This is a genomic window from Rhizobium sp. NZLR8 (assembly GCF_019685025.1).
Classification (GTDB): Bacteria; Pseudomonadota; Alphaproteobacteria; order Rhizobiales; family Rhizobiaceae; genus Rhizobium.
In genome coordinates, this window is sequence record NZ_JABDVY010000017.1 from 1 (window position 1) to 55,597 (window position 55,597).

52 protein-coding genes, 1 tRNA gene and 2 pseudogenes (1 of these 55 cut by a window edge) are annotated in these 55,597 nt (G+C 62.2%); 27 read left to right on the plus strand and 28 right to left on the minus strand.

Annotated elements, in window-relative coordinates:
- Nucleotides 1-168: 168 nt before the first annotated feature.
- From murJ to mutS, 4 genes are all read right to left on the minus strand, one after another.
- Nucleotides 169-1,755: a murein biosynthesis integral membrane protein MurJ gene (gene murJ / locus HJB89_RS27665; protein ID WP_207582651.1), complete on the minus strand. Its 1,587-nt coding sequence runs from the start codon at nt 1,753-1,755 to the stop codon at nt 169-171.
- Between the two features lie 24 nt (nt 1,756-1,779).
- Nucleotides 1,780-4,686, minus strand: a complete 2,907-nt coding sequence (locus HJB89_RS27670; protein WP_207582652.1) for a [protein-PII] uridylyltransferase — start codon at nt 4,684-4,686, stop codon at nt 1,780-1,782.
- Nucleotides 4,687-5,011: 325 nt separating this feature from the next.
- The gene (locus HJB89_RS27675) at nt 5,012-5,287 is read right to left on the minus strand and encodes a hypothetical protein (RefSeq protein ID WP_207582653.1); all 276 of its coding nucleotides are present in this window, start codon (nt 5,285-5,287) and stop codon (nt 5,012-5,014) included.
- Nucleotides 5,288-5,301: 14 nt separating this feature from the next.
- Nucleotides 5,302-8,028: a DNA mismatch repair protein MutS gene (gene mutS, locus HJB89_RS27680; RefSeq protein WP_221117809.1), complete on the minus strand. Its 2,727-nt coding sequence runs from the start codon at nt 8,026-8,028 to the stop codon at nt 5,302-5,304.
- A gap of 113 nt (nt 8,029-8,141) precedes the next feature.
- On the opposite strand from mutS, the gene HJB89_RS27685 reads away from it, so the two are divergent.
- Nucleotides 8,142-10,427 (plus strand): NADP-dependent malic enzyme, encoded by a 2,286-nt coding sequence (locus HJB89_RS27685; protein WP_207582655.1) that lies wholly within the window; start codon nt 8,142-8,144, stop codon nt 10,425-10,427.
- 180 nt (nt 10,428-10,607) lie between these two features.
- A pseudogene (locus HJB89_RS27690) lies at nt 10,608-11,025 on the plus strand (murein L,D-transpeptidase family protein); the annotation flags it as partial.
- 4 nt (nt 11,026-11,029) lie between these two features.
- On the opposite strand, the gene HJB89_RS27695 reads toward HJB89_RS27690, so the two are convergent.
- The 6 genes and pseudogenes from HJB89_RS27695 to HJB89_RS27720 all read right to left on the minus strand — a co-directional run bounded on the left by HJB89_RS27695 (nt 11,030) and on the right by HJB89_RS27720 (nt 17,552).
- A complete protein-coding gene (locus HJB89_RS27695) occupies nt 11,030-11,908 on the minus strand; it encodes a GNAT family N-acetyltransferase (RefSeq protein ID WP_221117808.1) in 879 nt (292 codons plus the stop codon).
- Between the two features lie 108 nt (nt 11,909-12,016).
- Nucleotides 12,017-14,296 (minus strand): ATP-binding protein, encoded by a 2,280-nt coding sequence (locus HJB89_RS27700; RefSeq protein WP_207582657.1) that lies wholly within the window; start codon nt 14,294-14,296, stop codon nt 12,017-12,019.
- Between the two features lie 55 nt (nt 14,297-14,351).
- A complete protein-coding gene (lspA, locus tag HJB89_RS27705; RefSeq protein ID WP_207582658.1) occupies nt 14,352-14,855 on the minus strand; it encodes a signal peptidase II in 504 nt (167 codons plus the stop codon).
- Nucleotides 14,852-15,712, minus strand: coding sequence for an RNA methyltransferase (locus HJB89_RS27710; RefSeq protein WP_207582659.1), 861 nt, complete (start codon nt 15,710-15,712; stop codon nt 14,852-14,854). The genes lspA and HJB89_RS27710 overlap by 4 nt, the downstream gene beginning before the upstream one ends.
- On the minus strand, nt 15,709-16,806 hold the full coding sequence (locus HJB89_RS27715; RefSeq protein ID WP_207582660.1) for a class I SAM-dependent methyltransferase: 1,098 nt from the start codon (nt 16,804-16,806) through the stop codon (nt 15,709-15,711). The genes HJB89_RS27710 and HJB89_RS27715 overlap by 4 nt, the downstream gene beginning before the upstream one ends.
- A gap of 96 nt (nt 16,807-16,902) precedes the next feature.
- Nucleotides 16,903-17,552, minus strand: a pseudogene (locus tag HJB89_RS27720) (NUDIX hydrolase).
- Between the two features lie 68 nt (nt 17,553-17,620).
- Here HJB89_RS27720 and HJB89_RS27725 point away from each other — a divergent pair.
- The gene (locus tag HJB89_RS27725) at nt 17,621-18,076 is read left to right on the plus strand and encodes a carbon monoxide dehydrogenase subunit G (protein WP_221150809.1); all 456 of its coding nucleotides are present in this window, start codon (nt 17,621-17,623) and stop codon (nt 18,074-18,076) included.
- Between the two features lie 50 nt (nt 18,077-18,126).
- Entirely contained in the window at nt 18,127-18,561 is a 435-nt protein-coding gene (locus HJB89_RS27730) for a GNAT family N-acetyltransferase (RefSeq protein ID WP_221117806.1), read from the plus strand.
- A gap of 33 nt (nt 18,562-18,594) precedes the next feature.
- On the opposite strand, the gene HJB89_RS27735 is transcribed toward HJB89_RS27730, so the two are convergent.
- From HJB89_RS27735 to sppA, 3 genes are all read right to left on the minus strand, one after another.
- The gene (locus HJB89_RS27735) at nt 18,595-18,927 is read right to left on the minus strand and encodes a DUF1049 domain-containing protein (protein WP_164006301.1); all 333 of its coding nucleotides are present in this window, start codon (nt 18,925-18,927) and stop codon (nt 18,595-18,597) included.
- 167 nt (nt 18,928-19,094) lie between these two features.
- Nucleotides 19,095-19,394, minus strand: a complete 300-nt coding sequence (locus HJB89_RS27740; protein WP_003544934.1) for an integration host factor subunit beta — start codon at nt 19,392-19,394, stop codon at nt 19,095-19,097.
- 29 nt (nt 19,395-19,423) lie between these two features.
- The gene (sppA, locus tag HJB89_RS27745) at nt 19,424-20,374 is read right to left on the minus strand and encodes a signal peptide peptidase SppA (protein WP_207584241.1); all 951 of its coding nucleotides are present in this window, start codon (nt 20,372-20,374) and stop codon (nt 19,424-19,426) included.
- Between the two features lie 225 nt (nt 20,375-20,599).
- Between sppA and lptC the strand changes: the two genes are divergently transcribed.
- The 7 genes from lptC (at nt 20,600) to ptsN (ending at nt 26,928) form a co-directional block, all read left to right on the plus strand.
- Complete coding sequence (gene lptC, locus HJB89_RS27750; RefSeq protein ID WP_207582663.1) at nt 20,600-21,265, plus strand: LPS export ABC transporter periplasmic protein LptC; 666 nt, start codon at nt 20,600-20,602, stop codon at nt 21,263-21,265.
- Between the two features lie 15 nt (nt 21,266-21,280).
- The gene (locus HJB89_RS27755) at nt 21,281-21,931 is read left to right on the plus strand and encodes an LptA/OstA family protein (RefSeq protein WP_207582664.1); all 651 of its coding nucleotides are present in this window, start codon (nt 21,281-21,283) and stop codon (nt 21,929-21,931) included.
- A 40-nt stretch (nt 21,932-21,971) separates the two neighbouring features.
- Nucleotides 21,972-22,748, plus strand: a complete 777-nt coding sequence (lptB, locus tag HJB89_RS27760) for an LPS export ABC transporter ATP-binding protein (RefSeq protein ID WP_007633745.1) — start codon at nt 21,972-21,974, stop codon at nt 22,746-22,748.
- Between the two features lie 221 nt (nt 22,749-22,969).
- Nucleotides 22,970-24,523, plus strand: coding sequence for an RNA polymerase factor sigma-54 (gene rpoN / locus HJB89_RS27765; RefSeq protein ID WP_207582665.1), 1,554 nt, complete (start codon nt 22,970-22,972; stop codon nt 24,521-24,523).
- A gap of 88 nt (nt 24,524-24,611) precedes the next feature.
- Nucleotides 24,612-25,526 (plus strand): DMT family transporter, encoded by a 915-nt coding sequence (locus HJB89_RS27770; protein ID WP_221150810.1) that lies wholly within the window; start codon nt 24,612-24,614, stop codon nt 25,524-25,526.
- A gap of 291 nt (nt 25,527-25,817) precedes the next feature.
- Nucleotides 25,818-26,393 carry a ribosome hibernation-promoting factor, HPF/YfiA family gene (gene hpf / locus HJB89_RS27775; RefSeq protein WP_007633740.1) on the plus strand — a complete coding sequence of 192 codons (576 nt, stop codon included), beginning with the start codon at nt 25,818-25,820 and terminating at the stop codon, nt 26,391-26,393.
- A 70-nt stretch (nt 26,394-26,463) separates the two neighbouring features.
- Nucleotides 26,464-26,928 carry a PTS IIA-like nitrogen regulatory protein PtsN gene (ptsN, locus tag HJB89_RS27780; protein ID WP_003570770.1) on the plus strand — a complete coding sequence of 155 codons (465 nt, stop codon included), beginning with the start codon at nt 26,464-26,466 and terminating at the stop codon, nt 26,926-26,928.
- 155 nt (nt 26,929-27,083) lie between these two features.
- On the opposite strand, the gene HJB89_RS27785 is transcribed toward ptsN, so the two are convergent.
- Both HJB89_RS27785 and HJB89_RS27790 read right to left on the minus strand, forming a co-directional pair.
- Nucleotides 27,084-27,983 (minus strand): ribokinase, encoded by a 900-nt coding sequence (locus tag HJB89_RS27785; RefSeq protein WP_221150811.1) that lies wholly within the window; start codon nt 27,981-27,983, stop codon nt 27,084-27,086.
- 141 nt (nt 27,984-28,124) lie between these two features.
- Entirely contained in the window at nt 28,125-29,348 is a 1,224-nt protein-coding gene (locus tag HJB89_RS27790) for a DNA recombination protein RmuC (protein WP_207582668.1), read from the minus strand.
- A gap of 203 nt (nt 29,349-29,551) precedes the next feature.
- Between HJB89_RS27790 and HJB89_RS27795 the strand changes: the two genes are divergently transcribed.
- The 6 genes from HJB89_RS27795 to truA all read left to right on the plus strand — a co-directional run bounded on the left by HJB89_RS27795 (nt 29,552) and on the right by truA (nt 34,165).
- The gene (locus HJB89_RS27795) at nt 29,552-31,048 is read left to right on the plus strand and encodes a globin-coupled sensor protein (RefSeq protein ID WP_221150812.1); all 1,497 of its coding nucleotides are present in this window, start codon (nt 29,552-29,554) and stop codon (nt 31,046-31,048) included.
- A gap of 97 nt (nt 31,049-31,145) precedes the next feature.
- Nucleotides 31,146-31,661, plus strand: a complete 516-nt coding sequence (gene def, locus HJB89_RS27800; protein ID WP_221117802.1) for a peptide deformylase — start codon at nt 31,146-31,148, stop codon at nt 31,659-31,661.
- A gap of 65 nt (nt 31,662-31,726) precedes the next feature.
- Nucleotides 31,727-31,987: a FitA-like ribbon-helix-helix domain-containing protein gene (locus HJB89_RS27805; RefSeq protein ID WP_164006310.1), complete on the plus strand. Its 261-nt coding sequence runs from the start codon at nt 31,727-31,729 to the stop codon at nt 31,985-31,987.
- Nucleotides 31,984-32,403, plus strand: a complete 420-nt coding sequence (locus tag HJB89_RS27810; protein ID WP_207582671.1) for a type II toxin-antitoxin system VapC family toxin — start codon at nt 31,984-31,986, stop codon at nt 32,401-32,403. The genes HJB89_RS27805 and HJB89_RS27810 overlap by 4 nt, the downstream gene beginning before the upstream one ends.
- Nucleotides 32,404-32,423: 20 nt before the next feature.
- Entirely contained in the window at nt 32,424-33,359 is a 936-nt protein-coding gene (fmt, locus tag HJB89_RS27815; RefSeq protein WP_207582672.1) for a methionyl-tRNA formyltransferase, read from the plus strand.
- The gene (gene truA / locus HJB89_RS27820) at nt 33,359-34,165 is read left to right on the plus strand and encodes a tRNA pseudouridine(38-40) synthase TruA (protein ID WP_207582673.1); all 807 of its coding nucleotides are present in this window, start codon (nt 33,359-33,361) and stop codon (nt 34,163-34,165) included. Before fmt ends, truA begins: the two co-directional genes overlap by 1 nt.
- A gap of 6 nt (nt 34,166-34,171) precedes the next feature.
- On the opposite strand, the gene HJB89_RS27825 is transcribed toward truA, so the two are convergent.
- From HJB89_RS27825 to dapD, 3 genes are all read right to left on the minus strand, one after another.
- The gene (locus HJB89_RS27825; protein WP_207582674.1) at nt 34,172-34,768 is read right to left on the minus strand and encodes a hypothetical protein; all 597 of its coding nucleotides are present in this window, start codon (nt 34,766-34,768) and stop codon (nt 34,172-34,174) included.
- Nucleotides 34,755-35,948 carry a succinyl-diaminopimelate desuccinylase gene (gene dapE, locus HJB89_RS27830; protein ID WP_207582675.1) on the minus strand — a complete coding sequence of 398 codons (1,194 nt, stop codon included), beginning with the start codon at nt 35,946-35,948 and terminating at the stop codon, nt 34,755-34,757. The genes HJB89_RS27825 and dapE overlap by 14 nt, the downstream gene beginning before the upstream one ends.
- 100 nt (nt 35,949-36,048) lie before the next feature.
- Nucleotides 36,049-36,909 (minus strand): 2,3,4,5-tetrahydropyridine-2,6-dicarboxylate N-succinyltransferase, encoded by an 861-nt coding sequence (dapD, locus tag HJB89_RS27835; RefSeq protein WP_207582676.1) that lies wholly within the window; start codon nt 36,907-36,909, stop codon nt 36,049-36,051.
- 193 nt (nt 36,910-37,102) lie between these two features.
- On the opposite strand from dapD, the gene HJB89_RS27840 reads away from it, so the two are divergent.
- The gene (locus HJB89_RS27840) at nt 37,103-37,969 is read left to right on the plus strand and encodes an LOG family protein (protein ID WP_221132425.1); all 867 of its coding nucleotides are present in this window, start codon (nt 37,103-37,105) and stop codon (nt 37,967-37,969) included.
- Between the two features lie 120 nt (nt 37,970-38,089).
- On the opposite strand, the gene HJB89_RS27845 is transcribed toward HJB89_RS27840, so the two are convergent.
- Both HJB89_RS27845 and HJB89_RS27850 read right to left on the minus strand, forming a co-directional pair.
- Nucleotides 38,090-38,725 carry an EF-hand domain-containing protein gene (locus tag HJB89_RS27845; RefSeq protein ID WP_221150813.1) on the minus strand — a complete coding sequence of 212 codons (636 nt, stop codon included), beginning with the start codon at nt 38,723-38,725 and terminating at the stop codon, nt 38,090-38,092.
- Between the two features lie 130 nt (nt 38,726-38,855).
- Entirely contained in the window at nt 38,856-39,569 is a 714-nt protein-coding gene (locus HJB89_RS27850) for a pyrimidine 5'-nucleotidase (RefSeq protein ID WP_221150814.1), read from the minus strand.
- 103 nt (nt 39,570-39,672) lie between these two features.
- On the opposite strand from HJB89_RS27850, the gene HJB89_RS27855 reads away from it, so the two are divergent.
- Both HJB89_RS27855 and HJB89_RS27860 read left to right on the plus strand, forming a co-directional pair.
- Nucleotides 39,673-40,746: a bifunctional transcriptional activator/DNA repair enzyme AdaA gene (locus tag HJB89_RS27855; protein ID WP_221150815.1), complete on the plus strand. Its 1,074-nt coding sequence runs from the start codon at nt 39,673-39,675 to the stop codon at nt 40,744-40,746.
- Nucleotides 40,743-41,513, plus strand: coding sequence for an isocitrate lyase/phosphoenolpyruvate mutase family protein (locus HJB89_RS27860; protein WP_221150816.1), 771 nt, complete (start codon nt 40,743-40,745; stop codon nt 41,511-41,513). The genes HJB89_RS27855 and HJB89_RS27860 overlap by 4 nt, the downstream gene beginning before the upstream one ends.
- Before the next feature lie 55 nt (nt 41,514-41,568).
- On the opposite strand, the gene argB is transcribed toward HJB89_RS27860, so the two are convergent.
- Nucleotides 41,569-42,456: an acetylglutamate kinase gene (gene argB, locus HJB89_RS27865; RefSeq protein WP_207582682.1), complete on the minus strand. Its 888-nt coding sequence runs from the start codon at nt 42,454-42,456 to the stop codon at nt 41,569-41,571.
- A 143-nt stretch (nt 42,457-42,599) separates the two neighbouring features.
- On the opposite strand from argB, the gene HJB89_RS27870 reads away from it, so the two are divergent.
- The 3 genes from HJB89_RS27870 to HJB89_RS27880 all read left to right on the plus strand — a co-directional run bounded on the left by HJB89_RS27870 (nt 42,600) and on the right by HJB89_RS27880 (nt 44,551).
- A complete protein-coding gene (locus HJB89_RS27870) occupies nt 42,600-43,139 on the plus strand; it encodes a sigma-70 family RNA polymerase sigma factor (protein WP_207584242.1) in 540 nt (179 codons plus the stop codon).
- Entirely contained in the window at nt 43,136-43,855 is a 720-nt protein-coding gene (locus HJB89_RS27875; RefSeq protein WP_221150817.1) for an anti-sigma factor domain-containing protein, read from the plus strand. Before HJB89_RS27870 ends, HJB89_RS27875 begins: the two co-directional genes overlap by 4 nt.
- Before the next feature lie 141 nt (nt 43,856-43,996).
- Complete coding sequence (locus HJB89_RS27880) at nt 43,997-44,551, plus strand: fasciclin domain-containing protein (RefSeq protein WP_207582684.1); 555 nt, start codon at nt 43,997-43,999, stop codon at nt 44,549-44,551.
- A gap of 86 nt (nt 44,552-44,637) precedes the next feature.
- On the opposite strand, the gene HJB89_RS27885 is transcribed toward HJB89_RS27880, so the two are convergent.
- The 4 genes from HJB89_RS27885 to HJB89_RS27900 form a co-directional block, all read right to left on the minus strand.
- Entirely contained in the window at nt 44,638-45,714 is a 1,077-nt protein-coding gene (locus HJB89_RS27885; RefSeq protein WP_207582685.1) for a sensor histidine kinase, read from the minus strand.
- 325 nt (nt 45,715-46,039) lie between these two features.
- Nucleotides 46,040-46,249, minus strand: coding sequence for a cold-shock protein (locus HJB89_RS27890; protein ID WP_003588915.1), 210 nt, complete (start codon nt 46,247-46,249; stop codon nt 46,040-46,042).
- 338 nt (nt 46,250-46,587) lie between these two features.
- Complete coding sequence (gene yihA / locus HJB89_RS27895) at nt 46,588-47,241, minus strand: ribosome biogenesis GTP-binding protein YihA/YsxC (protein ID WP_207582686.1); 654 nt, start codon at nt 47,239-47,241, stop codon at nt 46,588-46,590.
- A gap of 118 nt (nt 47,242-47,359) precedes the next feature.
- Nucleotides 47,360-47,992 (minus strand): TetR family transcriptional regulator, encoded by a 633-nt coding sequence (locus tag HJB89_RS27900; protein WP_221150835.1) that lies wholly within the window; start codon nt 47,990-47,992, stop codon nt 47,360-47,362.
- Between the two features lie 89 nt (nt 47,993-48,081).
- On the opposite strand from HJB89_RS27900, the gene HJB89_RS27905 reads away from it, so the two are divergent.
- Nucleotides 48,082-48,738: an O-methyltransferase gene (locus HJB89_RS27905; RefSeq protein ID WP_207582688.1), complete on the plus strand. Its 657-nt coding sequence runs from the start codon at nt 48,082-48,084 to the stop codon at nt 48,736-48,738.
- A gap of 215 nt (nt 48,739-48,953) precedes the next feature.
- Here HJB89_RS27905 and yidC read toward each other — a convergent pair whose 3' ends face one another.
- From yidC to rpmH, 3 genes are read right to left on the minus strand one after another with little or no spacing between them, the layout of a single operon-like run.
- A complete protein-coding gene (gene yidC, locus HJB89_RS27910) occupies nt 48,954-50,747 on the minus strand; it encodes a membrane protein insertase YidC (RefSeq protein ID WP_221150818.1) in 1,794 nt (597 codons plus the stop codon).
- Nucleotides 50,747-51,148, minus strand: coding sequence for a ribonuclease P protein component (gene rnpA, locus HJB89_RS27915; RefSeq protein ID WP_221150819.1), 402 nt, complete (start codon nt 51,146-51,148; stop codon nt 50,747-50,749). Before rnpA ends, yidC begins: the two co-directional genes overlap by 1 nt.
- A 21-nt stretch (nt 51,149-51,169) precedes the next feature.
- Entirely contained in the window at nt 51,170-51,304 is a 135-nt protein-coding gene (gene rpmH, locus HJB89_RS27920) for a 50S ribosomal protein L34 (protein WP_207582691.1), read from the minus strand.
- Nucleotides 51,305-51,721: 417 nt separating this feature from the next.
- Here rpmH and HJB89_RS27925 point away from each other — a divergent pair, with 417 nt between their 5' ends.
- The 3 genes from HJB89_RS27925 to HJB89_RS27935 form a co-directional block, all read left to right on the plus strand.
- Nucleotides 51,722-53,719 carry a methyl-accepting chemotaxis protein gene (locus tag HJB89_RS27925; protein ID WP_221150820.1) on the plus strand — a complete coding sequence of 666 codons (1,998 nt, stop codon included), beginning with the start codon at nt 51,722-51,724 and terminating at the stop codon, nt 53,717-53,719.
- A 157-nt stretch (nt 53,720-53,876) separates the two neighbouring features.
- Nucleotides 53,877-55,409 carry a HAMP domain-containing sensor histidine kinase gene (locus tag HJB89_RS27930; RefSeq protein WP_207582693.1) on the plus strand — a complete coding sequence of 511 codons (1,533 nt, stop codon included), beginning with the start codon at nt 53,877-53,879 and terminating at the stop codon, nt 55,407-55,409.
- A 122-nt stretch (nt 55,410-55,531) separates the two neighbouring features.
- Nucleotides 55,532-55,597, plus strand: a tRNA-Arg gene (locus HJB89_RS27935) (it continues 11 nt past the right edge of the window).

Genomic DNA, 55,597 nt, shown 5'->3' on the forward strand with positions numbered 1-55,597 from the left:
GTTCAATGGAACGGCGGACGGAGACCCAGGCTCTCCCACGGGCTTGGTGTCCCAAAGGTGCAACGGTCTTCCATCCGCCACCGCAACAGGCAGTACTACGCCAATAGCGGGTAAAGGGAAGTTACAAGGTGCCGGCAGGCGGATGAGGGGCAGGCACCGGCAATCTCCTTAGCCTTGCGGGTCCTTTGCCGGCGCCGGCTTGCGGTTCAGATTGCGCCGGATCATGCCGAGATTTGCTCCGCCGATCAGGAAGGCGGCGGCGAAATAGACCAGCATGGCAATCGCAATCAGCAGCCCGAGGGTGCCGACCTTGGTCAGAAGCGGCGCGCCGGAGGCAAGCGAGGGCGCAAAGTGCTGCTTGAGGAAGACGATCGCCGCACCCATCACGGCTGCGGCGACGATCAGCAGGACGGTGCGTTTTGCCAGCGCCCATTCCCATGTCAGATGGCCGCGGCGCAGAAGCGTGGTGAACAGCAGCACGGTGCTGATCCAGCCGGCGGTGGCTTCGGCAACGGCGATGCCGGGCGCGCCCATATAGGGAAAGAGGGTCAGCGCCGTGGCGCAGTTGGTGGCCACCGCGATTGCCGAAAAGCGCATCGGCGTCTTGGTGTCCTCGCGCGCATAGAAGCCGGGCTGCAGCGCCTTGATCAGCACGAAGGCCGGCAGGCCGATGCCGTAGATCGCCAGGATCGAGCCGACGACGGCGGTGTTTTCCTGATGGAAGGCGCCGCGCTCGTAGAGCACGCGGATGATCTCGTCGGAGAGGATCCACAGCGCGAAGGCGGCGGGGATCGTCAAAAACAGCACGAATTCGATCGAGCGGTTCTGCAGGTTTCCGGCTTCGCGCAGATTGCCGCCCTTCAGCGCCCGGGCAAGTTCCGGCAGCAGCACCACGCCGACGGCAACGCCGACGACGCCGAGCGGCAGCTGGTAGATCCGGTCGGCATATTGCAGCGCTGCAATCGCGCCCTCGCGAGAGGAGGCGATCGCCTGGCCGATCAGCTGGTTGATCTGGGTGATGCCGCCGGTCACTGCAGCCGGCACCGCCAGGATCAGCAGCCGCTTGACGTTCGGGGTCATCTTCGGGAAGCGGAAGCCGATGCTCATGCCGGCCGCAAGCACGCCGACATAGACGACGGCGAGCTGCAGGACGCCGGCGGCAAGAACGCCAAAGGAGAGATACCAGGCCGTCGTCAGCGGATCGGCACCGGTATGGAGCGCATAAAACAGCGCCCCGATCATCACCACGTTGAGGAAGACCGGCGCGATGGCCGCGGCGAAGAAATGGTGCAGCGAATTCAGCATGCCGCTCATCATCGCCGTCAGCGACATGCACATCAGATAGGGAAACATCACCGCCGCCATGCGGATGGTGATCGAGAATTTGTCGGGATCGTCGGCAAAGCCCGGTGCAATGACGAAGCGCACCAGGAGCGGCATGGCAAGCTCCATCACGATGGTGATGAGCAGCAGCACCGAAAACAGCACGCCGAAGACTTCTTCCGAAAAGCGCTTGGCGCCATCGGTGCCGTTCGCCTCGATCTCCTTGGCAAAAAGTGGCACGAAGGCGGCGTTGAAGGCGCCTTCGGCAAACAGCCGGCGAAACAGGTTCGGAAAGCGGAAGGCGGCATAAAAGACGTCGGCCATCGGCCCGGTGCCGAGTGCGGCGGCCATCAGCGTTTCGCGGGCGAAGCCGAAGATGCGGCTGCCGAGGGTGGCGCCGCCGACGGTTGCGAATTTCTTGACGAGGCTCATTCGTGGGGGCTCATGCTTGGTCGCTCATGCGGGGGAATCGGCTTTCTTTTCGGCTGAGGGCAATGTCCGGGCGGTGGCAGCCGGCGCGATGATGCCGGAAGGCATGCGCTCACGCAGCTCGTCTTCCTCCTCGGCCATGACGGCCTTCATTCGGGCGGTGATGTTGGCGCGCTTGCTGTCGCCGGAGATCTTCTGGCCGACCAGATCGGTGACGTAGAAAGTGTCGATCACCTTCTCGCCGAAGGTGGTGATGCGGGCCGACTGGATGTCGAGCGACAGGTCGGAGAGCACGGCGGTGATTTCCGACAGCAGCCCCGGCCGGTCGAGGCATTCGACCTCGATGACCGTGAACTTGTTCGACAGGCTGTTGGTGATGTTGACCGACGGCGGAATGACGAAGGCCTTGTTCTTCTTGCGGTGGCGCGCGCGCGTGGCGATCACCTCGGGCAGCCGCTTGCGGCCGGACAGCACGTCCTCGATCATCCGTCCGATCGTCGCGGCCCGGCGCAGCTCGTCGGCATCGTCGGCAAATTCGCGGCTGACATGGATGGTGTCGAGCGCCCGCCCGTCCGACGTCGTGAAGATCTGCGCGTCGACGATGTTGGCTCCGGCCGCAGCACACGCCCCGGCGATGACGGCGAGCAGGCGCGGATGGTCGGGCGACAGCACGGTGATCTCGGTGATCGCATGGAAACTGTCGGTGCGCACCGTGGTGGCCAGCGCCTGGCCGGATTTGTCGGCCTGGCGGATGAAGTGGGCGTGGCGGATCTGGTCTTCCAGCGGCACGGAGAGCAGATAGGGCTGGTAGTGCAGCTTGGTATAGGTATTGCGGTCCTTCTGGCTCCAGTCGGCGAGTGCCGAATGCAGCGCCTCGGCGGCGGCACCGGCACGCTCCTTGCGGGAGACCTCCGAAAAACCGCCGGCCAGCAGCAGCTCGGTTTCGTAGTAGAGCGTGCGCAGCAACTGGCCCTTCCAACCGTTCCAGACGCCCGGACCGACGGCGCGGATATCGCAGATCGTCAGGATCAACAGCATCTTCAACCGGTCGAGCGACTGTACGCGGTCGGCAAAATCGGTAATCGTCTTGCGATCGGTGAGGTCGCGGGTCTGCGCCACCATCGACATGGTCAGATGTTCCTCGATCAGCCAGACGACGATTTCCGTCTGCTTCTGCGACAGACCGAAGCGGCTGCAGAGCTTGCGGGCGACGCGGGCGCCGGCGATCGAATGATCCTCCTGGCGGCCCTTGGCGATGTCGTGCAGCAGAACGGCGACATAAAGCGCCTCGCGATCCTCGATGCCTGAGAACAGCTTGTTGGCGAGCGGATGCAGATCCTCGGAGCGTCCCTGGTCGATCTCGGAGAGAACGTCGACGGTGCGGATCAGATGTTCGTCCACCGTATAGTGGTGATACATGTTGAACTGCATCATCGCGACGATCTTGCCGAATTCGGGAATGAAGCGGCCGAGCACGCCGGCCTCGTTCATCCGCCGCAGGATGAGCGCCGGATCGCGCTTCGACGTCAGGATCGACATGAACAGGCGGTTCGCCTCGTCGTTTTCCCGCAGATTATTATCGATCAGCGCCAGCGAACGGGTGACACGTTTCAGCGCGTCCGGGTGGAATTCCAGCCCGTTGATGTCGGCGACGTGGAAGAGCCGGAGGATGCTGACCGGATCGCGCTTGAAGACCTCAGCGTCGGCAAGCGCGATGCGGCCGCGGTCCTCGACGAATTCGACGCTGCCGGCGATCTTGCGATTGCGATGGGTGAAGCGGCTAATGACGCCGGTGAGGCCCGGGATCGACTTCGCCTGCTGGTCTTCGAGCGCGGCGCAGAGGATGCGGGTGAGGTCGCCGACATCCTTGGCGACGAGGAAATAGTGCTTCATGAAGCGCTCGACCGCCGAAAGGCCCGGGCGGGTGTGATAGCCGAAGGCTTCGGCGATCTCGCGCTGGATGTCGAACGACAGACGCTCCTCGGCCTTGCCGGTCAGGAAGTGCATATGGCAGCGCACCGCCCAGAGAAAATCGTCGGCTTTCTCAAGCAGACGGTATTCGTGCTTCGACAGCACGCCGAGCTTGACCAGCTCCGCCTGGTCGCGCACGTGATAATAATATTTCGAGATCCAGAACAGCGTGTGCAGGTCGCGAAGCCCGCCCTTGCCTTCCTTGACGTTCGGTTCGACGAGATAGCGCGTATCACCCGCCTTGCGGTGGCGCTCGTCGCGCTCGGCAAGCTTGGCAGCGATGAATTCCGGGCCGGTACCAGTGACGATTTCCTTGTCGAAGCGGGTCTCGAGTTCGGTTTCCAGCCGTTGCAGGCCGCAGATGTAGCGCATCTCCAGGATGGCGGTGCGGATCGTCATGTCGGACTTGGAAAGCGCGATGCATTCCTCCACCGTGCGGGTGGCGTGGCCGACCTTGAAGCCCATGTCCCAGAGCACGTAGAGCATGAATTCGACCGCCTTGTGCGTCTCTTCCGCCGGCCTCGGCGGGAAGAGGAAAAGCAGGTCGATATCGGAGCCGGGCGCCAGCGTGTCGCGACCGTAGCCGCCGACGGCGGTGACCGCGAACTTGTCCTTCTGCTGTGGAAAGATATGGGCGGTGGCGAAATTGTAGAGGACAGTGATGATCTGATCCTGCAGCCAGGAAATCCGGTAGGCGCAATTCAGCCCGCCGCCATCGGCCATCAGTGCGGCCCGCGCCTTCTGCCGGCCTTCGGTGCTTGCCTTTTTCAATACGGCGAGAAGATCGGCGCGCAGCACGTCGGGTCGGTTGCGGTTGGCCTCGCCAACGGCGTCGCACTGCTTCTGCAAGAATTCGACGTCAAGGATATGAGAAAAATCAAGCTCGCGCATCGCTTTCGCCGGGGTGGTTTCCTGTTCATGCCGGACGGCCTGATCCTGGCTCGCCTCGTGTTTCGTCTGCATGCGCTATAATCCCTTTATCAGGCGATTGACACGCGCCCTCATACTGCAAGAACCTTTAAATTTGGCGAAATGGTGTTGGTAAGCCGCGCGACAGCCTGACACCACGTTGGGTCAGGAGATTGCCGAAACCAGCCCCTCATCCGCCTGCCGGCAGCTTCTCCCCGTAAACGGGGCGAAGGGAGATAGCCGCGCCCTCTCCGTTTCTCGCCTGTCTCTCGCAGGGCACGTCCACTCGCCCCGTTTACGGGGAGAGGGTTAGGGTGAGGGGCAGTCACAGGCGCAAGCTGAACAGCAGTGGCGCAACAGCTGGCGTTTCCCCGAACGCTCAAAGGGCGGCCCGCGCATTCAGCAAATGCAGCACCTGCCGTGTCTCTCTCATGATCTCCTCAAGCGACTGCCGGTCGCATTCGCGATAACCTGCCTTGGCGATCGACGTTCCGAGCTCCGAGATCATAGCGCAACAGCGGGTAATTTTCAGCATGCCGATCGGCGACGTCCAGCCGCGCGCATTGCGATCGGCATCGGCGCGCCGCATCGTATCGAGCATCGAGCAGATGAGCGAGAGGCGCTCCGTTTCGCGAATCAGCTTTTCCATGAACATCGCGTACCGCTGCCCTATTTCAGTTTCTTCTTGAGGTCGTAAAGTGCATCCATTGCCTCGCGCGGCGTCATGTCGTCAAGGCTCATCGCCTTCAGCGCCTCCTCGACCTTGGACGGTCCGCGAGCCGTGTCTTCGCGGCGCACCGCCACCTGGAAGAGCGGCAGGTCGTCGATCAGCTGGCTCGCGGGGTTCTTGCGGTCGGCATCCTCCAGACGGGTCAGCACATCGCGGGCTCGTGTCACGACTGAAGCCGGAAGCCCGGCAAGGCGGGCGACCTGGATGCCGTAGGAGCGGTCTGCCGCACCCGGACCGACCTCATGCAGGAAAATGACGTCGCCGTCCCATTCCTTGACCCGCATCGTGGCGTTCGACAGCCGGCCGAGCTTTTCCGAAAGCACGGTCAGCTCATGGAAATGCGTGGCGAAGAGGCCGCGGCAGCGGTTGGCTTCATGCAGGTGCTCGACGGAGGCCCAGGCGATCGACAGGCCGTCGAAGGTGGCGGTGCCGCGGCCGATCTCGTCGAGGATGACCAGCGAACGGTCGCTCGCCTGGTTGAGGATCGCAGCTGTTTCGACCATCTCGACCATGAAGGTGGAGCGCCCGCGGGCCAGGTCGTCGGAGGCGCCGACGCGCGAGAAAAGTCGGTCGACGATGCCGATATGGGCTGATGTTGCCGGTACGAAGCAGCCCATCTGCGCCAGGATGGCGATCAGCGCGTTCTGCCGCAGGAAGGTCGACTTGCCGCCCATGTTCGGCCCGGTCAACAGCCAGATCGCGCCGTCCCTGTCGCCGGTCTTCGGCGAGAGATCGCAATTGTTGGCGACAAAGGGCCCGCCCGCCTGCCGCCGCAGCGCCTGCTCGACGACCGGATGGCGCCCGCCTTCGATGGCAAACATCTTTGAGCCGTCGACCTGTGGGCGGCAATAGGCCTGCTCTTCGGCGAGAAGCGCCAGTCCTGCGGCAACATCGATGACGGCAAGCGCCCGGGCGCCGGATTTGATCGCCTCGGCTTCCGCAACCACGGCCGCCGTCATCTTCTCGAAGGCGGCGAACTCGATCGTCAGCGCCCGGTCGGCGGCGTTGGCGATGCGGCTTTCGAGATCGGCAAGTTCGGTGGTGGTGAAGCGCATCGCGCTCGCCATCGTCTGGCGGTGGATGAAGCGGGCCTTGGCTTCAGCCGTCTCGGTCATCGGCGAGGCATTGCCGGCGGTGACCTCGATGAAATAGCCGAGGATGTTGTTGTGCTTGATCTTCAGCGACCGGATGCCGGTCTCCTCGGCATATTGCAATTGCAGGCCGGCGATCACCCGCCGCGACTGGTCGCGCAGTGCCCGCACTTCGTCGAGCTCGGCGCTGGCGCCGTCGCGCAGGAACCCGCCGTCGCGTTTCAACAGCGGCAGTTCGTCGGCGAGTGTCTCGGCCAGCAGGGTTTCGAGCGTTGCGGGTAGGGCTTGCAGCGCGGACAGCGCCTGGCCGAGTTCTTCAGGCAACATCGCGCTGGCGCGCATGGCCGCAACTTCGCTCGCCGCTTGAAGTCCCTGGCGGATCGCCGCGAGATCGCGCGGACCGCCGCGGTCGAGCGCCAGCCGCGACAGCGCCCGCGGCATGTCCGGCACATGTTTCAGCGTGTCGCGCAGATTGCCGCAGAGCAGAGGCTCGTCGATCAGGAAGCCGATCGAGTCGAGTCGAGCATTGATGCGGACGGGGTCGGTCAGCGGCGACATCAATCGCTCGGCAAGAAGCCGCGCCCCGCCGCCGGTGACGGTGCGGTCGATCGCTTTCAGGAGCGAGCCGTTGCGGTCGCCAGACAGCGTCCGGGCAAGTTCCAGATTGGCGCGGGTGGCGGGGTCGATGAACAGCGTCGAAGCCGCACTTTCCCGCTCCGGCTTTCCAAGCGGCGGCCGCTCGGCGATCTGCGTCTTCTCGACATAAGCGACGGCGGCGGCCGCTGCCGCCACCTCGGCGCGCGAGAAGGTGCCGAAGCCGTCGAGCGTCGCGACGCCGAAATAACGCGCGATCCGGCCTTCGGCGCTGGCGCTGTCGAAGAGCACGGAAGGCTGGGGCACCGCGGTGCGGCCGAGCACATCGAAGACCGGCTTCAGTTCCGGATCGTGGAAGATCGTGTCGGGCAGGATGAGCTCGCGCGGATCGATGCGCAGGATATCGGCAAGCAGCCGCGAGGCTTCGGTCTCGGCCAGTCGGAAGACGCCTGTGGAAATATCGATCCAGGCTAGCGCCAGCAAGGGTTCTGCCCCGCTGCGAATGCGGGTCAGCGCCATCAGATAGTTGGATTCCGAGGGCGAAAGCAGCTTTTCCTCGGTGATCGTGCCTGGCGTGACCAAGCGGACGACATCGCGCTTGACGACGGATTTGCCGCCGCGTTTTTTCGCTTCGGCCGGATCCTCGATCTGCTCGCAGACGGCGACGCGGAAACCGAGTGAAATCAGCTTCTGCAGATAATCGTCGGCCGCATGCACCGGAACGCCGCACATCGGGATGTCCTGGCCCATGTGTTGGCCTCGCTTCGTCAGCGTGATGCCGAGCGCGCGTGAGGCTTCCAGCGCATCTTCGAAGAACAGCTCGTAGAAATCACCCATGCGATAAAAGAGCAGCGAACCCGGATTGTTCGCCTTGATCTCGATATATTGCTCCATCATCGGCGTCGCCGAGGCACGGCTTTCCGCCGTGGCAAGCTCGGCAGCCGAAAAGGCTTCATTCCCTGTGTCGATGCGTGCGTTCACGGAGGTGCGGGTTTTCCCAAAAAAACAGGTGCCAACCCTATCCGCGCGCCGCTATAGATGACAACAGCATTTGAGGAAGAGCAAAGCGTCGCCCACAAGACGTTGGAGGATTTATGCCCGATATCGATAAGAAGGACCGGCCGGCGACATCAGTTACCGACCAGGAGGCGCTTGAATTTCACGCCATGGGCCGCCCAGGGAAACTGGAAGTCGTCCCGACCAAGCCGATGGCAACGCAGCGCGACCTCTCGCTTGCCTATTCGCCGGGTGTTGCCGTGCCGGTCAAGGCGATCGCCGCCGACCCGCAGACGGCTTATGATTACACGGCGCGGGGCAACATGGTCGCGGTCATTTCCAACGGCACGGCGATCCTCGGTCTCGGCAATCTCGGTGCGCTGGCTTCCAAGCCGGTCATGGAAGGCAAGGCGGTGCTGTTCAAGCGCTTCGCCGACGTCGATTCCATCGACCTCGAGATCGATACGGAAAATGTCGACGAGTTCATCAATTGCGTGCGTTTCCTCGGCCCCTCCTTCGGCGGCATCAACCTCGAGGATATCAAGGCGCCGGACTGCTTCGTCATCGAAAGCCGGCTGCGCGAGCTGATGGATATTCCCGTCTTCCATGACGACCAGCACGGAACGGCAATCATCGCCGCCGCCGGCCTGATCAACGCGCTGGAGCTGACCGGCCGCGACCTGAAGACGACGAAGCTCGTCTGCAATGGTGCCGGTGCTGCGGCGATCGCCTGTATCGAGCTCATCAAGGCGATGGGCTTTGCGCCTGAGAACATCATCCTCTGCGACACCAAGGGCGTCATCTACCAGGGTCGCACCGAAGGCATGAACCAGTGGAAATCGGCGCATGCGGCAAAGACCGACACGCGCACGCTTGAAGAGGCGATGGAGGGCGCCGACGTGGTTTTCGGGCTGTCGCAGAAGGGTGCGTTTTCGGCCGAAATGATCCGCTCGATGGCCGAGCGGCCGATCATCTTCGCCATGGCCAATCCCGATCCCGAGATCACCCCGGAAGAGGTGGCCCGCATCCGCGATGACGCCATCATGGCGACCGGCCGTTCGGACTATCCGAACCAGGTCAACAACGTCCTCGGTTTTCCCTATATTTTCCGCGGCGCTCTCGATGTCCGTGCCTCCACAATCAACGACGCGATGAAGATCGCCGCCGTCAAGGCGCTGGCAAACCTCGCCCGTGAGGATGTGCCCGATGACGTGGTGGCCGCCTATCAGGGCAACCGGCCGCGTTTCGGGTCGCAATACATCATCCCCGTTCCCTTCGATCCGCGGCTGATCTCGGCGATCCCGGTCGCGGTCGCTGAAGCGGCGATCGAAAGCGGCGTCGCCCGCAAGGTCATCACCGATATGGCCGGTTACGCCCGCGAGCTTTCGGCACGCCGCGATCCGATCGCCTCGACCTTGGCACGGCTCTACGAGCGTGTGCGCCGGCATCCGAAGCGGATCGTCTTTGCCGAGGCCGAGGAGGAACAGGTCCTGCGAGCCGCGATGTCCTATGCCAACCAGCAGCTCGGCACCGCTATCCTGCTCGGCCGCGAGGATCTGATCCGGGCAACGGCGGAACGCGCCGGCATCGATCTCAACCGGCCGGGCCTCGAGATCGTCAATGCCCGTATTTCGACCCGGGTCGAGGCCTATATCGACTATCTCTATGCCAGGCTGCAGCGGCAGGGTTACCTCTACCGCGACGCCCAGCGGCTGATCCACAACGACCGCAACCATTTCGCCGCCACCATGGTAGCGCTCGGCGACGCCGACGGCATGGTGACCGGCATCACCCGCAACTATTCGACGGCGCTCGAAGATGTGCGCCGCTGCATCGACAAGAAGCCCGGCCACCGCATCATCGGCGTATCGCTGGCGCTTTGCCGCGGCCGCACGGTCTTCGTGGCCGATACCGCCGTACACGACATGCCGACAGCCGAGGAGCTTGCCGATATCGCCGAAGAGGCTGCGGGTCTGGCGCGGCGCATGGGCTATCCGCCGCGTGTCGCCCTGCTGGCCTATTCCACCTTCGGCCATCCCTCCGGCGAACGCTCGGAGCGGGTGCGCGAGGCGGTGAAAATCCTCGACAAGCGTCGCGTCGATTTCGAATATGACGGCGAGATGGCCGCCGACGTCGCTCTGAACCGCAAGGTGATGGAGCAATATCCGTTCTGCCGCCTGTCCGGTCCTGCCAACGTGCTGGTCATGCCGGCTTTCCACTCGGCCTCGATCTCGACCAAGATGCTGCAGGAGCTCGGCGGCTCCACGGTGATCGGCCCGATCCTCGTCGGCGTCGACAAGCCGGTGCAGATCACCTCGATGGGCGCCAAGGACAGCGACATCGTCAACATGGCGGCGATCGCCGCTTATGGCGCGGGTTCGTAACTTTCTCCCGCATAGGGACGGAATTCAGTGCTTGGCCGACAGCGCGTCGGGCAGGTACTTGCGCGGCTATAGAATGGCGGCGAGAGCGGCATCTTCTGCATGGCGCGGATAAGATAAAGCCCCTTCCGCCCGCTTAAAGGCGAGGATCATGTTGAGAACAAACTTGTCGTTTCGGCCGTCGTGGTCGCCAGCCTATTCGCTTACACGAAATTGATGGCCAAGGTCGGCTCCGGCTCGCCGCCTCCAGATGCGCCGTTGGAGCAGCGCGGGCTGACCTCATTCGCGTTTATAAATCCGAACGTCGCATGGTCCTTCTCAGAGGCGATGCGCCCATCTCGACATACTGGGTTTCTCTGGGGTCATCTGCCGATGCGGGTCCAAAGCAACGAGAAGGTGACGAGAAAACACCAGAAGGGCGTTACGAAATCGACTGGCGAAATCCAGACTCCATGGCGCATCTCAGTCTGCACATTTCCTATCCAAACCCGGATGATCGGCACAACGCCGAAGCCGGTGGCTTTCCGCCTGGCGGCAATATCATGATCCGCGGGCTTCCCAATGGTTGGGGCCTGCTCGGATATATCATCGACTGTGGGATGCGTTTAGCTCGCGAAACGGCCGGCGTCGGCGCCATAATAATTCAGGTAGCGGTCGGAAATGCTGGAGATCGGCAGCACGATCAGCACGTCGGTCGTGTTGAAGGCATGATCGACCACGGCGCTGGAGCCGACCATCGCACCAAGGCGCATATAACCCTTGATCAGCGGCGGCAGCGCCATCAGCGCCCGCTTCGGGTTGACCGCCTCGACCGGCATCAGGTCCATGTTGCGGGCGAGATGCGGCAGTGCGCTGACGGCCCATTCGTTCTTCGCCAGCACATTGTGGTAGAGGAAAGACAGCGCCAGCGCATGGCTTTCCAGATAGACGCCGGGGAACGAGGCGCAGCCGAACATGGCGCTGACGCCGTGCTTCAGCGCATAGGCCCAGTTGCCCTGCCACAGGAGTTCGACGGTGCGCTTGGTGCGGTATTCCGGCAGCACGCAGGAACGGCCAAGCTCCATGAAGCGCTTGTCCGAATGTTTGGCAATGAGGTCGTCGATCTCGAATTCGGAAGCCGAGTAAAAACCGCCATTGGAGAGGGCGACATCCTGGCGCAGCAGCCGGTAGGTGCCGACGATCTGGTCTTCCGGATCACCCTCGATCGTGCGGTCGAGAACGAGAAGATGGTCGCAGAAGGCGTCATAGGCATCGACATCCCGCTGGCGGCGCATGGCGTCAAGCGGCAGTTGTGCCTTCATTTCGTCGACGAAGACGCGGTAGCGCACGGCCTGGGCGGCATCGATTTCGCGCGCCGTGCGGGCGAGGCGGGTTTCCAGATTACCGATGCGGCCGAGGATATCGCCGTCCTTCTGCGCAGCCGCCGTCGGGGGCGGTGCAGCCTCGGCGGTGGTGTCACGATTCAGGATGTCGATGGCGGACATGACGATTCTCCCGTTGCCGGTTTATCGACGCCATAAAACACTTCTCTGCGACAGGAAAGTGACATATTGGATTTCCCAGCGCAAGACGCATGCTGGCCCCGCGGCACGTTACCGCGCCTCTGCCCGACGGGCGGAAAGTGCGGCGACCGCTTGAACTTCGGTCAGCAACCGAACCGGGTCGACGGGCTTTACCATGACGCGGTTGGCGCCGTTCAACAAGACCTGACGACGCGATTCGTCGCTCTTGTCGGCGGTGAGCACGATCACCGGTACCGGGGCAAGGTCGAGCCGCCTTTCGTGGCCGCGCAGGCGTCCCAGCATGTCGATGCCGTTGCCGCCAGGCATCGACAGGTCGCTGATGATGATATCGGGCCGGGCATTCGCCTCGCAGAGAGCGCAGTCGAGCAGCGCCTCGAAATCCTCGACATGGCGCACATTATGCCCGCCCTTTTCGAGCACGACGCGCACCAGCATGGCATTGATCGGATCGTCCTCGCCAAGCAGGATGTTGAGCCCGCTGGCTGTAACCAGCGTCTCCGCCACCGAAAGGCCGAAGCCCGGCTGATTGTCGTTCAGCGCGTCGCGCTTCTCCATGCCGCGCATGCGCCCGCGCAGCACGTCGATCAGCGACTGTTCGCGCAACGGCCGGATGAGCCAGGCATCGAAGAGGTCGAGCGGATGGGCGCTGCGCTCTTCCGGATTGACGAGCAGGACCTTGCGCAGGCCAAGGGCGGCGATTTCGGCGCGGTCGGCAAGATGGGCGGAAAATTCCGCCGACATGCGATGGTCGATGATGATATCGGTCGGCCGCTTTCCGCCGTTGGCCAAGCCGAGCAGCGCTGCCCGCGCGCTCTCGCCGTCGGCGACGAGATGGCAGAGACCGCCGAGCGTGGTGATCGTCTCGGCGATGGCGGTGCGCGCGGCACCCGCCGGCGCCAACAGCACGACGCTGTTGCCGGCAAGCAGCGTATTTCGCCTGTCGGGGCGCTCGCTGCCGATATCGACAGGGAAGCGGATGGTGAATTCGCTGCCTCTGCCCTTTTCGCTGGCGACCGTGAGCGTGCCGTTGAATTCGCGCATGATGCGGGCGGAGATGGCAAGGCCGAGCCCGGTGCCGCTGCTCCTGTCGGCACCGGTCCCACCTTGCTCGAACTCGCCGAAGACGCGCGCCTGCTCCTCCGCTGTCATGCCGGGACCGCTATCGGTGACGGTGATCGATAGGTCGTCTGCGTCGAGCGTCACGCGAATGAAGACGCCGCCGACCTGGGTGAACTTCACGGCATTGCCGATGACGTTGAACAGAACCTGGCGCAGCCGCGCCGGATCGAAGCTCATATTTTCCGGCACGTCGGATGACACCGTGGCGCCGATCTCGATTCCTTTTTCATGCGCCCGATGGGCGAGCATCTCGACAACGCTTTCCAGAAGCTTGCGCAGCGATTCCGAGCGCGGGTGCAGCGCGAAGCGGCCGACCTCGATGGTGGAGAAATCGAGCAGATCCTCGACGAGCTGGGTCAGCGCGTGGCCGGACTGGCGGATATTGGCGAGATAGTTCTGCTGCTCCTGCGTCAGCCGCGTCTCGGCGAGCAGATGCGTCATGCCGAGGATGCCGGAAAGCGGCGTGCGCACCTCGTGGCTGACGGTCGCAAGCAGCCTCGATTTGGCGGCGCTGTTATATTCGGCCTTCTGGCGGGCCTCTTCGCGGCCCTGCGCGATCAGCCGCTCGTCGGTCACATCACGCGCGACGCTCTGCAGCAGCAGACGGCCGTTTGCCGGGTCGCGGGTGACGACGTCGCGCCAGAGAAAGATGCGCTGGCCGTCCGGCGTCGAGATCTCGACGTCAAAGCAGTGCGGTATCGGGCCGGGGCGGAAGGCAAGCCCGATCTCCTCGCAACTCCGTCCTTCCGGACGCAGCCGCCCGGTCAGGCGGCGAAACGTGTCGTTGGCAGAGATGATGCGCCGGTCCATGCTGCGGCTGACGGTGATGTCGCCGAGTACGTCGTGCACGTCGGCAAACAGCTTTGCGCCATCGTTCCAATCCGGCAGGGATTTGCCGCCGGGCGGGGCTATGCGCCGGCGAACCATCAGGACGGCGTAACTGGCGATGACGGCAAGGCCGAGAACGACAAGACCGCCCGAAAGCAGCAGCGGATCGCCGGCATGGGCAAGCAGCGTCAGGATCATCGCGGTAAGAAGGCCGGCGCCACCAAGCCAGTAGACCAGCAGGCGCCGTGTCGTTGCCGGCCCCATTTCGTTGTCATCGGCTGCCTCAGGCGCCGACGCGGCCGGTCGCAAGGAGGAGGCCCCCATCCGCTCTTCATGCGGCTTGGCGGCGGGTCCGCCGAAGGCGGCGGACAATCTTTCCTGCAACTGTCCCAGACTCTGCATGCTATTTTGATAACATGAGGCCTCTTCCGAATGCCTTCAGGAATTCGATAAGATTTTAGCGGCCGGCCTTTTTCGGCAGCAGCAGCTCGTCGAGAATGACGCAGCCGGCCCCGATGGTGATGAAGCTGTCGGCGAGATTGAACACCGCGAAGGACCAGCTTTCGGTGTGGAAAAGAATGTAATCGATCACATGGCCATAGGCGAAGCGGTCGACGAGATTGCCGATCGCGCCGGCGATGATCAGCGCATAACCGAGATGGGCGAGCCAGCGGTCCTTCGCCGTGCGGTTCCACAGCCAGATGACGAAGGCGACGATGATGAGCCGCATGCCGACGATGAACCAGCCGTCCATGCCCGACAGCATCGAAAAGGCGACGCCGAGATTGTAGGTGCGGTAGAGCGCCAGCATCGGAATAACGGGCACGGCCTCCTGCAGCGGCAGGTAATGATCGACGGCGATCTTGACGGCCTGGTCGATAAGAACGGCGACGACGATGAAGAAGAGGATCGGCGCCGGGCGCGAAAACAGCGCGGGGCGGGCATACGTCTGTTCGGTCATTTGCCCTCGGCAAGTGAGAGGAGATGGCGGCGGGCTTCGAAAAGCATGACGGCAGTGGCGACTGCAAGGTTCAAGGAATCGGCGCGGCCCTGCTGCGGAATGCGGGCAAGCGCGTCGGCCTCCCTGGCCAGCTGGTCCGGCAGGCCGGATTGCTCGTTGCCCATCAACAGCACGACGGGCTTTTTCCGGTAGTCGATCGTGCGGTAATCGACCGCGCCGGCAAGATGCGTCGCGACCACGGAAACGCCGGCCGATTTCCGCCAGGCGATGAATTCCTCCGGCGTTGCGCGTGCGACCGGAACGGCGAAGACCGAGCCCATGGTGGCCCGCACCGTTTCGAGCGAGAAGGGATCGGTCGTCTCTCCGATCAGAATGACGCCGGAAGCGCCGGCTGCATCCGCCGTGCGGATGATGGTGCCGAGATTGCCGGGGTCGCGCACCCGGTCGAGCGCCACCCAGGTCTCGCCCTCCCTCGGCCGGATACCCTTAAGCGGCGCCCAGCGTTGCTCGAAGATGCCGACCACCATCTGCGGATTGTCGCGGCGAGTGATCGAGGCAATCACCTTTTCGTTGACTTCGAGCACCAGCCCGCCCGAGGCGACGGTCCTCGCCGCCATCTGCTCGACCAGCGGCTTGCCCTTGGCCGCCTTGGCATAAACCAGGGTGCGGATCGTCCAGCCGAGTTCGATCGCATCGATGACGAGCTTTAGTCCTTCGGCCAGGAAAGTCCCGCTTTCCTCCCGCGACTTCTTGTTCGTCAGCGCTTTGATGTCCTTGATGATGGGATTGGCAAGCGAGGTGACTTCCTTCACCTGTCCGACCCTGCGCGGTCCCTGATCGTGGAAGTCCTTGCTCATTTCGGCACCCAGCGGGAAAAGAGGGAAGTGGAAAGCGCGCGGCCCTGTGTCTTGCCGTCGAGGCCCGCTTCGCGGATGACCAGTTCGCCGGATTCGACCACCCCGCCGGCGCCCCGCATCGTCTCGCGCATCAGTTCGTGGATCGAATAGAAGCTGGCGCGGATCGAATAGGCCGTCAGTACCAGACCCACCGCCTTCGGCGACAGGATCTCGCGGCAGACATCGAGCATCAATGGCAGGTGTTCGAATAGATGCCAGACTTCGCCGTTCGGGCCGCGGCCGAATTTCGGTGGATCGGTGAGAATGATGTCGTATTGGCTGCCGCGACGTTCCTCACGCAGGATGAATTTCATCGCATCCTCGCAGATCCAGCGGATCGGCAGCTTCTCCATGCGCCCGAGCGCCTGGTTCTCGCGCGCCCAGCCGATTGCCTTTTTCGACGCGTCGACATGGGTGACCTCGGCGCCGGCTGCGGCGGCAACCAGCGAGGCGACGCCGGTATAGCCGAAAAGATTCAGCACCTTCAGCGGCCGGCCGGCCTTTTCGACCTGGTCCTTCATCCAGCTCCAGTGCACGATCTGCTCGGGGAAGACACCGACATGGCGGAAGGATGTGAAGCGGCCGAGGAAATCGACGCCGAGCAGATTGAGTGGCCAGGCCTCGCCCAACGCCTCCTTGGGGAAGCGCCAGCGGCCGGTGCCTTCCTCGTCGGTATCGCCGGTGAAGACGGCATCGACCTTTTCCCAGACATGCGGCGGCAGCGATGGCCGCCATAGCGCTTGGGCCTCCGGGCGGATGATACGGTAGGGGCCGTATTGCTCGAGCTTTTCGCCGTTGCCACTGTCGATCAGGTGGAAGTCGCCGGCCCCGAGCGATTCGAGGATGACGGGCACGCGCTCGGTCGGACGCTCGCCGCTGCGGGTCATCAGCGGACGCTCGATAGCGGCAGGCACAGCCGCCTCGCGCACCGTCTCGCGGCTGGCCGCAGGCTGCGCGACCGGCTTCGGCGGCCGGCTGGCCCGATCGTCCCTGCGGCTTTCACCAGAAGAACCTGAGGTCTTCTTCTGGCCTGGCCGGCGTTCTCTCTGTTTCAACGTGCTCTTCCGCGTCTCTGTCGGGGGTATCACAATGGGTCTGCGTCCTTCACAGCGCCCTTTGAAGTATGCAGTAGCCCAGAAAACCGTGCCGGATCAACTGCGCGCCGGCATGGCAGTAATTTCCAAGCCTTCGGACGACTGCCTGCGAAGCCAGCTTTCCACCGCATAGAGGGCTGCGACATGCATCGACTGCATGATGAGCGCGCCGGATTGCAGGTCGCCAAGGATGGCGGCAAGATCCGCAAACAGCAGCTCGACCTTCTCGCCGGGGTCGAAACGCGGTTCGCCGACCCTGCTGAGGCCGAGCGCCAGCCAGCTCGTCACCGCGTTGCTGTGGCTTGCGGCATTCGGATAGGAGGTCAGCAGCTTGACGAAGGTCGAGGCTTCATAGCCGGTCTCTTCCCGCAGTTCGCGCCTGGCTGCCGCCAACGCCGCATCGCCGATCTCGCTGTCCGCCGGTTCGACGCCGCCGGCAACGAGGCCGTGGAGGATCTCGCCGCGCCCGTGCCGATATTCCCGGGTCAGCAGCACACGCCGTCGGGCATGACAGGCACGACGTTGATCCAGTCGGGATAGTCGAGCACATGGAAGGGCGCGATGACGGTCCCATCGGCGGTGACGCAATCGTCGCTACGGACCCGAATCCAGCGGTCCTCATAGGCGATGCGGCTTGCCGTAACGCTCCAGGGCTTCAATTCGTCACTCATCGCCAATTCCTTGCTCCGCAACGAGCGAGATAACATTCCTCCCCGCCTTGGCAAAAGGCTTTTCCACTGGGATAAGGTGGACGAATCGGAGATGGGGCTATCGAATGGACTTCACCGGCGAAGAACGCATCGCCGCGCCGCGGGACGTCGTCTGGGCAGCGCTCAACGATCTTGAAATCATGCGCGGTTGCATTCCAGGCTGCCAGGGCATCGAGCGGCTGTCGCCAGATGCCTTCGAGGCGACGATCAAGGTCAAATTCAGCCTGTTGTCGGCCACCTTCCATGGGGTGTTGACGCTTTCCAATGTCGATGCGCCGAAGAGCTACACGCTGTCGGCCGAGGGCAAGGGCGGTCTTGCCGGCTTCGCCAAAGGCAGTGCCGATATCGTGCTCGAGCAAAGCGGCGCCGAGACCATCCTGCATTATCGGGCAAAAGCCGAACTCGGCGGCAGGCTCGCCCAGCTCGGCGCACGCCTGCTCGATTCGACCTCGCAGAAGCTCGCCGAACGGTTCTTTTCGGATATCAATGCCGCCGTCATCGCGAAGATGGCGGCCGGCTGATCGCGCGCTTTGGGCTTGGCGGGGATAGGGGCTTGGGTTAAATCGACGTCATGACGTGGACAATCAGGCCGCCGCGCGCGGAAGACCAGGAAATGCTCGCGGAGATTTATCTTTCCGTGCGTCGCCAAACATTCGTCTGGGTCGACCCCGGCAAGTTCTACCGTGAGGATTTTGCCGCCCATACCAATGGCGAGACGGTCTTCGTCTGCGAGCATGAAAACGGCAGTGTAGCCGGCTTCCTGTCGCTCTGGCCGGCCGATGATTTCATTCACATGCTCTATATCAGCCCGGACTTCCAGGGCTTTGGTGCCGGTACGTCGCTGCTGCAGGCGCTGCCCGAATGGCCGCAACACCGGTACCGGCTGAAATGCCTGGTGAAGAACGGCAGAGCGAAAGCGTTCTACCTCGCCCACGGTTTCCAGGTGACCGGCAACGGCACCTCGCCGGAGGGCGACTACGAGGAACTGAGCTTTTTTCCGGATTGACCGACCGCCGAAGCGTCCCCGGCATTGAGCCTGTTACCGCGACGGCAGCTGCCCGGCGATTTCCTCGGCGCGGTTCTTGTGGCGGTCGGCTTCACCCTGCCAGCGGATGGCTTCCTTGGCTTCGGTGCGGGCGCGCTTGCGGTGTTTGCCCTGGCTGAACCAGGTGGCGGCTGAACCGATCAGCATGCCTGTGATCAGGGCAATGAACAGGAAGACGAAGAAGGGCGCAGAAATTGCAAGCACCTGATCGTCAGGCCGGAACGGGTTGAAGGCGAGCGTAGCGCTCTGCCGGTTGGCGACGCAAAAGATAATGAGGATGACGCCGAGCGGCAGCAGAATCAACAGGTTGACGATCTTCTTGGCCATTTGAGGTCCCCACATGCCGGATTGCGCCGGTCTTTCCTGGCGCGTTTCAAGCCTTTTATCAACACATCGGCCCCGAAAATCGATTCCGATTTTCGGGGCCGATATGCAAGCAGAATAGGAAAACGGCCTTCGAGTTCAAGTGCGGATTCGCCGCAGGCGGCTGAGACTCAATCCTCTTCGTCGGCCTGGCCGGGATTGAGCCGCTCGCGCAGCTCCTTGCCGGTCTTGAAGAAGGGAACCCACTTCTCCTCGACGAAGACGGTATCGCCGGTGCGCGGGTTGCGTCCGGAGCGGGAAGGGCGGTTCTTCACCGAAAACGCGCCAAAGCCGCGCAATTCGACGCGGTTGCCAGCAGCCAGTGCATCCGTGATCTCGTCGAGAACCGCGTTGACGATATTCTCGACATCGCGATGATAGAGATGCGGGTTGCGTGCCGCAACAATCTGCACCAATTCGGACTTGATCACGTTCGCCCCCTTAAATTATTGATTTCTTATCAATCGTGGCCAACCTGCCAAACTGAAAGCAGCCCGTCAAGAAGCAACTTTGGGGGCAGGATTCCATTGATATCCTGGCCTTTCACGAGATCATCATAACCGAAGATCGTAATCAACCGCGAAACAGCCCCAGCGAGCAGAAAGGGCGTATTGCTCTTCTTGTCCCAGTCCACCATCGGCAGGTCGGCGTCGACGCCGCGCGATTTGAGATAGGCACGGATTTCCGCCTCGCCGCCGATCGTATCGACGAGTTTCACCTTCAGCGCCTGGCGGCCGGTATAGATCGTGCCATCGGCGAGTTTCAGCACCTCGTCGCGCGGCAGCTTGCGCCGGTCGGCGACCAGATCGACGAACCAGTTATAGCTGTCGACCACCATATTGCGGATCATTGCCTTGGCTTCCTCGCTCGCCTCGTGGAAGGGCGAGGGCTCGGCCTTCAGCGGCGAGGACTTGATCTCCTGCAGCGAGACGCCGATCTTGTCGAGCAGCGGCTGGATCTGCGGATACTGGAAGATGACGCCGATCGAGCCGGTGATCGAGCTGTCGCCGGCGATGATCGTGTCGCCGGCAGTGGCGATCATGTAGCCGGCCGAAGCGGCAAGCGTGCGCACGTCGGAGACGACAGGTTTCTTGGCTGATATCGCCCGGATCGCCTTGAAGATTTTTTCGCCGCCATAGGTGGTGCCGCCTGGCGAGGAGATCGAAATCACCACGGCCTTTACCTGGTCGCTGGTCTCGACCTTCTTCAGCCGCTCCAGAAGCTCGTCATCGTCGACGATCAGCCCCGATATCGTCACATGGGCGATATGCGGGCGGCCCGTCTTGGTGTCGCCGACGGTGAAGCTGTAGAAGGCGAAACCAAGCGCCACGACGAGGGCCACCGCGAGCAGGCGCCAGAACCAGAGCTTGCGGCGCAGCCGCCGGCGATCGGCAATCATCGAACTGTCCATAGAAACCTCCAGCGCTGGCACCGGCTTCGGCATGCAGCCGACCAATCCGGTGAAATAGGTGGCAGCGGCGCGTACGAATGCCACTTTTTGATGTTTTTCCGTTTTGTTGCTTGTTGCAGAAAAAATTCCATATTGGCAAGCCAATGTAATAATGCGAAACGAACTGTGATTGGCGGGCCGCCTTTGTTATGAAGGCGCGGCGATCACCGCACATGGACGAGGCCTATGCTCGATACCCTGAAGAACAACGGACATGCCGCCTACGCCAGGTCCGGCAAGAGCGCCTATGGCGATGCGTTGTTCCATTCCGCCCGCGTGCGGCGGCTGAAGATCTTGTTGCCGGTGGCGGCCCTCATCATCGCGGCTGGCCTGACGGCGGTGGCGTTGGTTAGCATCTATCTGCCCGAGAATATCAAGATGGAAGGCGCCAAGATCGAGAACGGCAAGGTCGTGATGGAAAAGCCGGCGATCGCTGGACGCAATTCCGACGGCATCAACTATTCGATGCTCGCCGAAAGGGCGTTGCAGGATATCCGCAATCCCGATCTCATCACGCTTGAGACCATCAAGGCTGCCGTGCCGATGAATGACGGGCTGATCGCCCGTGTCGTCGCCTCGACGGCGGATTACAATCGCGCTACCGACAACCTGCATATGACGGCCCCCTTCACCCTGGTGCTGAGCAGCGGCCTCAACGCGAATTTCCAGTCCGCCCAGCTCGACATCAAGGGCGGAAACATGAAGAGCGACGACCCCGTCACCATCACCAAGGACAATGCCTCCATTGTTGCGAAGACGCTCCAGATAACCGATAAGGGGCGCGTGATCACATTCGAGGGAAATGTTCGCATGAATGTCGATCCATCCACCATCCATAAACAGGGCACTTAACCAGCCGGGTCATCCATGACAAAAGATTGTCGCATTTCCACTTGCAAGACTGGCCTGGCGTTCATTGCCGGCGCGTTTGCCCTTATTCTGACGGCATCGGGCGCGGGCGCGCAGCAGGCGACGGCCTCGATGCCGGGCATGAAGCTTTCCAACGACCAGCCGATCCAGATCGAAAGCGATAAGCTGGAGATTCACGACCAGGAACACACCGCGTTGTTCACCGGCAAAGTCAAGGTCGTTCAGGGGACGACGACGATGCAGTCCGGCAAGATGACCGTCTATTACAAGGACAAGGCGGCAAAGCCGGCGGCGGACGGGGCGCAACCTGCCGCCCAACCGGCAACGCAGCCGCAGCAGTCGGCCTCGCTTGCATCGGGAAGTGCCGATATCGACAAGATCCTGGTGACGGACAAGGTCTTGCTGACCTCGGGCACGCAGACTGCGACCGCCGATGACGGCAATTTCGACATGGCCTCGCAGACATTCACCCTGACGGCGGATCAGGGAAATAAGGTCATTCTGTCGGATGGGCCGAACGTCTTCACCGGCTGCAAATTGACGGTTCACATGCAGACCGGCCAGGCGGAGCTTGAAAGCTGCGGCGGTCGTGTCCAGATTCAGCTCGATCCGAAATCGCAGCCGAATGCACAGCAGAAGCAGAACTGAGAAGCCGGCCTCCCACGTGAAATTATCATCGCTATCAACCATGTTCGGCAAGCCCGGGCCACAAGCTGCGGGTGCCGCCGACAAGAGCCGCTATCAGGGAACGCTCATCGCACGCGGTCTGACGAAGACCTATGCGACGCGTCGGGTCGTCAACGGCGTCTCTCTGGTGGTGCGCCGGGGCGAGGCCGTCGGCCTGCTCGGACCGAACGGCGCCGGCAAGACCACCTGTTTTTATATGATCACCGGCCTCGTGCCGGTGGATGAAGGCACGATCGAGATCGACGGCAACGATGTCACGACCATGCCGATGTACCGCCGCTCACGCCTCGGCGTCGGTTACCTGCCGCAGGAAGCCTCGATCTTCCGCGGCTTGACCGTGGAAGAGAATATCCGTGCCGTGCTCGAAGTGCATGTCAAGGACAAGGCCGAGCGCGAGCAGAAGCTGAACGAGCTGCTGGAGGAGTTTCATATCCAGAAGCTGCGCAAGACTGCCGCCGTCGCTCTGTCAGGCGGTGAGCGTCGCCGCCTCGAAATCGCGCGCGCCCTTGCGACCGATCCGACCTTCATGCTGCTCGACGAGCCCTTCGCCGGCGTCGACCCGATCTCGGTCGCCGACATCCAGAATCTCGTCCACCACCTGACCGCGCGCGGCATCGGCGTTCTCATCACCGACCACAATGTGCGCGAGACCCTAGGCCTGATCGACCGGGCCTACATCATCCATGCCGGTGAGGTGCTGACCCATGGCCGGGCAAATGACATCGTCAACAATCCGGAAGTGCGCCGGCTCTATCTCGGCGACAATTTCAGCCTCTGAACGCGGACGATGCCAAGACAGAGAAGGTGCGCCCCAGTCGTCCTGAAACGGCGCAGGCCTTCCGGCTGCACCTGTCCCACCACAGAAATTAACCGCGCCGACACAGTTCCGCTTGACCAAATGAGATAAAAAAGCAATTTTTGGGCCAGTTGGACTTCCGCGGCCTGAAGCCTTGATCGGACGCGGTTTCCCGGAGGAATCGAGGGAGTTTCGCGTCCGTCATGGCACTGTCCGCCAGTCTTTTCCTGCGCCAGAACCAATCCCTGGTGATGACACCGCAACTGATGCAATCCATCCAGTTGCTGCAGATGACGCATGTCGAACTCAGCCAGTTCATCGCCCAGGAAGTGGAGAAGAACCCGCTGCTCGAATTTCCGTCGAATGACGGCGAGGCAGGGGGCGAACGTGGCGAAGCCGAAGACGAGCCTTATGGTCATCCGCCGGAGGATGCAGGCTCGGACGACGGCTACGACAACCGCACCGAAGCGCTCTCCAGCGACTGGTACGACAATGGCGGCAGTGCCAGCACCAGCCGGCTGAACGACGAACTCGACGCCAACTATACCAATGTCTTTCCCGATGACAGCGCGCCGCAGCGCCTCGATGCGCCGGAGCTGGTCGGCCAGTGGAAATCGATGCCGGGCAGCGGCGGCGAGGGCGCTGATTATGATCTCGACGATTTCGTCGCCGGACAGGTGTCGCTGCGCGATCATCTCGCCCAGCAGATTCCCTTCGTCCTGCCTGACGTTGCCGATCGGCTGATCGCGCAGAACTTCGTCGATCAGCTTGACGATGCCGGTTATCTGCAAGTCGAGACCGGTGAGCGGCTGGGCACCAGCCTCACGGCCGCCGAGCGCGTGCTTGCCGCCCTCCAGACGCTCGATCCGCCGGGGGTTTTCGCCCGCAGTCTCGCGGAATGCCTGGCGATCCAGCTCCGGCAGAAGGATCGATACGACCCGGCCATGCAGGCGCTCGTCGAAAACCTCGAACTGTTGGCGCGACGCGATTTCGCCACGCTGAAACGGCTCTGCGGCGTCGACGAGGAGGACCTTCTCGACATGCTCGGTGAAATCCGCCAGCTTAATCCCAAGCCCGGCAGCGGTTTCGAAGCCGGTGTTTCCGAAGCGATCATGCCTGACGTGGTCGTCAGAGTCTCCTCGGACACCGGCTGGCTGGTCGAGCTCAATCCGGATACGCTGCCGCGGGTGCTCGTCAACCAGTCCTACTTTTCCCGCGTGACCCGGAATGGCGAAGATCACGCCTTCCTCTCCGATTGTCTGCAGAGCGCCAACTGGCTGACGCGCAGCCTCGACCAGCGGGCGAAGACCATCATGAAGGTGGCAAGCGAGATCGTCCGCCAGCAGGACGCCTTCCTGCTTTACGGCGTCGACCACCTGCGTCCGCTGAACCTGAAGACGGTCGCCGAGGCGATCAAGATGCACGAATCCACCGTCAGCCGTGTCACCTCGAACAAATACATGCTGACGCCGCGCGGTCTCTTCGAGCTCAAATATTTCTTCACCGTCTCGATCAGCGCCGTCGCCGGTGGCGACAGCCATTCGGCCGAAGCCGTGCGTCACAAGATCCGCGCGCTGATCATGCAGGAGAGCCCTGACGCGGTGCTCTCCGACGACGATATCGTCGACATGCTGAAGAAGGGCGGCGTGGATCTCGCCCGCCGCACGGTTGCGAAATACCGGGAGGCCATGAACATCGCCTCTTCGGTCCAGCGGCGCCGCGAAAAGCGGGCGCTCGCCAAGGTCGCCGGCTTCTGACGCCGCAATGCTTCGGTCTTGATCGAAGCATCGAGCTCCAAATCCCGCTATTTCTCTGACGTCTTGAACGAACTTGGGAAAGCCGACCATGACGCCGCACAATCCGAAGCTTGCCAGGGAGCTTCTCCTGCTGCTGGTGCTGGCAACCCTTTGGGGGGCCTCCTATACTTTCATCAAGATCGGTGTCGAGACGATCCCGCCGGTGACGTTGATCGCCGTCCGCACGCTGATTGCCGGCGGCATCCTGCTTGTCGTCCTCCGCTATCGACGAATCCGCCTGCCCAGTGACCGCGCGATGTGGCGGCGTTTTTTCATTCAGGCCTGTCTGAACAGCGTCATTCCCTTCACGCTGATCGCCTGGGCGGAGCAGTCCGTAGATGCCGGGCTGGCTGTGATCCTCAATTCGGCAACGCCGATCTTCACCTTCCTGCTGACCGTGCTGATAGCCCGCCATGAGCAGGTGACGGCGCGAAAGCTTTTCGGCGTCATATCAGGGCTTGCCGGTATCTGCCTGGTCATCGGCGTCGAGGTGCTCGGCGGTCTCGGCAAAAGCCTGATGGCGCAACTCGCCATCATCCTGGCGACCGCCTGCTATGCAGGCGCGGCGATTTTCAGCAAGAACTTCAAGGAGCTCGAACCCGCCGTGCCGGCGGCCGGCTCGTTGATCTCAGGCGCGGTCATACTCTTGCCGGTCAGCCTCGTCGTCGACCGGCCGTGGACGCTCGATCCCTCGGGCGCATCGATCCTGGCGCTGCTGGCTCTTTCCGCCTTTTCGACGGCCCTTGCCTTTGCGATCTATTTCCGTCTCGTCCAGACGCTGGGTTCGGTCGGAACGACGTCGCAAGCCTATCTCAGGGTGCCGATCGGAGTGACGATCGGCATCGTTTTCCTCGGCGAAAGGCTGAGCCCGACGGCCTGGATTGGACTCGTTTGCGTCATCCTCGGTGTCGCAGCCATGACGATCCCGGCAAGGGTGAGTGCAATCAAGGCGAGAAGTGTCTAGAAATCATTGGCTGGCGGTCGGCGGCAGGCCCTGTATTCGCACGCGCCTGTCGCACGCAGCACGCGCATTAGCATCGCGGTTTTTCGCCCTATTGACTTTTCGACAACGGCTGGCTAGAAGCCCGCCGCAATCGATGCCGCAAACGGCGTCTGGAGTTATCCCCAGCATCAGAAGGGCACCAAGGACCCCCAGGCTGACGCCGATCTTGCTTGAGATTGCGCGAAGTGCTTGGATGAACCTGAGGCTTGGCGTAAACTGATACCCGCAAACGACGATAAGAAGGGAAACTCCATGAGTGTGCGTGTGTCCGGTAAACATATGGAAATTGGTGACTCGTTCCGTCAAAAGATCGAGGACCAAATTGGTATGGCCATCACGAAATACTTCGACGGGGGATATTCGGGTCAGGTGACCGTGGAAAAGGCGAGTTCTCGTTACTCGGCAGACTGCAAGCTTCATCTCGACAGTGGGGTGGTGCTGCATGCGGCCGGCGAGGCGACGGACCCGCAGCTGGCTTTCGACGCCGCTTCCCAGCGCATCGAAAAACGGCTGCGCCGCTACAAGCGCAAGCTGAAGGACCATCACGCCGGAAACCATCTGAACGGTTTTGCAGAAGTCGCCTACACGGTCATGGATTCCGTTCCTGACCACGAAGATGAAATCCCCGACGATTTCGCGCCAGCGATCGTCGCCGAAAGCACGAAGCAGCTGAAGACCATGTCGGTGGCCACCGCCGTAATGGCGCTCGACATGACCGACGAGCCGCTTCTCCTGTTCCGCAGCCCCGGCAAGGAACATCTGAATATCGTTTACCGTCGGCACGACGGAAATATTGGCTGGATCGATTCAGCCAATATCAAAGGCTGAGATCAGGGCTATGAGCGGCGGTATTGCCGCCGCTCCTTGCATTTGATCAAGGCGACAGAAGGAAAAAGAAATGGCATTGGCAGATTTGCTCCATCAGGATGCGATCATTCCCGCCCTCAGAGTAAATTCCAAGAAACAGCTGCTTCAGGAATTGGCCGCAAGAGCCGCCAGGATCACCGGGCTCTCCGAACGGGAGATTTTCGACGTCATCCTGCAGCGCGAACGCCTTGGCTCGACCGGCGTCGGCAACGGCATCGCCATTCCTCACGGCAAGCTGGTCAACATCCATTCGATCGTCGGCATCTTCGCCCGGCTGGAGCAGCCTGTCGATTTCGAGGCCCTGGACGACCAGCCTGTCGATCTCGTCTTCCTGCTGCTGGCGCCGGAGGGCGCGGGTGCTGATCATCTCAAGGCCCTGTCGCGGATTGCCCGCGTGCTGCGCGATCACGATCTGGTCGCCAAGCTGCGCGCCACCGATTCCGCTTCGGCGATCTACGCCTTCCTCAATGAAGAGCAGACGTCGAACGCTGCGTGAACCAGGCCCTGCAAACCTGTGCAGCAGTTTTGCGATAAGGATCTGCAGAAAGCGCGCCGCATGAATCACCTTCGATGCGATGCGCGTCAGGCAAAAACCGCCGGAATTCCATGAAACAGCAGGAGTTTTACCGGCGGCTTCGCAAGGAAACCCCGCTATATCCGGGCTGCGACGTCTTCACCCGAAGGGATCGAAGGCTGTGCCCCTGATTTGAGGCAGGCGAGCGAACCGGCAACGGCCGCACGGCGCAGCGCCGAGGCAAAATCGAGGCCCTCGTCGAGGCTCGCAGCGAAATAGCCGCAGAAGGTGTCGCCGGCGCCGACCGTATCGACGGGTTCGATCTTCAGACCCTGCGCCCTTGAAACCGCCCCATCGCGGATGGCGACGACGCCGTCGCCGCCAAGCGTCACGATCAACGTCTGGCCGGTTTCGGCATGCAGCCGGGTCAGGGCTGCCTCACGCGCCTGCGCATCCATGCCATCTTGGCCGGCTAGCCGCTCGAACTCGGTCTCGTTGGCGATGACGATATCGGCAAGTCGGCCGAGACGCGGCGCATCGGGGATCAAAGGAGCAAGGTTGAGGATGCTGGTGACGCCTTTGGCCCTGGCGGTCGACAGGGCGCGTTCGACGGCTGCAGCCGGCACTTCGAGCTGCAGCATCAGGATATCGCCTTCCTTCATGCCGCCGATCGCCGTCTCGGCATCCTCAGGCGCGACCAGGCCGTTGGCGCCGGGAACGACGGCGATCATGTTTTCGCCGTCGCCGCCGACAAGGATCAGCGCCGTGCCGGTGGGACCGTCGACATGTTTGACGAGAGAAAGATCGGTTCCTGCATCATCGAGCAGGGAAAGGGCATCGGCGGCGAAGCTATCCTTGCCGACGGCGCCGGCCATATGCACATAGCGGCCGGCGCGCCGCGCTGCCAGCGCCTGGTTGGCGCCCTTGCCGCCGGCGGCTGTGGCAAAACCGTTGCCGGCCACCGTTTCGCCGGGCTTCGGCAGGCGCTCGGTCGTGGCGATGAGGTCCATGTTGATGGACCCGAAAACTGTTATCATCAAGGGTGTCCCGTCTTTTGGGGCATGCGGCGACGGCATGCTCCACTTCTTCGATAGAGCATGATGCCGAAAAGTGTGCGCGGTTTTCGAAAGACATCATGCTCCTGCTGTTTCATTCGGGCGAGACACTGCCCGAAGCGGTCACTCCTCGTCAACCACCCTGAGCTTGAGAAGACCGGTACGGCTTTCCACCGATTTGGCCGCAGGTTCGCTGTCGCGAGCAGGCTTGGCCTCGCCGCCTGCCTCGAATTCCAGCGCTTCGATCTTGGCGCCGCGCCTGGTGAGTTTGTCGGCCGAGGTGACCACCATGTCGATATCCTTCTGCGCCAGGGCGAAATGACCCTGCAGCTTGCGCACCCGCTCGTCGAGGCGGCCGAGATCGTCCATCAGGATCGCCACCTCGCCCTGGATCAGATGCGCCTGCGCCCGCATGCTCTGGTCCTTGAGCACGGCCTGGATGACCTGGATCGACAGCATCAGCAGCGACGGCGAGACGATGACGATGCGCGCCCGGTGCGCCTTCTGCACCACCGGCTCGAAGTTTTCGTGGATCTCGGCGAAGATCGATTCCGACGGCACGAAGAGAAAGGCCGTGTCCTGGGTTTCGCCCTGGATCAGATATTTCTCGGAAATGTCCCTTATATGGACCTCCATGTCGCGGCGGAACTGCTGGCCGGCGGTCTTGCCGGCCTCGGGACTGCCGGCGTCGCGGATCGCGTTCCAGGCTTCGAGCGGGAATTTTGCGTCGATCACCAGCGGCGGCGCGCCGTTCGGCATGCGGATCGTGCAATCCGGTCGCGAGCCGTTGGTGAGCGTCTGCTGGAAGGCATAGGCGCCCATCGGCAGGCCGTCGGCGACGATGGTCTCCATCCGCGACTGGCCGAAGGCGCCACGTGTCTGCTTGTTGGACAGAATGGCCTGCAGCCCGACGACATCCTTGGCGAGCGTCTGGATATTGTTCTGCGCGGCATCGATCACCGCCAGCCTTTCCTGCAGCCGCTGCAGGTTCTCATGGGTCGATTTGGTCTGCTCGGTGATCGTCGAGTTGACGCGCTGCGACATGCCGTCGAGGCGTTGGCTGATCGTCTGGTTGAGTTCACTCTGCCGCGCGCCGAAGACCTCGGTCATCGCCGCGATGCGGCCCTGCATCTCCGCCTGGATCCTGAGAAGCTCGGCCATGCGCGCGTCGCTTTCCCCAGCGCGAAAGCTCGCTTCCTCCGCCTGCTCGTGGCGAAGGCTCGCGCCCCGTAGCAGCAGCACGATCACCAGCAGGACAAACGCCAACAGAACCCCGCCGGCAAGCGCCAGCATGGCCGGGCTGATCGAGGCAAGCGACACAGTGAACGAATCGGAATTGACGGTCATGTCGCAACCATACCAGAAGAGACGGCAATATATAGATCAAAGGGTGAACGGAATTGGCGGTCGCCACTATCCTCGCACGCCGCTACTTCTGCTGGCTCCTGCGGAGAAATTGCGCCTCGATTTAACGATTGCTCAACCATATTCGCCAAAACCTGCGGCGCAGAATTCCTTCCCGCACACTCGCGCCAAGTACAGAGATCCCGATGACCTCCCGGCAGACCGACAGTGCCCTCAGGCAGCGCCTCGATTTCATCGAACTCGACGAGGCGGCGCGCAAGTCGATGCGGGATCTGCGCCCTGTCATCACCGAGCTGATCGGCGGCGCCCTCGATAAATTCTACGCCAAGATTGCCAGAACCCCGGCTGTCGCCGGCTTCTTTGCCGACAAGAACCATGTCGGCAAAGCCAAGCAGCGCCAGCAGGATCATTGGGCCAATCTCGCCGGCGGTGCGTTCGACGACAGTTATGTCGACGGCGTCACCGCGGTCGGCCGGACGCACGCCCGCATCGGCCTGGAGCCGCGCTGGTATATCGGCGGTTACGCCATCGTCATGTCCGAACTCGTCAAGGGCATCATGGAAAAGCAGTGGCCGTCGGTTTTCGCGCGCCAGCAAGGCAAGCTGCTGGCCGAGAAGCTGTCGGCCGTCATCAAGGCCGGCATGCTCGACATGGATTATTCCATCTCGGTCTATCTCGAAACGCTCGAAGCCAAGCGCCGCGCCTTGGAAGAGCAGCGCGCCAAGGCCGAATCCGACCAGGCGATGGCACTGGAGCAACTGCGCCGCGGTCTGGAAGCGCTTTCGAACGGCGATCTCGAAGCCACTCTGCCGTCCGACCTGCCGGGTAATTTCCGGCAGATGGCCGAGGATTACAACCGCGCCGTCGGCGCCCTTCGCAAGTCCTTCGCATCCGTGCGCGAGGCCTCGGGCCAGATCATGGGCGGCGCCGATGTCATTTCCACTGCGACCAACGACCTGGCGCTTCGCACCGCCCAGCAGGCGGCGGGCGTCGAGGAGAGTTCAGCCGCCCTGCAGCAGCTCTCCGTCAGCGTCGGCCAGACGGCCGCCAATGCCGAAAAGGCATCGGCTGCCGTGCGCGAGACGCAGCAGAAGGCGAAGAACTCCGGCGAACTCGTCACCAGCGCCGTCTCGGCGATGGCCGGCATCGACAAATCCTCGACCGAGATCTCCAAGATCATCGGCGTCATCGATGAGATCGCCTTCCAGACCAATCTTCTGGCGCTGAACGCCGGTGTCGAGGCGGCGCGCGCCGGTGATGCCGGCAAGGGTTTTGCCGTCGTCGCCCAGGAAGTCCGCCAGCTCGCCCAGCGCACGGCGGAAGCCGCCAAGGAGATCAAGAACCTGATCTCGCAGAGCTCGACCCAGGTCAATGAGGGCGTCGGCATCGTCTCCAGTACCGGCGAGGCGCTGAACGACATGATCAGCCGCATCGACATCATCAACCGTTTCGTCGCCGATATCGCCGCCGCCGCCCGCGACCAGGCGACCGGCGTCAATGAGGTCAGCATCGCGGTCCGCAACATGGGTGCGATCACCCAGCAGAATTCGGACATGGTTGAGCACTCCTCGGCAGAAACCCGCCGCCTCAAGGACGAGGTGGAGAACCTGATCGAGCTGCTGCGCCGCTTCCGCGCCCGGCCCGAGGGCCATGCCGCCATCGCTGCCCGCCGGGCGGCCTGAGGCGAATATGGCGAAATTCCAGGCGGGGATGCAAAAAAGCGTCTTCCCCGCCTGCCGGATAATTCCATAGTCGGAAAAGATGGGTTATGGGAACGCCATGACCATCAAGCCACTCATCATTCTTCCCGATCCCGTTCTCCGTCAGATCTCCAAGCCGATCGAGCGGGTTGACGCCGACCTGCAGCGCCTTGCCGACGACATGCTGGAAACCATGTACGACGCGCCGGGCATCGGCCTTGCGGCAGTTCAGATCGGCGTACCGCGCCGGATGCTGGTCATCGACATCGCGCGCGAGGGCGAGGACAAGCAGCCGCAGGTGTTCATCAACCCGGAGATCGTCACCTCCTCCGACGAGCGCTCGGTCTACGAGGAAGGCTGCCTGTCGATCCCGGATTATTATGCGGAGGTTGAGCGCCCGGCTGTCGTCTCTGTCAAATATCTCGACCGGAACGGCAAGGAACAGACGGTTGAAGCCGACGGCCTGCTCGCCACCTGCCTGCAGCACGAGATCGACCATCTGAACGGCGTGCTGTTCATCGATTATATCTCGCGGCTGAAGCGGGAGATGGTGATCAAGAAGTTCACCAAGGCGGCGAAGTCGAAGGCGCTCTGAGCATTGCGTTGAAAATTCACCGGAAAGGCACTATGATATCACCGATATCATGATGGAGATGCCGAATGGGTGACCTGCTTATCCGCGATGTTCCGGATGTGATGAAACGGCAGCTTCAGGAAAGCGCGCAGCGCAATGGCCGCAGCCTTTCGGAGGAGGCGATCGAAATCCTCCGCCGGCAGATCGCTGCGGAGCGCTCGGGCGTTTCGGCCGGGCAGCGCCTGCGCTCCCTGATGGGTGACGAAAGATTGCGCGAAGATGAAGTGGAAGCCATTGCCGCATCGCGCCACGAACGCGATCGCGAACCACCGCGCTTCGACACATGATCGTCCTCGATACGAATGTGATTTCCGAAATGCAGGGTAGGGCCTACAGCGAGCGGATATTGAATTGGCTTGATGGCCACGACGTTGAAACGCTATTTCTGACGACGATCGCCGTCGCCGAAATGCGCTATGGTCTTGAACTCCTCGACGACGGCAGGCGAAAGACAGCGTTGGTATCCGACTTCAATCGGATCGAATCGGAATTTGCCGGCCGTATCCTCGGGTTTTCCCTCAGTGCGGCGAACCGGTACGGGCTATTGGCAGCGGAGCGCAGAAAGGCCGGGCGGCCGATCGAAACGAAGGATGCGATGATTGCCGCCATCTGCCTTGCCAACGGCGCGACGCTTGCCACCCGCAACACCACAGATTTCGAGGGGCTTGATCTCAAGCTCGTAAACCCGTTTGAAGACGGTTGATCCTCAATTGGCGAGATAGAATGTCTCTTCGCATCATCTTCATGGGAACCCCGGAATTCTCGGTCCCGACCCTGCGCCTACTCGTCGATGCCGGCCACAGGATTGTCGCCGTTTATACGCAGCCGCCGCGGCCAGGCGGGCGGCGCGGGCTCGATCTGCAGAAATCGCCGGTGCATCAGGCGGCCGAACTGCTAGGTCTCCCGGTCTTCACGCCGGTCAATTTTAAAGATCCTGAGGAGCGCGAGAGATTTGCCGCTCTCAAGGCCGATGCCGGCGTCGTCGTTGCCTACGGATTGCTGCTGCCGGAGGCGGTTTTGAACGGCACCCGCGATGGCTGCTATAACGGCCATGCCTCGCTGCTGCCGCGCTGGCGGGGTGCGGCTCCGATCCAGCGGGCGATCATGGCGGGTGACGCAAAGACCGGCATGATGGTGATGAAGATGGACAAGGGTCTCGATACCGGCGCCGTGGCGCTGACCCGAGAAGTCGAGATCGGCCCCAACATGACGGCAGGCGAGTTGCATGACCGGCTGATGCAGGTCGGCGCCAAGGCGATGACCGAGGCCATGGTCAAGCTGGAGATGAACGACCTGCCATTGACCCCGCAGCCGGAAGAAGGCGTGCTCTATGCCGCCAAGATCGACAAGGCCGAGACGCGGATCGATTTCGCCAGGTATGCCAGGGATGTGCACAATCATATCCGCGGCCTGGTGCCATTTCCGGGGGCCTGGTTCGAACTTGAGATCGGCGGCAAGCCCGAGCGGGTGAAGGTGCTGGGCTCCGAGCTGGCCGAAGGCCAGGGGATAGCCGGGCAATTGCTGACCGACGATCTTCTGGTCGCCTGCGCGTCGGGCGCGGTGCGGCTGACGCGGCTCCAGAAGGCAGGCGGCAAGCCGCTGGCGGCAGCCGATTTCCTCAGGGGCACGCCGCTTGGCGCAGGCACGAGGCTTTCCTGATGCCACGTTTCCGCATGACCGTCGAATATGACGGCGGCCCCTATGTGGGTTGGCAGCGACAGGAGAACGGCCCCTCGGTGCAGGGCGCGATCGAAGCGGCGGTGCTGTCGCTGACCGGCGAGGCGGTCTTGGTCCGCGGCGCCGGCCGCACCGATTCTGGCGTCCACGCGATGGGGCAGGTGGTTCATACCGATCTTTCCAAGGACTGGTCGCCCTACAAGCTGCAGAATGCCTTGAACGCCCATCTGAGGCTCGCCGGCGAGCGTGTCTCGATTCTCGATGTCGAGGTGGCTCCCGAATTCTTCGATGCTCGCTTCTCGGCGTTGCGGCGGCATTACCTCTACCGTATCCTCAGCCGCCGGGCGCCGCTGGCGCTTGAAGCCGGCAAGGCCTGGTGGGTACCAAAGGTGCTCGATCACGAGGTCATGCACGCCGCCGCCCAGAAGCTGGTCGGCCGGCACGATTTCTCCACCTTCCGCGCCGCCCATTGCCAGGCAAACAGCCCGGTGCGTACGCTCGACCGGCTGGATGTGACCCGCAACGGCGAGCTCATCGAGATCCGCGCCACGGCGCAGAGCTTCCTCCACAACCAGATTCGCTCCTTCGCCGGCACGCTGAAGCTCGCCGGTGAAGGCAAATGGACGCCTGAAGATGTCGAGGCAGCCCTCGAAGCGCGCGACCGCAAGGCCTGCGGCCCGGTGGCGCCGCCGGATGGGCTCTATTTCATGCGGGTGGATTATCCCGACGTGATCCCGGATCGCCGCAGGCCGGTCACCGATGACGGTGACGGCGAAGATCTGTCGTAAGCCCGCTCAGGGGGGATAGATGCCGAGGAAGTGCTGCAGATATTCCGAAAGGATCATCGACGGCACGAGCAGCACCAGCGTCAGCGCCCCGACCATCAAGGCGTGACCATGGCAGATCATCCGGACAATGCGCGCCAGCGCGAAGACCTGCGCCAGCATGAAGGCAAGCAGCAGCAGCGAGACGAGGCCGACGGAGCCGGGCAGAAAGACCACCATCGCCAGCAGCAGCCCGTTGATATAGGAGAGCGGCACGCCGAGCCAGTTGACGCTGACGACGACCGGGGCGAAACGCTCACCCATGCGGAAGGCCAGCAGCAGCAGCCCGGCAAAGACCAGCGGCACAAACCAGTTGGCGACCTCGACAAGGCCGAGCCTGACATAGAAGGCAAAGCCGACATCGGCTTCCGGCGGCATCGACCGCAGGAAGGCCTGTCGCCACCAGAGCCAGGAAATGCCCATCGGCGGCAGGCACCAGGCCATCGCCCAGAACGAGCGGTTGACGCCGCGCTCGGACATGTCGAGGTAGCGGAAGCCGCGCGGATCCAGCCGGATCAGCAGCCAGAGGCCGGCCAGATAGTACTGGACTTCCCTAAGCCCCGGCATTGGTGAACCAGCGGGCGATGAAGGTCTCGTAGATCGCCGTCAGCGTCTCCAGATCGGCGACTGCGACGCGCTCGTCGACCATGTGCATCGTCTGGCCGACGAGGCCGAACTCGACGACCGGGCAATAATCCTTGATGAAGCGCGCATCCGACGTGCCGCCGGTGGTCGAAAGCGCCGGCGAGCGGCCGGCAACGCTTTCGACGGCCGATGACAGCGAGGCAATCAAGCCATTGTTGCGCGTCAGGAACATGTGGCTTGGCCGGTCGGCCCAGACGATATCGTATTTCACCGGCTCGCGGCCCGGCCGCAGCTGGCCGTTGCCGGCGGCGGCATCGAGGCGGCGCAGGATTTCGGCGCGCAGCGTTTCGGCCGTCCAGCTGTCGTTGAAGCGAATGTTGAAGCTGGCCGATGCCTTCGCCGGAATGACATTGGTCGCCGGATTGCCGACATCGACCGTGGTCACTTCGAGGTTCGAGGGCTGGAAGTCGTCGGTGCCACCGTCGAAGGGCGAGTCCATCAGCGCCTGGGTCAGCTGCAGCATGCCGCGCACCGGATTGTCGGCAAGGTGCGGATAGGCGGCATGGCCCTGGACGCCGTGCACGGTGATTCGGCCCGACAGCGAGCCGCGCCGGCCGATCTTGATCATGTCGCCCAGCCTGTCCGGATTTGTGGGCTCGCCGACCAGGCAGGCATCCCAGCGCTCGCCGCGCTCAGTGGCCCATTGCAGGAGCTTGACCGTGCCGTTGATCGCCGGGCCTTCTTCATCGCCGGTGATCAAGAAGGAGATCGAGCCGGAGGGCGGCCCGTTTTTCTCGATATGGCGGGCGACGGCGGCGACGAAACAGGCGATGCCGCCCTTCATGTCGACGGCGCCGCGGCCGAAAAGCTCACCCTTTGCAATCTCGGCGGCAAAGGGCGGATGCGTCCAGGCGGCCTCGTCGCCGACCGGCACGACATCGGTATGCCCGGCAAACATCAGATGCGGGCCATCCTTGCCGAGGCGGGCATAGAGGTTTTCGATATCGGCTGTGCCCTCTTCGCTGGCTTTCACCTTGTCGACGGTGAAGCCGAGCGGCGCAAGCATGGCGTCGAGCGCCGACAGCGCGCCGCCTTCGGCGGGTGTCACGGAGGGGCAGCGAATCAGCGTCTGGAGATTGGCGACGGGATCGGTAGCGGTCATGGCGGTCGAACTATCCGGCGGGAATGGCAAAGACATGGCAAGGCGGCGGCGCCTCGCGTAAAAGACGCCGTCTGTTTACCGGATCAATGTCCTGGTGTCATCAATCTCTGAGCAGCTCGTTGATGCCGGTCTTGGAGCGGGTCTGTTCATCGACGCGCTTGACGATGACGGCGCAGTAGAGATGCGGCGCCGGCTTGCCGTTGCCCATGGTCGCATTGGCCGACGGCATCGAGCCGGCGACGACGACGGAATAAGGCGGCACTTCGCCGTAGGTCACCTCACCGGTGGCGCGGTCGACGATCTTGGTCGACTTGCCGATAAAGACGCCCATGCCGAGCACCGAGCCCTCGCGGACGATGCAGCCCTCGACCACTTCCGAACGAGCGCCGATGAAGCAATTGTCCTCGATGATCGTCGGGCCGGCCTGCATCGGCTCCAGCACGCCGCCGATGCCGACGCCGCCGGACAGATGCACATGCTTGCCGATCTGGGCGCAGGAGCCGACCGTTGCCCAGGTGTCGACCATCGTGCCTTCGCCGACATAGGCGCCGAGATTGACGAAGGAGGGCATCAGGATGGCGTTCGGGGCAATATAGGCCGAGCGGCGCACGACGCAGTTCGGCACGGCGCGGAAGCCGGCGGCGCGGAATTGGTTTTCGCCCCAGTTTTCGAACTTCGACGGCACCTTGTCCCACCATGTGGAATTGCCCGAACCGCCCTTGACCACGTCCATATCGTTGAGACGGAAGGACAAGAGCACGGCCTTCTTCAGCCACTGATTGACCGTCCAGGCGCCGTCGGCGCCGCGCGTCGCGACGCGGACCGTGCCGGCATCGAGCAGATCGAGTGCGGCTTCGACCGCATCGCGAACCTCGCCCTTCGTCGACGTGTTCACATTGTCGCGATTGTCGAAGGCGGCTTCGATGGTCTTTTCGAGGGATGCGAGGTCGGTGGCGCTCATGAGAATTCCTTAAACTTCGATCTTTATCGTGGAGACGGCGAAATCTCCGGAACGCGGTTGGCGGGGGTTTATCCTGCTCTACAGCATGCAGCCGTAGAACGGAATGATTTTTCCGACAAGATCGCACCTGGATTCAAGGCGTTATAGCGACATATCCGGCTTCGTAGCCGGCAATACTGAAAGGCATTTCGAGATGGCGAAGGGACGGAACGGCGGTTCGCGGCGCAAGGATGGCGTATGGGACCCGCTGAAGAGCAGTTCGACCGACAGGCAGCGCGCCGAGGCCGTGCCGAAGACGCCGCAGACGATGTCGCCTGCCTACCGCCTTGCCTATGTCGACGAGGATTTCCTCTGCCGCGAGGAGCTGCGGCCGATCCGCCTGCAGCTGGAACTGATGAAGCCGGAAATGATGCTGACCGAACGCGGCATCAAGTCGACCGTCGTCATGTTCGGCGGCGCCCGCATTCCCGCCCCTGGGCAGAGCGCCTGGGCCGCCCGCAACGATGTCCAGCGCGTCAACCTGGAGGCGGCCTCGGTCTATTATGACGAGGCGCGCAAATTTGCCCGGCTTTGCTCGAAATATTCGGCAAGCTTCGATTTCCACGAATATGTCATCGTCACCGGCGGCGGCCCCGGCGTGATGGAAGCGGGCAATCGCGGCGCGGCCGACGAGGGCGCACCTTCGATTGGCCTCAACATCGTGCTGCCGCACGAGCAGGCGCCGAACGCCTATGTAACGCCGGAACTCAGCTTCAACTTCCACTATTTTGCCATCCGCAAGATGCATTTCATGGTGCGCGCCAAGGCGATCGCAGTGTTTCCCGGCGGCTTTGGAACACTCGACGAATTCTTCGAATGCCTGACACTGATCCAGACCGGCCGCATGGAGCGTCTGCCGCTGATCCTCTTCGGCGAGACGTTCTGGAGACGCATCATTAATTTCGACGCATTGGCCGAATTCGGCACGATCGCGCCCGACGACGTCAAGCTGATCAGCTTCGTCGACACGGCTGAAGCCGCGTGGAAGATTGTCCAGGATTTCTACGAACACCGGGAATAACGCAATTCCGAGGCAAAGTGCAAAGCGGTTTTCCGTCCGGAATGCGTAGAACAAACAGTTAGATCTCCGCTCTTTCCTCGCCGAACCAGGGGAAAGAGCGGAGCAATAGTGCGGCCGGCCTTACAGAAGCGGCCGGTCCGGCATGTCGTCGATCGAGATGACGCCGTCCTTGTTGCGGTCCATCCGCGCAAACAGCTTGTCGAAGGCGGCGACGGCTTCCTGTTTGGAAATCTGGCCGTTCTGGTCGGTGTCGACCCGGTGCATCATCATCGAGGCGCGCATGAAGTTGCCGCCATGGCGCATCCAGTGATGTCCATCACGGCCATCGTGCCCGCCGTGCCCTTCGCGGGGCGGCCGTGCCTGATCGTTATCCTCCGGTGTCGCGGCTGCGGTATCCGCATCCTTGGTTTCGCCGGCATCCTGCTTGCGCTGATCCTTCATCGCCTGCATCTGCGTCTTCTGGTATTCGCGGATTTCACCCGGAGTCAGCGAGCCGTCCTGGTTGGTGTCGATCGCAGCGAAAACCTTGTCGAGGCCGGCCGTGGCCTCCTCCTTGGTAACTTGCCCGTCCTTGTTCGCGTCGAATTGCTTGAGCATGCGGACATAGGTGATTTCGCGGAAGGCGGCAGGCCCTGGACCGTGCATGCCGGCGTGCTGACGCGGCCCGTCACCGGGTGCTGCATAGCCTGCCCCGGCGGCTGCGCCGAAGATGAGGGTGGAGGAAAGCGCTGCCAGTATCAGCTTGTTGCGGTACATCGTATTTGCCTTTCGTGAGGTGTCCCCTCACGAAGAAAGCTATGGCAACGGGGCGGAAAGACCCAGTTAAACATCGGTAAGCTGAATGAAACTTTGGTAATGCCGTCGGTCGCCGTCAGCCCGGGCGAAATCAGCCCGGACCGGTAATCCTGCCGAGAAACCCGGCGAGGTCGTCGGTGACGAAATCGATATGATCCTCTTCGCCGCTGGTCTTTTCCCACCATTCGACGACCGTCTCTTCGAGATTGCGCGGCACCAGCAGCACGGTCTGCATGCCGAGCGCCTTCGGCACGGTCAAATTGCGCGGCAGATCCTCGAACATCGCCGCCTTGCTGGTTTCGACGCGCTTCAACGCCATGAATTTGTCGTAGGTCGCCTGCGCCGGCTTCGGCACGTAGTCGGCGGCGACGATATCGAAGATGTCGTCGAAATGCTCGAGAATGCCGAGCGCTTCGGCCGTCATTTCCGCATGCTTGACGCTGCCATTGGTGAAGATGAACTTGCGCCCCGGCAGCGCCTTGATCGCCGCGCCGAGTTCAGGCTGCGGCGTCAGCGCCGTGTAGTCGATCGCATGCGCCTTTTCGAGGAAGTCGTTCGGGTCGATGCCGTGATGGATCATCAATCCCTGCAGCGTCGTGCCATGCTCGAGGTAATATTGCTTCTGCAGCTTGCGCGCCTCTTCCCGCTCCATCTGTAAGAGCGCCGCGACATAAGCGGTCATGTTCTTGTCGATCTGCGCGAAGAGATTGACATGATGCGGATAGAGCGTGTTGTCGAGGTCGAAGACCCAGTCTGTGACGTGCGCGAAGTCGGCTTTATCAGGCGTGCGGTCGATCTTTGTCATGGCGGACTTATGGCACGGGTACGGCCGCAAGGAAATCGACAACAATAAAATAGACGCCCGATTTTCGGCGGACGTCGCAGGCTCGGGATGCTAGAAAACGGACATGTTTTTCGAACGGCCCGACGATGATACGCTCTATGATGCCCTGATCGCGCGCCGCGCCGATTATGAGGGCCAGGCCTATGTCTGCGTCAAGACGACGGGCATCTTCTGTCGTCTGACCTGTCCGGCGCGTAAGCCGAAGCGGGAAAATACCCTGTTCTTCGAGACGATCGCCGCCTGCATGCATTCCGGCTTTCGCCCCTGCCGGCGCTGCCGGCCGCTGGAGCAGCCGGGCAGGGAGCCGATCGTCGACGTGTTGCTTGCCGCGCTCGACAGCGAGCCGCAGGTTCGCTGGACCGAAGACGAGCTTGTGCGCCGCGGACATGATCCCTCGACAGTGCGGCGCGCCTTCAAGCGGGCGTTCGGCATGACCTTTCATGACGTCGTCCGCTACCGCCGTCTCGGGCAAGCGGCCCGGCAACTAGCCGATGGCGCACGCGTCATCGATGCGCAGATCGACGCCGGATACGAGTCTCCGAGCGGCTTCCGCACGGCATTCCAGCGGCTCGTCGGCAAGGCGCCGGCGCTTTCGCAGAACCGCGAACTGCTTTTTGCCGACTGGTTCGACACGCCGCTCGGGCCGATGATCGCGGTTGCCGACCAGACACATCTGCATCTGCTCGAATTTCACGACCGCAAGGCGCTACTGAGCGAGCTCGAGGCACTGCAGAAGCGCGTCCGCTCCTCGGTCGCGATCGGCCGCACGGCGGCAATCGACCGGATCGAGACGGAGATCCGGGACTATTTCGAAGGGCGGCGCACGGTCTTCACGACGCCATTGGCGCTCGGCGGCACGCCCTTCGAAAAACATGTCTGGGCAAAGCTCATGGATATCCCTGTCGGTCAGACCCGCGCCTATGGCGATCTTGCAAGGCAGATGGAAAGGCCGGAAGTCGTGCGTGCCGTCGGCCGCGCCAACGGCGCCAACCAGCTAGCCATCATCGTGCCCTGTCATCGCGTGCTCGGCGCGGATGGATCGTTGACCGGCTATGGCGGCGGACTCTGGCGCAAGCAATGGCTGCTGCGGCATGAAGAGAAGATCAGCACACAATCAAAGATGGAGGAGACAACATGAACCAGACTGAAAAGGCCAAGGCATTCGGCGCGCTGCACAGCAAGGGCAACCCGGTCATTCTTTACAACATCTGGGATGCCGGAACGGCCAAGGCGGTGACGGAAGCCGGCGCCAAGGCGCTGGCGACCGGAAGCTGGTCGGTCGCCGCCGCTCAAGGCTATGGCGACGGCCAGAAGCTGCCGATGGAAGTGCTGCTTGAGACGGCACGCTCGATCGCCGCCGTCAACGGACTGCCGCTCTCGGTCGATTTCGAAGGCGCCTATTCGACGGACCCTTCAGGTGCCGCGGCCAATGTGGCGAAAGTGATCGAGGCCGGCGCCGTCGGCATCAATTTCGAGGATCAAAAGATCGGCGCGAGCGGCCTTCATCCGGTGGAGGCGCAGGCGGCCCGCATCCGCGCCATCCGGGAAATGGCCGAGGCGAGGGATATCGATTTCTTCATCAACGCCCGCACCGACCTGTTCCTTCAGGAAGGCGACGGCTCCAGGCATGCCGGTCTGGTCGACGAGGCAGTCGAGCGTGGCAAGGCCTATGCAGCGGCAGGCGCCAGCGGCTTCTTCGTGCCCGGCCTCATCGAACCAGCGCTGATCGAGAAGATCTGCGCCGCCTCCAGCATGCCGGTCAATATCATGATGAAGCCGGGCGCGCCCGAACCGGCAGCGCTCGGAAAGCTCGGCGTCTCGCGCATCAGCTACGGCCCGGGGCCATACCGGGCCATGATGGAGAAGCTGAAGGAAGCCGCGGCGGCGATCTATAGCCCGCTCTGATTTCGGTTCCAATCTTGGAAGATGCGCCCTTCGCCGGAGAAGGGCGCAACCTCGATCAGGGGACGATCAGCGTTCCGACGCCGTGCTCGGTGAAGATCTCGAGCAGGACGGAATGGGCTGTCTTGCCGTTCAGGATGACGACGCCCTGGACGCCGGCCTTGATCGCATCGATGCAGGTCTCGACCTTCGGGATCATGCCGCCCGAGATCGTGCCGTCGGCGATCAGCGCATGCGCTTCGGCGACGGAAAGCTCCTTGATCAGCTGGCCGTTCTTGTCGAGCACGCCGGGCACATCGGTCAGGAAGAGCAGGCGGGTGGCGTTCAGCGCGCCGGCAATGGCGCCGGCGAAAGTATCGGCATTGATGTTGTAGGTGGCGCCGTCGCGGCCGGGTGCGACCGGGGCGATCACCGGGATCATCTCGGAGCGGGCGAGCAGATCGAGCAGCGTGCGGTCGACCTCGACCACCTCGCCGACGAAGCCGAGATCGAGCACGCGCTCGATGTTGGAATCCGGATCCTTCACGGTCTTGCGCGCCTTTTCGGCGAAGACCATGTTGCCGTCCTTGCCGCAAAGGCCGATCGCCCATTCGCCGGTCTGGTTGATGAGCGCGACGATTTCCTTGTTGATCGAGCCGGCGAGCACCATCTCGACGATCTCGACCGTCTTCTGGTCGGTGACGCGAAGCCCGCCCTCGAATTTCGATTCGATGCCCATCTTGCTCAGCATGGCGCCGATCTGCGGGCCGCCGCCGTGAACGACGATCGGGTTGACGCCCGATTGCTTCAACAGCGCGATGTCGCTGGCAAAGGCCTTGCCGAGCTCGGGATTGCCCATGGCGTGGCCGCCATATTTGACGACAATCGTCTTGTTCTCGTAACGCTGCATGAAGGGCAGCGCCTTGGCCAGAAGCCGTGCCTGCAGTTCGCTTTCGGACTCGTTCATGGGGACCCCGCAGAATTGTTCGCGGCCTTTTATCGCAAGTTTCTGACAGAGGGAATAATCCAGAGGGCAATAGTTTTTCGTATCTGGCGCGGAGCCGGTGGTCATTAGCCTCCGGCGCATGCAAGCATGATATGAGGAACGGCATGCAAGGCGATGAGATTGCAGACCTGATCGGCCGCGTCGCGCTCAGCGACCGCAGGGCCTTTATTGCCCTTTACAATCAGACCGGGCCGAAACTTTTTGCCATCTGCCTGCGTATCTTGAAGGATCGCACGGAAGCCGAAGAAGCCCTGCAGGAAGTCTATATCAGCATCTGGCAAAGGGCCGGAAGTTTCCAGGCAGCCACAGGTTCGTCCTCGGCGTGGCTTTCGGCGATTGCCCGCAATCGGTCGATCGATACGTTGCGGTCGCGCAAGCCTATCGCCGACGAAATCGACAGTGCCTACGATCTTGCCGATGCCGCACCCGACCCGGAAATGCAGACGGTGACGAAGGATGAAGGAAGGCGGATTGACACCTGCATGGAAGAGTTGGAAGCTGATCGTGCGGTCGCGGTGAAACGGGCTTATGTCGAAGGGCTGAGCTATCAGGAACTGGCCGATCAGTTTGGTGTCCCGCTGAACACGATGCGGACCTGGCTCAGGCGCAGCCTGTTGAAACTGAGAGAGTGCATGGAACGATGACATCGCCCGACAAAAGCAAGGGAGACCGCTCCCGCGACGAGGTTCTCGCCGGCGAATATGTGCTTGGCGTCCTCTCGCTGCAGGACCGACGGGTGGTGGAAGAGCGCATTCGCCACGATCGGCCCTTTGCCGCGATCGTCAGCCGCTGGGAAACCAACCTTTCCGCCTTCAATGACGAGTATGAAACCGCCTCGCCAAACCGGGAAACCTTCAAGCAGATCGAGGCGCGGCTTTTCGGCGATGCTGCAAAACCCGCATCCTTTTCGCAAGGAATCTGGAATTCGGCGGTTTTCTGGCGCTCGCTGAGCTTTGCCTGTGTCGTCGTCGCCGTCAGCGCCGTTATCTTCGCCTCCGGCGTGGTGCCGCAGCCGCAGGGGCCGACACCGCTGGTGGCCTCGCTTTCCGGCCAGAACAGCGCCATCAATCTTCTCGCCTCCTACGAGCTGCAGAGCGGCCGGCTGAAGATCGTGCCGGTCGCCGCCGGCAAGCCGGAGGAGAAGTCACTGGAACTCTGGCTGGTGCCGGGCAGCGGCCTGCCGAAATCGCTCGGCGTCTTCCAGCCGGGCGAGAGCGGCGAACTCGTCATTCCCGCCGATCTGCGCAGCCATCTCGCCGATGGTGCAACGCTTGCCGTCAGCCTCGAACCCTTCGGCGGCTCGCCGACCGGCCAGGCGACCGGTCCGGTGATCGCAAGCGGCGCCTTGCGCCGGCCATGATTGGGCGCCGGTCGTAAATCGCGCGCCCATAAAATCATTTTCTCCCAACTGAAACTCTTTGGCGCAAGCCTCCGTAGTTCGAAATGTCCGGACGACGCTCAGGCATAAAGCCCGCGGATGGTGTCCGGTGAGGAGAAAATCATGATCAAGTCCGTATTGCGCGGTTTTGCACTCGCGACCGCCCTATCCGCTGTCGCCTTTGCCGCCGCCAAGAACCCGGAAGTCGGCGGTGCGGCGATGTTCGCCACCAAGAACATCATCGAAAACGCTGTCAATTCGAAGGATCACACGACGCTGGTCGCAGCCGTCAAGGCGGCGGGCCTGGTCAGCACCCTCGAGGGCAAAGGCCCCTTCACCGTCTTTGCGCCGACCAACGAAGCTTTCGCCGCCCTGCCGAAAGGCACGGTCGAGACGCTGCTGAAGCCGGAAAACAAGGCGACGCTCACCAAGGTTCTGACCTGCCATGTCGTTGCCGCCGATGCGATGGCCAAGACCGTTGCCAAGATGATCAAGGATGACGGCGGCGAGCACGACATCAAGACCGTCGGCGGCTGCGTGCTGAAAGCCAAGGAAAGCATGGGCAAGATCACGCTGACCGACGAAAACGGCGGCGTCTCGCATGTGACGATCGCCGATGTCAAACAGTCGAACGGCGTCATCCACGTCGTCGACAAGGTGCTGCTGCCGAAGATGTAAGTCTGCGTATGTCGGCAGAGGCGTGGGGCGCTCTCCGGGGCGCCCCAAACACAATGAGAGAGGCGCCAGCGTCACTGATGAGGTGGCTATCGGGCCGCTTCGGCTCTCCGGAAAACGAGTGTGACACTCATGCCGGTGCCGGGGGACGAGGTTACTTCGACGTTAGCGCGGGCGTTCTGTTTCAGGGACTGCACGATCATCGCGCTCAGCTTTCCCGGGTGCGGCCAATTCACATCTTGAGGAAGACCGACCCCATTATCGGCAACGGTGATCCTGCAGCCGGTATCGCTGACGACACAGCGGAGCGTGATCTCTCCGCCGTCACGCCCCACAAAGGCATGTTTCAGCGCATTGGTGAGGAGTTCGTTGATCACCAGCCCGGCGGGCATGGCCACATCGACCGAAACCGGCCAGGTATCGACCTTCATGTCCAGCCGTATGCCTTCCACGGCGTGGGCAGCCATCACCGAGGCGGCAATCTGGCTCACATAGGTGCCAAGATCGACTGTGGCGCCTTTCTCTTCGTCCGACAGCGAGCGGTACAACAGCGCCAAGGCTTCGATCCGCCCGGCAAGCCGTGCAAATCTCTCGCTTTCCTCGCTCTGTTGTGCATTGCGCGCCTCCATCCGGATCAGCGCCGTGATCATCTGAAGATTGTTCTTCACGCGATGCTGAAGTTCGCGCAGAAGCACATCCTTCTCGGTCAGCAGCTCGCCGAAGCTCTGATCCGCCGCCGCCTCATTGCGCGCCGCAAAGGCTACCAATCGGAACAGCGGGGTGTCGTCATCGTCGACGATGGTATTCGACCAGACATCGATAATGGTCGTGCTGTCAGGTTCGGCCACCAGGGAGAACGCGCCAATATACTCTTCCGCAGAAGTCACGGCGGCTGTCAGCGTCGCTCCTCCCGATATGGCGGTGGAATCCAATTCGATCTCGGTCCAGGCTTTTCCCTGGACCTGCGTTGCGCTGAGCGCCGTCAGCCGTTCGAACTCGAGATTGACGTAAATCAGCGCCTCACAGTTATCGAGTTCGGAGACGGCCACAGCAAAGGGGACGTGATCGAGAAAGTGTCGAAACCGATCGTCATCAAGGGCTTCGGCCAGATGGGGCAGGTTGCCGACGCCTTCCGGCGAAAGCGGCTGGTCTTTGCTATCAGTCATCTAACTACTCGCGCACGCGGCTGCTCTTGCACAGCATGGGATGGAGGGTTGCTTTAAAAACTTCGCGGACGCAAGTGCAAACACTGCCGGTCAGCCTATGCAAGCAGTTTCATACTGCGACGATGATTGACGTGATCCGACCCTTGATTCAGGCCAAACCCGGAAATTGCGCCAGCAGCCACCAAGCATAATTTACGCTCGGTCATTTCAGGGGCTCGATGCACGAGCGAAAACAAAAAGGCCAGGCAAATCGCCTGGCCTTGAATGGATAACGTGCTTCCGGCAGTGCCAGTACATCCGTGGTCAAAGGAAAGCAGATATCGATTTAAGCGTTCTGGAGATTGCAAGCGGACATCTTGCCCGACTTGTTGTCACGCTCGAGATCGAAGCCGATCTTCTGGCCTTCGACGAGTTCGCGCATTCCGGCACGTTCGACGGCGGAGATGTGAACGAAGGCGTCAGCGCCGCCATTGTCAGGCTGAATGAAGCCGAAGCCCTTGGTGGAGTTGAACCATTTAACGGTGCCAGTGGTCATGATGAACCCTTTCATAGCAATATTGAAGAACCGCAGCGCCAGGGCGATGCGGATGATGATAGCGATTTTTGAAAGGAAGTTCGTTCAGGCCGCGGTGCTAATCGCGCGATAACCAAGCCAGCAAGCAAAATTCGATAGCCGCCATCTACCGCAACCAACCCGTATCGTCAACCGTTAGTTTTTCATCGATGAACAAGTCAACCTGTAGATGCTCCTTCGGCCTTTGCACCAAATAGGACTCGGCCGCGTGAAAAGCCGAGAATCCGGATATGCCGGAAGCGAGCTTTGGAACGAGCCAGACTCACGCGTCGCCCCAAATACCGCAGCCGGGCGCCGTTCTATTTCCAGCGGGCGATGCCGACGGTATCGCCGATCGCCTGGCGCAGATCGTCCAGGCCGTCGCCCTTTTCCGATGAGGTGGACAGCACGCCGGGATAGGCGGCCGGGCGCTTGCGGATCTTTTCCGCGGTCTCGGCAAGCAGCTTCGGCACAGCGGGCGCCTTGATCTTGTCGGTCTTGGTCAGCACGATCTGATAGGAGACGGCCGCCTTGTCGAGCAGATCAAGCACGTCATCGTCGTTCTTCTTGATGCCGTGGCGGCTGTCGATCAGCACATAGACGCGCTTCAGCGTCGCGCGGCCGCGCAGATAGTCGAAAACCAGCTTGGTCCACTTGTCGACCATCTCCTTCGGTGCCTGCGCATACCCATAGCCCGGCATATCGACGATCGCCATTGGCGGCAGGTCGCCACCTTCGCCGGAAAAGCCGTCCGGAACGAAATAATTGAGCTCCTGCGTGCGCCCCGGCGTGTTCGACGTGCGAGCCAGACCTTTCTGGCCGACCAGCGCATTGATCAGCGACGACTTGCCGACATTGGAACGGCCGGCAAAGGCCACTTCCAGCGGCCCTTCCGGCGGCAGGAAGTTGAGCGACGGCACGCCGCGGATGAAGATCCATGGGTGGCCGAAGAGCGGCTTTTCGTTTTCGGGCATGCGGGCTCTGCAATCTCCGGCTTCTGTCTCTTACCGGGCTTCGTGGTTTTGAAGGAAGATGTCAAGCTTCGAGGCGGTTTGCAGACCATTGCTTCCTTCCCACGCATGGCCTTGCGGGTCACCGCGTACTCAGGCTCAGAAGATAGGCGCAAAGCATATCGGCCATCGCATCCGAATAGGCGTCGACCTCTTCGGTCTTCCGCGGTCTTTCAGAAAATTCCTTTCCGACGGTCGTCAGGGTCGTCATGATCAAGTCGCCGGCCAGCACGCGGGCAGCCTCGGGGAGGGCGGGAAGCATCTCCTTCAGGAAGTCCTCGATCACCGGGTCGCCCGCCTGTCGTGCCTCCTGGGCCTCCGGCGCATCCCTGTAAAGCGGGGCAGCGTCGCCGAGCGCCACCCGCACCGCGGCTTCTTCGCACTCCGACCAAATGAAGGCCCGAACCAATCTACGCACCCGCCGAAGCGGCGGCTCCGATCGGTCCTTCAGGATCTCATTCAGCAGATCGGTGGTTTCTCGCCACTCGTCGCTCTGCAGCCGGAACAGGATCGCGGCCTTGTTCGGAAAATATTGGTAAAGCGATCCAACGCTGACGCCTGCTTTTTGCGCCACGCGTGCAGTGGTGAAGCGGTGCGCGCCTTGCTGCGCCAAAACCTGAACAGCGGCCTGCAGAATTGCCGAAACGAGCTCGTTCGAGCGCGTCTGTTTAGGCTGTTTTCGTGAGGAAAGTCTGGAGCTTGGGCGGTCGGTCATCTCTAGGCTTCCGGATGCGATTAGCGAATGTGACGAATTAATCGTATTTTCCCGATCGGCACAACAACGCTCTCGATGAAGGATTTGATATGACCACTTTAACGACCGCTCCGCTTGCACCGCTGCTCGACCAGCTTTTCGATGAAGCCGACAAGGCGACCAGCCCCGGCCTGGCGGCACTGTCAGAGGCGGAGCGAGATCGCCTCTTCCACAGCAAGGCGGAATACCGCAATTTCTATGGCCTGGTAAAGGATCTCTGGCTTCCGGTGTCACGCCAGACCGGAGAGTTGCTCTACATGCTGACACGCAGCAGTGGAGCACGCGTGATCGTGGAGTTCGGCACGTCGTTCGGCATTTCGACGCTCTATCTCGCCGCCGCACTGCGCGATAACGGTGGCGGCCGGCTGATTACCACCGAGTTCGAACCTGAAAAGGTCGCCAAAGCACGGCAGCACCTCCAAGCCGCAGGGCTCGCCGATCTTGTCGAGTTTCGCCAAGGCGATGCGCTTGAAACCCTCGGCGACGATCTTCCGGGCAGCATCGATCTGGTCCTGATGGACGGCGCAAAGTCGCTGTATCTGGAGATTTTGCAGATCCTGGAAGGCCGCCTTCGCCAGGGCGCAATCATTATCGCCGACGATGCGGACGCCTGCCCGGAATACCTCGGTCACGTGCGCGCACTTGGCAGCGGTTACATGTCCACACCGTTTTCCGAAGACGTCGAACTTTCCCTGCGTGCCGCCTAGAACAGGATGATTTTAGGCCGGCTCAGCCTAAAATCTGAATCCTGTTCTAAATTAAATAGTAGAGCATGATGCCGTCCGAAAACCGCACACACTTTTCGGCATCATGCTCTGAAGCCAATGTCGGCATAGGATCATTTTTACAGATCCGAAAAGAAAAGCCCCGCCGAAGCGGGGCTTGTCTATCGCACTTTGAGCTGCTGCGATCTGCAGCGGCGTCATTTCGATGGCGCCGGTTTTCGTCGGAACAGACCCTTCAGATTGTCGAAGAGTTCGACCTTGACGCCGTGGCGCTTCATGATCACCGACTGCTGGGCGACCGAGAGCGTGTTGTTCCAGGCCCAGTAGATGACCAGGCCGGCCGGGAAGCTTGCCAGCATGAACATGAATACCAGCGGCATCCAGGTGAAGATCATCGCCTGCGTCGGATCGGGCGGTGTCGGGTTCATGCGCATCTGCAGGAACATGGTGACGCCCATGATCAGCGGCCAGACGCCGAGATGCAGAATGGTCGGCGCCTGGAAGGGCAGCAGGCCGAACAGATTGACGATCGTCGTCGGATCGGGGGCCGAAAGGTCCTTGATCCAGCCGAAGAACGGCGCGTGCCGCATCTCGATGGTGATGTAGATCACCTTGTAGAGCGAGAAGAAGATCGGGATCTGCAGCGCCACCGGCCAGCAGCCGGCGATCGGGTTGATCTTCTCTTCCTTGTAGAGCTGCATGGTCGCCTGCTGGAGCCCCATGCGGTCGTCGGCGAATTTCGCCTTCAGCTCCTCCATCTTCGGTTGCATGCGCTTCATGTTCGCCATCGAAGCATATTGCTTGCTGGCGAGCGGGAAGAACAGCGCCTTGACGACGATGGTGGTGCACAGGATCGCCACGCCGAAATTGCCGAAGAAGCGATAGAAGAAGTCCATCAGCTTGAACATCGGCTTGGTGATGAAATAGAACCAGCCCCAGTCGATCAGCCGGTCGAACTTCGGGATCGAATAGCTGGCCTCGTAGCCGTCGATGACGGGCACTTCCTTGGCGCCGGCGAAGACGAGGTTCTTGAGCTCGATCGATTGGCCCGGCGCAACGGTGAAGGCATCGTCCTTGTAGTCGGCCTGATAGCGTGGCTGGCCATCGGTAAAATGCGAGAAGCGCGCTTCATAGGCAGCACTCTGCGGCGGAATGATCGTCGCGGCCCAATATTTGTCGGTAATACCAAGCCAACCGCCGGTGGATTTAGCCGGCATGACAGCTTCCTTCTCGGCGGCGGCATATTTGGTTTCGACGAGACCGTCATCGCCGATGACGCCGATGAAGCCTTCATGCAGGACGTAGACGGAGGGCGTCGTCGGCTTGTTGTAGCGTGTCACGCGGCCGTAGGAGGAGAGTGATGCGGGCGCTTGGCCGGCATTTGCGATCTTATCTGCGACGGTGAACATATAGCGTTCGTCGACGGAAATCGTTCGCGTAAAGGTCAGGCCCTTATCATTGGTATAGGAAAGCGTCACCGGCGTCTTCTCGGTGAGCTTGGCACCCTCGGGCGCCGTCCAGAGCGTCGAGGCGCCGGGAACGTCGCCCGCGGCGTCGCTGCCGATATAGCCGAGTTCGGTGAAGTAGCCGTCCTTGGTTTCGGCCGGGCTGAACAGGGTGATGGTCGGGCTCGAGTCGTCGACGGTCTCGTGGTAGCCCTTGAGCTTCAGGTCGTCGAGCCGGGCGCCGGCAAGGTTGATCGAGCCGGAAAGCGCAGGAGTATCGATGACAACGCGCGGGGTCTTTGCGAGCGCCTGCTCAAGCGTCGCCGTGGCGACGGCCTGACCGGAAGGCGCTGTACCATTCGTCGGGGCCGGCGTCGCACCGTCGGCTGCAGGCTGCTGCACCTGTTCGGTCTTCTGCTGCGCCTTCTGGGCTTCCTGCGCCTTGCGCTGGGCCTCGATGCGCGGGTTCATATAGAGAAACTGCCAGCCGAGGACGATCAGCACCGAGAGAGCGATCGCAATGAAGTAATTGCGGTTTTTTTCCATCATACGTTCCTGGGGCGTCCGTCTCCGGAGCGCCGGGGTTTCGGCCTGGTTTCCACGCGAAATTTCAGTTCCGCGGCCAATTCTTTGAAGGACGCTCTAAGCACGTCCCTGCGCGCGACAACCACATAGTCGTGTCCGGGCTGCATTGCAAACCCCGCATGAAGCCGCACCGCCTCTTTCAGGCGGCGGCGCATACGGTTCCGTTCGACCGCGTTGCCATGTTTTTTGGTGACTGTGAAACCGACACGGGCTTGGCTATCGGGTTCCTTCCGGTCGAGGACTTCGAGAAGGAAGAAGCCGCCACGGCGTTTTTCGCCCTCGCGCGCGGCAAGAAACTGCGGGCGGCTCTTCAGCCGCCCGACAGTGTGTTTTTCTTCTCTGGTCGTCAACTCGCCCGCCATCTTTTCTCGGGCAATCCGGCCTTAAGCCGAAAGACGCTTGCGGCCCTGCGCGCGGCGGGCAACGATGACCTTGCGGCCACCCTTGGTGGACATGCGCGCACGGAAGCCGTGGCGACGCTTGCGAACAAGCTTGGATGGTTGGTAGGTACGCTTCATTTATTTAAACACCGCGGAGTGCGGCCCTTCTTGAATTTGCATAGTGCAAGGAGCGTTGTTTTTCGAACGGGCGAGCCATGAAAGGCTGAGTGACCGGACGTGCGGCGGCTTATACGGATGAAGCCTATGAAAGTCAATTATACCCTATAATTTCACTTTGAGCCGCCGGCTTGACAAGTATTTTCGCACTCTGGTGTTAAGAAATTCGATCTGCCCCAACTGGTTGTGGTTTTGCCGCAGCCGGATATCATAGCCCCGGCTCTCAGGGGTTTCCGCGTCCCAACCAAGGTCAACATGGATAATTTTCCGTCGCCATAATCGTAAACATTGGAAATCTAACTTTAATAACTTTCGCCGATATTCGGATCATCGGCTGGAATTTGCTTTCCAGGCAGTGGCGTAGCTAGGAGACAGTGCATGAAGATCCGCGGCAAAATTAATCTGCTGGTATGCGTGATGGGCGCGGTGGCGCTTTTGATCGGCGCAACGGCACTGTCGGCCATGCACGAATACAATCGCAACCTGACCGCTTATGAGGAGGCCGCCGCCCGCGCCTATGCCGGCGAACGGCTCAACCGTTTCGTGACCGCCGTGGTCATGGAAGCGCGCGGCATCTATGCAGCCAAGACGATCAAGGACACGCCGAACTTCGCCAAGGGCATTATGGCCGATCTCGAGGAGATCGATAAGGTCATCGCGGGGTGGGCGCCGCTCGTTCCCGTGGCCGAGAAGGATGATTTCGCCAAGCTCGTCGCCCGCGCCGCGGAATTCCGCACCTTCCGCATGGAGACCGCCCGTCTCGGCACCGAAGTCGGCCCCGAGGCGGCCAGCGCCCAGGGCAACAATGATGCCAACCGCGCCAACCGCAAGGCGTTCCAGGCCGAAATCGACGCGGTCGTCGCCACCGACAAGGCAGCGCTCGAAACCGTCAACAGCGAGATCGAAAGCTTCCGCACCTGGGTGCTGATGCTCGTCCTCAGCATCACCGGCATCGGCATCGCCGTCGGCATCGGCATGGGCTTCTATATCGGCACCAGCCATCTGAGCCGCCCGATCAAGCGCGTCACCCGGGCGATCAACGAGGTCGCCAGCGGCAATTTCGAGGCCGAGGTTCCCTTTGCCGGGCGCCAGGACGAAATCGGCGAGATGGCCGCAGCCGTCGCGGTGTTCAAGGCCAACGGCCTTGCGATCAAGCGCCTGAACGCCCAGGAGGCGGCGATGCGCGCCAAGAGCGACGACCTGCAGTCGAGCATGTCCGTCGTCGTGGCTGCGGCTGCAGCCGGCGACTTCGGCCACCGCATCAGCAAGGACTACGAGGACGAGAACCTCAACCGCTTCGCCGGCAACATCAACACGCTGCTGTCGAGCGTCGATGCCGGCATCGGCGAGACCCGCCGCGTCATTGCAAGCCTTGCCGATGGCGACCTCACCCAGACGATGAACGGCAACTTCCAGGGCGCCTTCGCCGAGCTGCAGCAGAACGTCAACAACACCTTCGTCACCCTGCAGGCGACGATGCGCGAAGTGCGCCAGACGACGGAAGCGATGAACGGCAACACCGCCGAACTGCGCAATGCCAGCGACGACTTGTCGAAGCGCACCGAGCAGCAGGCCGCCGCCCTCGAACAGACCTCGGCGGCACTCGATCAGATCACCGCCGTCGTTCAGAATTCCACCGAGCGGGCGCATGAAGCCACCATTATGGTGTCGGAAGCCAAGGACAAATCAGGCGCTTCCGGCGTCGTCGTCGGCAATGCCGTCGAGGCCATGGGCCGCATCGAGCAGGCATCGCGCGAAATCAGCCAGATCATCAACGTCATCGACGAGATCGCCTTCCAGACCAACCTGCTGGCGCTGAACGCCGGCGTCGAGGCGGCACGCGCCGGCGAGGCCGGCAAGGGCTTTGCGGTTGTGGCACAGGAAGTGCGCGAGCTCGCCCAGCGTTCGGCAAAGGCCGCCAAGGACATCAAGGCGCTGATCACCAAGTCGGGCAACGAGGTGCAGGTCGGCGTCAAGCTCGTCCAGGCGACCGGCGAGGCGCTGGCCGAAATCGGCACCCGCGTCATCGCCATCAACGATCATATCCATTCGATCGCCACGGCTGCGACCGAACAGTCGACCGGCCTCAAGGAAGTCAATACCGCCGTCAACCAGATGGACCAGGTCACCCAGCAGAATGCTGCGATGGTCGAAGAGACCTCCGCCGCCACGCACAGGCTTTCGGCCGAAGCCGGTGGGCTGGTGCGGCTGATTTCCCGCTTCAAGCTGTCGGATGATGCACCGGCGCCTGTGGCGCTTGTCCGCAACGAGCCGCAAAGGCCGGTCGCCTCGCCCGCCCGCCGGGCGATCGCCAAGGTCGCCCGCGCCTTCGGCGGCAATGCGGCCGCCGCAGAACAGAGCTGGGAAGAGTTCTGATCCTTATCGATCGTCAGCACCTTGAAACGCCGCCTCCCTCCGGGCGGCGTTTCTTTGTGACGACGTGACGCTGTTCGCAAAGATTTGAAAGCGGAGCCGTTTGGTCTAATATAGAGCGAGAGGGCGGCTGAAGTGCCGCCGTTCGTGCGAGACCAGAATGCCGGTACAAGATCAGGGCGACAATCCTTCAGCGGAAATCCCCGCGGCCGGCGAGGCCGCAAGGGCGCCGTGCCCGTCTGCCGGCATGTTCGGCGGCATGTTCGGCGGATTGTCGGGCAAGCTGCTCTGGCTCACCGTCTTCTTTATCATGCTCGCCGAAATCCTGATCTTCTTCCCCTCGGTCGCCAGCATGCGCATCCGCTGGCTGGAGGACAGGCTGAACACGGCCGCTGCCGCCGCCATCGTCATCGATGGGCTGCAGCCGGTCGAGCTGCCGCGCGCGTTGCAGAAGGAGACGCTGGAGGCGACCGGCACCAAGGCGATCGTGCTGCGCAAGGATGGCACCTCGCGGCTGCTGGCGACGACCGACATGCCGACCTCGGTCGACGAGGCCTATGATCTCACCGACGTGCCGCCGGCAACGGCAATCCGCGATGCGCTCGACACCTTGATCTTCGGCGGCGGCAGGATGATCCGCGTCTACGGCCCCGTCGGCGACACCAATACCGGCGTCGAGGTGGTGATGAAGGACAGGCAGCTGCGCACGGCAATGTTTGCCTATTCCCGCAACGTTCTCCTGCTGTCGGTGCTGATCGCGCTGTTCACCGCGACGCTGATCTTCTTTGCGATCAACCGCATCCTGATCGGCCCGATCCGCCGGCTGACCGGCAGCATGCAGCAATTCTCCTCCGATCCCGAGAACCCCGCCCATATCTATATCGGCGATGGCGGCCGCGACGAACTGGCGGTCGCCGGCCGCAACCTCACCTCGATGCAGATGGAGCTGCAGAAGACGCTGAAGCAGCAGAAGAACCTTGCCGCTCTCGGCCTCGCCGTCTCCAAGATCAATCACGACATGCGCAATATCCTGGCCTCGGCGCAGCTGATGTCGGATCGGCTGGTCGATGTCGATGATCCGATGGTCAAGAGCTTCGCCCCGAAGCTGCTGCGTACCATCGCCCGCGCAGTCGGCTATACCACCGAGGTGCTGTCTTACGGCAAGGCGAGCGAATCCGCCCCGCGCCGCCGCCATGTCCTGCTTTTGGAACTGACCCAGGACGTCAAGGACATGCTGGCGATCGATCCGCAAAGCGGCATCGAATTCACCGAGCAGATCGGCGCCGATCTTAAGGTCGATGCCGATGGCGAGCAGCTGTTCCGCGTCATCCACAATCTCTGCCGCAACGCGCTGCAGGCGCTGACCGCACCGGGCGAGGGTGCCCCGGGCGCGGTCAGGCGCATCACCGTCGCCGCCCAGCGGGTCGGCAGCGTCGTCAGCATCACGGTTGACGATACCGGCCCTGGCATGCCTCTGAAGGCGCGCCAGAACCTCTTTGCCGCCTTCCGCGGCTCCGCCCGCTCCGGCGGCACCGGCCTCGGCCTGACGATCGCCCGCGAGCTGGTGCTCGCCCATGGCGGCACGATCGCGCTTGTGGAAAAACCGACGGTCGGTACCCAGTTCCGCATCGAGATCCCCGATCGCCCGGTTTCGCTGGAGGATTACCGCAGCCGGACGCACATCGAAAAGTGACCGGATTTCGTAAGTCGTGGCCACAAACTGTTAAACGCGCGATTTTTTCCGAAATGCTCTTGCATTGTCCCGAAGGACGCTTTAGAGGATCGCCCACGCAAGCGGCACCGCCGCAATTGCACGCACCCGTAGCTCAGCTGGATAGAGCACCAGACTACGAATCTGGGGGTCGGGCGTTCGAATCGCTC

What these genes read in the sequence shown, in the direction of transcription:
- murJ (WP_207582651.1), bottom strand. Translation starts at nt 1,755, where the DNA reads ATGAGCCTCGTCAAGAAATTCGCAACCGTCGGCGGCGCCACCCTCGGC.
- HJB89_RS27670 (WP_207582652.1), bottom strand. Translation starts at nt 4,686, where the DNA reads ATGCAGACGAAACACGAGGCGAGCCAGGATCAGGCCGTCCGGCATGAA.
- HJB89_RS27675 (WP_207582653.1), bottom strand. Translation starts at nt 5,287, where the DNA reads ATGTTCATGGAAAAGCTGATTCGCGAAACGGAGCGCCTCTCGCTCATC.
- HJB89_RS27685 (WP_207582655.1), top strand. Translation starts at nt 8,142, where the DNA reads ATGCCCGATATCGATAAGAAGGACCGGCCGGCGACATCAGTTACCGAC.
- HJB89_RS27695 (WP_221117808.1), bottom strand. Translation starts at nt 11,908, where the DNA reads ATGTCCGCCATCGACATCCTGAATCGTGACACCACCGCCGAGGCTGCA.
- HJB89_RS27700 (WP_207582657.1), bottom strand. Translation starts at nt 14,296, where the DNA reads ATGCAGAGTCTGGGACAGTTGCAGGAAAGATTGTCCGCCGCCTTCGGC.
- lspA (WP_207582658.1), bottom strand. Translation starts at nt 14,855, where the DNA reads ATGACCGAACAGACGTATGCCCGCCCCGCGCTGTTTTCGCGCCCGGCG.
- HJB89_RS27710 (WP_207582659.1), bottom strand. Translation starts at nt 15,712, where the DNA reads ATGAGCAAGGACTTCCACGATCAGGGACCGCGCAGGGTCGGACAGGTG.
- HJB89_RS27725 (WP_221150809.1), top strand. Translation starts at nt 17,621, where the DNA reads ATGGACTTCACCGGCGAAGAACGCATCGCCGCGCCGCGGGACGTCGTC.
- HJB89_RS27730 (WP_221117806.1), top strand. Translation starts at nt 18,127, where the DNA reads ATGACGTGGACAATCAGGCCGCCGCGCGCGGAAGACCAGGAAATGCTC.
- HJB89_RS27735 (WP_164006301.1), bottom strand. Translation starts at nt 18,927, where the DNA reads ATGGCCAAGAAGATCGTCAACCTGTTGATTCTGCTGCCGCTCGGCGTC.
- sppA (WP_207584241.1), bottom strand. Translation starts at nt 20,374, where the DNA reads ATGGACAGTTCGATGATTGCCGATCGCCGGCGGCTGCGCCGCAAGCTC.
- lptC (WP_207582663.1), top strand. Translation starts at nt 20,600, where the DNA reads ATGCTCGATACCCTGAAGAACAACGGACATGCCGCCTACGCCAGGTCC.
- HJB89_RS27755 (WP_207582664.1), top strand. Translation starts at nt 21,281, where the DNA reads ATGACAAAAGATTGTCGCATTTCCACTTGCAAGACTGGCCTGGCGTTC.
- lptB (WP_007633745.1), top strand. Translation starts at nt 21,972, where the DNA reads ATGTTCGGCAAGCCCGGGCCACAAGCTGCGGGTGCCGCCGACAAGAGC.
- rpoN (WP_207582665.1), top strand. Translation starts at nt 22,970, where the DNA reads ATGGCACTGTCCGCCAGTCTTTTCCTGCGCCAGAACCAATCCCTGGTG.
- HJB89_RS27770 (WP_221150810.1), top strand. Translation starts at nt 24,612, where the DNA reads ATGACGCCGCACAATCCGAAGCTTGCCAGGGAGCTTCTCCTGCTGCTG.
- hpf (WP_007633740.1), top strand. Translation starts at nt 25,818, where the DNA reads ATGAGTGTGCGTGTGTCCGGTAAACATATGGAAATTGGTGACTCGTTC.
- ptsN (WP_003570770.1), top strand. Translation starts at nt 26,464, where the DNA reads ATGGCATTGGCAGATTTGCTCCATCAGGATGCGATCATTCCCGCCCTC.
- HJB89_RS27785 (WP_221150811.1), bottom strand. Translation starts at nt 27,983, where the DNA reads ATGATAACAGTTTTCGGGTCCATCAACATGGACCTCATCGCCACGACC.
- HJB89_RS27790 (WP_207582668.1), bottom strand. Translation starts at nt 29,348, where the DNA reads ATGACCGTCAATTCCGATTCGTTCACTGTGTCGCTTGCCTCGATCAGC.
- HJB89_RS27795 (WP_221150812.1), top strand. Translation starts at nt 29,552, where the DNA reads ATGACCTCCCGGCAGACCGACAGTGCCCTCAGGCAGCGCCTCGATTTC.
- def (WP_221117802.1), top strand. Translation starts at nt 31,146, where the DNA reads ATGACCATCAAGCCACTCATCATTCTTCCCGATCCCGTTCTCCGTCAG.
- HJB89_RS27805 (WP_164006310.1), top strand. Translation starts at nt 31,727, where the DNA reads ATGGGTGACCTGCTTATCCGCGATGTTCCGGATGTGATGAAACGGCAG.
- HJB89_RS27810 (WP_207582671.1), top strand. Translation starts at nt 31,984, where the DNA reads ATGATCGTCCTCGATACGAATGTGATTTCCGAAATGCAGGGTAGGGCC.
- fmt (WP_207582672.1), top strand. Translation starts at nt 32,424, where the DNA reads ATGTCTCTTCGCATCATCTTCATGGGAACCCCGGAATTCTCGGTCCCG.
- truA (WP_207582673.1), top strand. Translation starts at nt 33,359, where the DNA reads ATGCCACGTTTCCGCATGACCGTCGAATATGACGGCGGCCCCTATGTG.
- HJB89_RS27825 (WP_207582674.1), bottom strand. Translation starts at nt 34,768, where the DNA reads ATGCCGGGGCTTAGGGAAGTCCAGTACTATCTGGCCGGCCTCTGGCTG.
- dapE (WP_207582675.1), bottom strand. Translation starts at nt 35,948, where the DNA reads ATGACCGCTACCGATCCCGTCGCCAATCTCCAGACGCTGATTCGCTGC.
- dapD (WP_207582676.1), bottom strand. Translation starts at nt 36,909, where the DNA reads ATGAGCGCCACCGACCTCGCATCCCTCGAAAAGACCATCGAAGCCGCC.
- HJB89_RS27840 (WP_221132425.1), top strand. Translation starts at nt 37,103, where the DNA reads ATGGCGAAGGGACGGAACGGCGGTTCGCGGCGCAAGGATGGCGTATGG.
- HJB89_RS27845 (WP_221150813.1), bottom strand. Translation starts at nt 38,725, where the DNA reads ATGTACCGCAACAAGCTGATACTGGCAGCGCTTTCCTCCACCCTCATC.
- HJB89_RS27850 (WP_221150814.1), bottom strand. Translation starts at nt 39,569, where the DNA reads ATGACAAAGATCGACCGCACGCCTGATAAAGCCGACTTCGCGCACGTC.
- HJB89_RS27855 (WP_221150815.1), top strand. Translation starts at nt 39,673, where the DNA reads ATGTTTTTCGAACGGCCCGACGATGATACGCTCTATGATGCCCTGATC.
- HJB89_RS27860 (WP_221150816.1), top strand. Translation starts at nt 40,743, where the DNA reads ATGAACCAGACTGAAAAGGCCAAGGCATTCGGCGCGCTGCACAGCAAG.
- argB (WP_207582682.1), bottom strand. Translation starts at nt 42,456, where the DNA reads ATGAACGAGTCCGAAAGCGAACTGCAGGCACGGCTTCTGGCCAAGGCG.
- HJB89_RS27870 (WP_207584242.1), top strand. Translation starts at nt 42,600, where the DNA reads ATGCAAGGCGATGAGATTGCAGACCTGATCGGCCGCGTCGCGCTCAGC.
- HJB89_RS27875 (WP_221150817.1), top strand. Translation starts at nt 43,136, where the DNA reads ATGACATCGCCCGACAAAAGCAAGGGAGACCGCTCCCGCGACGAGGTT.
- HJB89_RS27880 (WP_207582684.1), top strand. Translation starts at nt 43,997, where the DNA reads ATGATCAAGTCCGTATTGCGCGGTTTTGCACTCGCGACCGCCCTATCC.
- HJB89_RS27885 (WP_207582685.1), bottom strand. Translation starts at nt 45,714, where the DNA reads ATGACTGATAGCAAAGACCAGCCGCTTTCGCCGGAAGGCGTCGGCAAC.
- HJB89_RS27890 (WP_003588915.1), bottom strand. Translation starts at nt 46,249, where the DNA reads ATGACCACTGGCACCGTTAAATGGTTCAACTCCACCAAGGGCTTCGGC.
- yihA (WP_207582686.1), bottom strand. Translation starts at nt 47,241, where the DNA reads ATGCCCGAAAACGAAAAGCCGCTCTTCGGCCACCCATGGATCTTCATC.
- HJB89_RS27900 (WP_221150835.1), bottom strand. Translation starts at nt 47,992, where the DNA reads ATGACCGACCGCCCAAGCTCCAGACTTTCCTCACGAAAACAGCCTAAA.
- HJB89_RS27905 (WP_207582688.1), top strand. Translation starts at nt 48,082, where the DNA reads ATGACCACTTTAACGACCGCTCCGCTTGCACCGCTGCTCGACCAGCTT.
- yidC (WP_221150818.1), bottom strand. Translation starts at nt 50,747, where the DNA reads ATGGAAAAAAACCGCAATTACTTCATTGCGATCGCTCTCTCGGTGCTG.
- rnpA (WP_221150819.1), bottom strand. Translation starts at nt 51,148, where the DNA reads ATGGCGGGCGAGTTGACGACCAGAGAAGAAAAACACACTGTCGGGCGG.
- rpmH (WP_207582691.1), bottom strand. Translation starts at nt 51,304, where the DNA reads ATGAAGCGTACCTACCAACCATCCAAGCTTGTTCGCAAGCGTCGCCAC.
- HJB89_RS27925 (WP_221150820.1), top strand. Translation starts at nt 51,722, where the DNA reads ATGAAGATCCGCGGCAAAATTAATCTGCTGGTATGCGTGATGGGCGCG.
- HJB89_RS27930 (WP_207582693.1), top strand. Translation starts at nt 53,877, where the DNA reads ATGCCGGTACAAGATCAGGGCGACAATCCTTCAGCGGAAATCCCCGCG.